This window comes from Cyanobacterium aponinum PCC 10605, assembly GCF_000317675.1.
Classification (GTDB): Bacteria; Cyanobacteriota; Cyanobacteriia; order Cyanobacteriales; family Cyanobacteriaceae; genus PCC-10605.
In genome coordinates this window covers 346,029-403,699 of the sequence record NC_019776.1, presented here as the reverse complement: position 1 = coordinate 403,699, position 57,671 = coordinate 346,029, and the positions used below count along the sequence as shown (strand labels likewise).

The window sequence follows — 57,671 nt, the reverse complement described above, 5'->3', positions numbered from 1 at the left end:
GTTCGAAATCATGATGAGCTTTATACCATGCTCCAAAAGAGGAAGTTTCGGGCAGAATCGGCATCTCTAAGGTTAGCATTTCATACAGCATTACCCCTAAACTATAAATGTCAGAGCGATTATCTAGCTTTTTTCCTTCCATTTGTTCAGGAGAACAATAAGCTAAAGTTCCCATAAAAGAATGAGTTTGAGTGGCATTTTCTTGTACTAATCTGGCAATACCAAAATCAAGAATTTTCACTAACTCACCAACGGTAGGATCAGGCATTACCAAAACATTACTAGGTTTTATATCTCTATGGACAACCTGACATAAATCCCCATGTAAGGTAATCCCACTATGGGCGGCTTCCATACCGACACAAATTTGACGGGTGATGTGTAAAAATCTTTTGAGTTCTAAGGGTTGAAATTTGATTAAATCACTTAAACTTTGTCCTTCCAGAAATTCCATTACGTAGTAAGGTACTTCGTTTTCGTCAATTCCATAATCTCTGACTCGGATAATATGAATACTTTTTTCTCCCAATAAAGCGCTGATAGTCGCTTCCCTTTCAAAACGTTGTCTCATTTTTTCATTCAGGAGAGTTTGAGAAAGAAATTTGACGGCAACGGTGACACCACCCAAGACTTTATCCTCGGCACGATATACTTGTCCCATTGCACCAGACCCGACTAACTCTATCAGTTGATAACGATCGCCTAATATACGGTCTTCTTTTTTCCCTAAACTCATGATTGAACTCTAGTCCTGAATCTTATCTATTTTTATTTTGACTTATATCATCACTTTTTTTATCCGTGTCTGTCTAATATTCCTTCAAAAGTGTAAAGGAGATTATTTCCAGTCATCATACCACTGGTTAAATGATATGTATTTTCGTCAAGACAAAAAAAGGTTTCAAAACCGTTTAAACGGCGAGTATTTCCTAACACCCAATATCTTTGAATTATAGAATCATTGCTAATCCATCCTTCTCCCTCTATTTTTTCTAGGTCACTTCTTTTTAAAACATAGGCATATCGGCTTCGATTTGATGGTATTAATCCTTTATACTCAAAAATAATTTCAGGACGATTTTGGAAAGACCCACTTTGAGGTACATTTTGCGGGAATACTATTTTCATCTGCATTGAAAACCAGTTCGATTGTTCCCAATTAATGATAATTGCACCTTTAAATGGATTTGATTGTTGATTTTTGTCTAACCATGTGCCTTTTATTATCCAACTGCCTGATTCTAAAAGAAAAGTGTGAGTCATGAAATTGATTTTTTAATTTCGGGAGATAGATAAGAAGATAGTTTGTGATTTTGAGCCACACATTCTCTATCCTACCTTGAATGGGGCATCTTGAACAGACGGAATTATTGATTTAGATGTTAGAAAAGAGGTTGCAGGTTGCAGGTGTCAGGTTGTTGGTGAAGTAGAGACTTGGGGGCATTGGAGTACTGGTGTATTAAGAAGAAATTAATTCTTAAATTAAAGTACATCATTACGAATTATTGATTGTTAATTACCTTTGCCCTCCCCCCTCTCGAGGGGGGATAAAGGGGGGTTTGCCCTTCGCCCATAATCCTAATTAAGATAACTATCTGTAATGTTACCGGAGTTGAAATGGTCAAAAAGATAAACTCCGCTCATGAAAGAGAGAAAAGCTAGGGTGAAAATGATTAATCTAACAACCCAACGGGGATATTTTAATTTTTGTAAATCCAGACGAAATAGTATATTGACTGCGGTAACAACTAATAAATCAGCGAAATATTCAAAGGAACAAAAAATAAAAACTAATAAAACTGACCAAAATAGAATGGCAATAAAGGCTTTTATATCTGAGTTAATACTTTCTTCAAAAACAAAGGTGATTAAGGCAACAGGTGTACTTAAAAAAAGAGAAATTGTAATAATAACAAATAAAGCAACTATTTTAATGATAAATAGTAGAGAATCCTGTTCTATTAAAAAGGTTAGAGAAATATTTTGTTGCTCTAAAAGAAATAACCAAAATCCAGCAGTAGATGCGATCGCCCATCCTAAAACTGTATAAGTACAGAGAAAAAGAGAAAGAGAAACGAGTAAATTAGAGTTAAGCCAAGAATTATAATCATCTTTTTCTAAAGAGTTGTTTTTTCTCGGCATAATAGGAAATTCAAACTTTTTTATTAATATTATTTATTAAGTTTTTAATCAAAAATCAACCAGTAACTACAACAATCAACTATTTTCAACAGAAGACAATATAAATATTAATCAGATGAAATAATTTCTATAGTGTAAGAAAATACAGTCAACCCGACTAAAGTTTAAGACATATACTGAATCATATAGTCAAAATAAGGGGCTGTTTCTTCTGCTTCTTCTTTGGATAATAAGGCTAAAGCGGCGGTTTTCAAACAACGAATAGATTCAACCATTCCGGGTAAAGGCACACCGAGAGAATTATACATTTCTTTTGCACCAATTAAGCCAATTTTCTCAATAGGTTCTTTGTCTCCTGCCAAAACTCCATAGGTTGCTAAACGTAAATACCAACCGAAATCTCTTATACACTGATTATATTGTTTTTGTCCAGCCGCATTACCGCCGGGAGCACGAAAATCAGGACGTTTTTTAAATAATTCCTGACTGGCTTTTTCCACAATTTTTTTCTCATTTTCTGATAAGGTTTCAGCTATTTTAACTCTGAGTAAACCTGTCTCTAAAAAGGATTTTATCCCTTGTAACTCACCGCTACTAGGATAACGCAGTTCATCATCTGCTTTGAGAATAACTTGACTAACTATGCTCATTTTATATTAAGGATTTTTCTTGATTTATATGATTAGTTTAACCTAATTTGGACTCTCTCTCTGACTTAAGGAATGTTACATTTTGTTGAAAAAGATCATAAATCTTAATACTTGGGGTTAAGAAAAAAAGTAGTTTCGGAGGGATAGGTAAGAGGCAAGAGTTAGAAAAGTTGAAAGACTCCACGACAGAATTCTTTCAGTTTATTTGTGATTTCTTCTGTGGGAAGATATTTTCCTTCTAATTGCCAATTATCAATGGTGGAAAGTCGCCATACTTCTCCTGCATGGGTGAATCCTGCGGTTTCAATGCCGATGAAATGATGAGTTTCTTCTTCCGAGTCTCGATGAAACCTAATTTGAACTAATATACTTCTACTTTGTAAACTACGACTCCATCCCGGAAAGTGAAAACCAATATCAATGGAGTCTGGATCTACTAAATTAATGGTATCAGGATCATTTTGCCAAGGTTTTAAGTCAGCTTTGGCATCGGGGAAATTTTGTTTAAATAGGTTAACGATGGATGCTATTTTGCTGGTGGTTTCTAATCCTTTAGCTTTTTCTGATGCGTTCATGGATTTTCCTCCTCAGTATTAATAATTATGCTCGTTATAATAGTTTTCTGCTTGATAACTATGGGGATAACGATCGAGATTAAACACCATCTTAACCTTTGTTTAATAATTCTTTATATAGCAATTTCCAAGTTTATGAAGTACATTTTTTATATAACAGTGCATCTTTGTCTATTTTCGATACTTAACTCAATTATTACTTTGCTAAACCTGAAACCTGCAACCTGCAACCTGCCCTTATCCGATATTCTTAAGCTCAACCGGGGTTAAATATTAATTGTGCTAGGGGTATTTTCGGCGGCGATGATACGATGAAATCCTGATTCTGGTTTTGCCCATTTATATATATATTCTTTGGGATTTCCCCAACATAAACCCAGATATACTTCTTCTTTTCCTGCGTCTATTTCTGCCCATTGGGCTTCTTGATATAATTCTTCTAAAATACTTTCTGTAATAGGAGAAGTGCGATCGCCACTTAAATAGTATTTTAAGCCCTCTGTTACTTTTTGCCAAAATTCGATCACCGGGAATTTTGCATCAATTAAAATCTCCTTATCTCCCTCAATGGGAATTAATTGATTATGAATTTCGGGAAAGCTAATGGTCTGTCCTTTAAATGTAACTTTTCGCCATACCACTCCTGATACTTGGTGTTTTTGTTGATACTCATGAATCTGTTGCCTAAAATCTCGAAATACAAACACCCGACTCATTTTTTCTAAATCCACCGCTTTAGCAACTACAGGATTATCTAACTTTTCTTCTGCATTAAAAATTAATCTTTTTCCACCCCATGTTGCTCTCAATTCTAATTCTAAAAAGTGGATTAATTCTTCTGTAGTGTAAGTCATATTACCATGAACGCAGTGAACAATACTTCATTTTAACTTAGTTGGAGAAATCAGTCGTAATAGATTGGGCAGTATGGGGAGTTAGAATAAGCGAGAAGCCTATCTAACCTGAATGTAATTTAATCTTGGATATATTCTTTTCCAGTTTGCAGTGCGTATTCTGCCCTCATAAATTCCCTGCCCAGATAGGCGGCATGGTCTAACATACTAACAGGAGGATTGGCATTTTCTTCTAATAACTTAACGCAAATCTCTTTCGCTGTTCTTCCCGTAAAAGTTGTGGTGGGCTTTCTTACTTTTCCTCCCTTACAGGCTATCACTTCTCCTGTATCTGGATCAACTGCTAATCCTTGATCATTGATAGCATTTGTGTAGTGGTCAGCACAGATTAATCCAGCATCCTTGTTTAAATAAATGATAAAGTATCCTTGAGGGTCTAAGTCGATGTGTCTGTTAGAGAGTTGATTGTCTAATTCTGTTAAAGATGAAGATAAGGTTGTACTCATATTTCAGTATGGCAATTTTTCATGGTTAAGCAAGAAGATTTTTCTTACTTAATTAATTATCTTGTGATAGATTTACTCTTTCTATTGTGCTATTTTTCCTCGCCATTGGGCAACAAATTGATCAATTATTTGCTCAAATGCTTTTTCTTGATAGGTGAAATTTACAAAGGAATATATGGGAGAATAACCGTTATATAAACCTAATAAAAATCCTGTTAAAATTCTTGTAGTCTCTTGTTGGTGTATAAATTGTTTGCTTCTTGATAAACTCATAGGGATATTATTCGGTAAGCACAAAAAGCTATATAGAGCTTGATAAATTCCTAATTCATGGTTATCAATTTTTGCTTGTAATATTTTTTCGGCTTCAGTTAAATAGATTTTTTCTCTGATTAAATGCTCCACTATTTTTATTGCTTCTAATTCTTCTAAAGTATATTTTTCTAAAAAAGAAACTGTTTGCAATGTTATCTTATCTATTTCTAGTTTTTTTTGCAAAATCAAATTAATAATTATAATTAATATTTTCCAACTATTAAGATTAGTATTTGAGGAAAAGTAGTTATCTTTTATTAACTCTAATTTTTTATCTAAGTTGCGATTATCTCCATAATAAAATAGAAATAAAGGGAAAAATGCGATCGCACCTTCGCTCGGAGATAAACTATCAGGGTAAATACTATATTCATTGTATATTTTTTGATGAAACTCATCATTAATTTCTCTTTCCACAGAAAGATGATTAAGCACAGAAAAGGCAATTTTAAGAGGAATAAACTCTACGGAGGATAAGTCAAGAGTTGTACCTAAATTATCCCCCATATTTAAAGCATAAATAGCAATTAAAAAACTGGCTTCAATCTTAGATTCCTGAAGATAAATTAACGACATTTAGTTCAATTGATAAAAAAATAGGGTTCTTCAGAGTGTGGTTATGATAAATTAATAAAAAATAACTTCCATAACCTTTATTGAATAGTGTTTATAGTAAGAGAAAAACTAAAAGTTTATAAATTATTATTTAATAATCCCCTATTGCCTATTGCCTCTTGCCTACCAAACACTAATAATTTACACGACGAGAAGTGATAGAGCCAAAATTAGATTAATTAATCAATGATTTTGATTTTAACTCTTCTTGTTCTCTAATATACTTAAATAACTTGAAATCTTCTCCCTTAATGTGGTGTGCCAACCATTGATTCAGAAAATGTAATAACTCAATATTTATATTGACATTTCCTGCTATGAATTTATTTCTTAATTCTTTAACTTTTTGGGTTAATTCTTGATGAATTTTTTTATGTTCTTGATAACGTGGATAGCGCTTAGATAACATAAACATTTCTTCATCAGTAAAATGCTGAATAGTATATTTAATTAGTTTATCTAAAGTCTGTTGTAAAACATCCTTACCATGACCTTTCTTCATGGCATCATGTAATTCATTTACTATTTCAAATAATTGCCGATGTTCTTCATCTACTTTTTTATTTCCTGTATAATATTCTGGATTCCATTGGGCAAATATTAAGCTCATTATTTCCCTCCTTATTTTTTGTAGAATATTAGTCGTATATGATTGACTAGATCAATAGATCTTAACCACTGAATAAATTTATATTTTTGTATATTTTTGTCTTCTTTTATTATCTTTCAATATTCAAGAATAGCACTATAATCTTAATATTACTCAACAATAATGAAATATTGAAGAATATACTTAACAAGGTCATAATTTGAGTTTTTCAAACAACCCTTTTATACTTTCCTAAAATTAACTTTTTCTTACACTAATCTAGTGTTTTTTATAATTTCAGTAAATATACTGATTTTTCATTGATATTCTTAATCATTTGATGATAAACTTAGGTAAGTTTAGGAAAATTTTATCTCTAAATTTTTCTCAGTTAGTTAAAGTTTTTTATTAATTTTATAGTCTTTAATAGTGTTTTTATTTATAATTGTTAATCATGCTTTCTGATAAAAACTGTTCACAAAAAAAAATTTTATTAATCAGTAATGGTCATGGAGAGGATTTAAACTCTAGTTTAATAGGAGAAAAACTAAAGATTCTTAATCCACATTTTCAGGTAGATAGTTTTCCTATTGTCGGAGAAGGCAAGTCTTATCTTAACAAAAATATTCCTATTGTTGCTCCTTTACAACAAATGCCTTCAGGGGGAATTTTTTATCTCAATCCGATTAATTTTATTAAGGATTTAACTTCAGGTTTAATTACCTTAACTATTCAACAAATAGTTACTATTAATAGAATTAAAAATAATTATGATTTTTGCGTAGCAGTTGGAGATGTTGTACCTCTTTTTTTTGCTTATTTGACAGGTAAAAAATTTGTTTCCTTTCTAGTTGCTAATTCTAGCTATTATGAAAACCATTTAAAATTACCTTTCTTAACTAAGTTGATACTAAATTCTAACCGTTGTTTAAAAATATTTACTAAAGATGAATTTACCCGTGATGATTTGAAAAAACAGGGATTTAAAAATGTTATTTGTGAAGGCTACCCCATCATGGATACTTTAGTTTCTTCAAAAAATAACTTACCAATTAATCCCCAATTACCGATGATAGCTTTATTACCCGGTAGTAGATTCCCAGAAGCATTAAATAATTTAATTTTAGAATTGAAAGTATGTGAAATTCTGGTGAAAAAATATGGCGGTAAATGGCAATTTTATACAGCTTTAGTTTCCACTATTAAGGAGAATGATTTAAGAGATTTAGCTTTACAAATAGATTGGAAATATTCTCAAGGAATTTTGAAGAAAGAAATAAACGGAACAGAAATAAATATACATCTTTACTATGATGCTTTTGCCGATATTTTATTACAATGTAATCTGGTAATAGGAATGGCTGGAACCGCTGTAGAACAAGCTGTGGGCTTAGGTAAACCTGTAGTACAAATTCCCGGAGAAGGTCCTCAATTTACTTATCGCTTTGCTGAGGCGCAAATGAGGTTACTTGGTTTAAATGTGATTACCGTGGAAGATAATAAAGATATAGAGAAAAAATGTGAGCAAGGGGCAGATAAAATTAAAGAAATATTACAAAATTCCAATTTTTTAGAGAAATGTGTTAAAAATGGCAAAGAAAGAATAGGCGATCGAGGTGCATCTTTAAAAATGGCACATCATATAGAACAATTAGTATCAGTAAATTAAGATGTCATTTTTATTTGCAAGGGAAAAAGCACAGAGAAACGAAGAAAAAATAGTATGCAGGAAACGAGATTAAACTTACTCATTGGCAATTTTACGAATCAAATAAAAAGTTTTTTAAATAACCCTTGGCGAAAACTATCATTTGTTATTATAGGTTTTTTATCAGGGTATATTACTTCTGACCTTCTTTCCACAAGTTTAGCTCAAGCAGGAAAATGGGATGTGCCAATGGCAACCACTTATCTAATTTTTACAGAGATTACCAGTATGATCGTTTATGGAGGTAGTAAAAACAGAAATAAAATAATGTGGGCGGATTTACTAAACTCTTTTAAAATAGGTCTTGCTTTTGGTTTATATTTAAGTGCGATGACTCTTGCTTCTTAACATATTTAAAAATTTTGAAATCCAGTGAAACGATTTATAATTATCGATCATTCTTTACAAGATTTACAAGGACATCATTATGAGTGTAGTTTTTCCATAGCAGAATCTTTACAAAAATTGGATTTTGAGGTGATTATTATTGCCAATCGTAACTTTCCTCCTTCTTTATACCCAAAAGGAATTAGGGTAATTTCTGAGTTTGAGGTAGATTGGTTTAACAATTCAACCCGAAAACTAACTGGCGTTAAAAAATATATTGCATCTATTTATCAATTTTTTCTCAATTTTAGTCTTGGTAATTTATTTAATAACTATCAAGAGAAAATTAAATATCGAATTTTTATATTAAAGACAACTAAACCTAAATTAAGTATTTTTTTAGAAAAAGTAGAAGGAAGTTTTTATCGTCTTAATCAATGGTTAAAAGAAGATTTAAAACTACTGAAGAATATACCATTTAATTATACTTTACTAGGAATATTACAAACTGGTATCGGCGTAATAAAATTTATTTTTTCTATTATCACAAAAATTATTACTAATTCTCTATCCAGGCTTATTGTTTTAGATAGTAAAAGTTTTATTAATTCTCTACAAAAAGTTATTGAAAAGTTAAAGCTAACTTCTGAGGATCAGGTTTTTATTCATACCATTAGCATTGAACAAATAGAAGATTTATTATATTTATTGCAGTCTCAAAAGGTGGGATTTCAAGGGGATATGCTACCCATTAACCATCCTCATTATCATATCATGTTAAGACGAGATATTGACGATGATTTAGTGAAAAATGCTCGAGGAATAGGAATAAAATCTTGCTTAGAATTATTTTATCAATCTAAATTATATCCCAATAAAATAGAATTTTATACAGACACAGAGGAATTAGTTAACCGTTATAATAGTCTGTCTCCCGTCAAATTAAAATTAATTCCAGTGCCTTTTCGTCAAGAAAAATTAAAAGAAAATATAGTAGAAAAAGATGATAATTCTCCCATACATATAGTATTTTTAGGAGATGCCAGAAAGGAAAAAGGATATTTATATTTACCTGAAATCGTTGAAAATTTGTGGCAGGATTATTTATCTAATAATAAACTCAAAATCACTATTCAATCTAATTTTAATAATCAGGATCGAGAAATTGTTACCAGTCGCTTAATATTAGAAACCTACCCTGAAGATAAAGTCAAAATTATTAAAAATCCTCTGACAACTTCTGCTTACTATCAACTTTTAAATAGTGCTGATTTGTTGATTATTCCCTATGATAATTATAGTTATCGTTATCGAACTTCGGGGGTTTTAACGGAGTCATTGGCGGCAGGAAAGCCAGTAATTGTACCTAAAGATACATGGTTAAGTGAGCAAATTGATGAGAATAGAGGCATAATTTATGATTCTCCTCATCAAATTACTGATGCAATTATTAAAATTATTAATAATTTGACAATCTATCAGGAAAATGCACAAAAATTTAGTGTTGGTTGGTGCAAGAAAAACTCCACAGATATTTTAATTAAAACAATATTATCTCCTATATTATTAGAAGATGATAGAAATACTTTTGCTATTTCAGAAATTGAGAGTAAGCCATTAACTCATAAGTCTTATTTTTTACTGATAGTTGATGGAGATAAATTACTAAATTTGGAGTTAAATCAACAGTTAATAATAGCTAATTTAGAATTTCTTTCTTCTCAAAATTGTCAGCTATCACTAATAGTATATTCTTTGCAAAGTAAATTAGATAAAAGCAGTTTTGAAAATCTCATTAATGAATATGTATCTGACTATAATTTAGTTAATATTTACTATATTTATAAAAATATTACTCCCTGTTTTTTAGACAATTTAGACAGTCAAAAATATTTAAAAAGTCTTTATCATCAAGAAAATACTTTTACCAAATATTTAGTAGATATAAATAGTTTATATCTAGGTAATGATTTACTTAACTATTACACATCCCAAAATATAGATGGGATAATTTTAGACTCTATTGCTAGTCAAATTTTGCTAAATAATATATTTAATGATCAAAAAATTGCCGATCTCAATATCATCTGTCAAGTATCGGAATTAATGGCTTATCAGTCAGCAATTGACAATCATCATGATATTGATATACAAGAGTTGAATCAAGAATTAATATTATTTAGTAAAGCAAAAGTTATTATAGCAACAAAGGAGTATTATCGAGACAAAATCTTAAATATTCATCCTCACTTAGAAGGGTATATTTTACCAAATATTTATCCCTTAACTTCTCAAGAAAAATCTTGGCAAAAGACGAAGATAAATTCTTTTATCTGGGGTAATAATCAAGATAAATATGAAACTCTTTTAAAACAATTATTATGGCAAAATAATAATGCCCAAATAGACAAAAACAAAGTAACTAATAATAATCAATTAGGAAAAAGAATTGCTATATTATATCCTTGGCAAGATATTTTAGAGAGGAAAGCAGGGGCAAGTCAAAGAGTCGGTTTATTGATTGATTATTTAAGGGCAAAAGGTCATAATATTTGGTTATTTACTACAGGAAAAGAAAAAGACTTATTTTTAAACAATACTCGTTATACTTTTTTTGAACAGCACTCTAATAACTTATCTTTAGTTAAAGAAATTTATGGTCATATTTATGATCATTTTTACAGTTTCAATTCTCCTGAAGATTTACAAAACAATTCTAGTTATTTTCCAGAAAATATTGATAGTGTTATGGAGGATTGGCGTTTGTCTATGTATTATCAATTCAGATGCGATCGCACTTTTGAAGAACAAGTAAAAAAAGTAATAAATTGGGCTGATATTATTATTTTAGAATATCCTTTTTGGAGTAGTATAATAGCTCCATTATGTCAAGAAGCAAAAGTTAAATTAATTATTACTGCCCATGATATTATCTGTGAACAAATATCAAAAAATAATAACTTATATAATATTCTTTTAACTGAAGAAATTGTTAACTTAAAAAAAGCCAACCAAGTAGTTACAGTGTCAGAAAAAGATAAAGAATTTTTAGAACAATTTAAGATTAACAGTATTGTGATTCCTAATCCAGTTCAAATACATCAACCAACAGAAATTACGGATAATTTTCAAGTAGAAAAATATAAAAACAATTATCCTTTCCTAGAAGAAAACTATTGTTTATTTGTTGGTAGTGGTCATTTTCCCAATTTAGAAGCAGTAAAAGAAATAAAATCGATCGCACATCAATATTACCAAGAAAAGTATTTTCCTGAGTGTAAATTTATCGTTATAGGTAGTTGCTGTCAACCTGAAAATAATAATAATTTTATTGCCCTAGGAAAAGTTGATTTAGACTTATTAAATATTATTTATCAAAAGGCAAATTTAATTATTGCACCAATGCAACACGGTACAGGTTCATCATTAAAAATAATGGAAGCTATGAGTTTTTCTCAAGTTATTTTAGGAACAAATATTGCTTTTAGAGGTTATCCGATTAAAAATGATATTCATGCTTTAATTGAAGATAATTTAAGTTTATATCCTCAAATAATTGCCAATTGTTTAAAAGTAGAAAATCAAGATAATATGAAAAAGATTGGCAAAGATGCCTTTGCTTTAGCTAGTCAATATGATTATCAATATCTCTATAAAAAATATGAAAATTTGTTTGAAATTTAACTCAAAGGGCAAAGGTGAATAGTGAATAGTGAATAGTTAGCTTCTCCCTCTCACCCCAATACCCCATCACCCCAATACCCTAACACCTTAACACTTGACACCTGACATCTCCTTCTTACCCAATTATTTCTCCCCAACACCGTGATTTCGATAGAATAGAAGACTGCAAGAAATATTTATGATTGTTAAATTTTATGTCCGTTAGAGTTAGAATTGCACCATCTCCCACAGGTAATTTACATATCGGCACAGCACGCACAGCAGTTTTTAATTGGTTATTTGCCCATCGCTATCAAGGTTCGTTTATCCTAAGAGTAGAAGATACGGATTTAGAGCGCTCTAAGGCTGAATATACTGAAAATATTAAATCAGGCTTACAGTGGTTAGGACTAAATTGGGACGAAGGTCCTTTTTTTCAAACAGAAAGATTAGACTTATATCGTCAAGCCATTCAAACTCTGTTGAATAAAGGATTGGCTTATCCCTGTTATTGCACTCCCGAAGAATTAGAGGCAATGAGAGAGCAACAAAAAGCTAATAATCAAGCTCCTCGTTATGATAATCGTCACCGCAATTTAACCCCTGAAGAAATTGCAGAATTTGAAGCCCAAGGGCGTAAACCTGTGATTAGATTTAAAATTGATGATTCTCGACAAATTGTCTGGAAAGACTTAATCAGAGGCTCTGTAACGTGGCAGGGTAGTGATTTAGGGGGGGATATGGTTATTGCCCGAATGCCTGAAAAAGAGGGCGATCGCTTCGGACAACCGTTGTATAATTTAGCGGTAGTGGTGGATGATATAGATATGAATATTACCCACGTAATTCGAGGAGAAGATCATATTGCCAATACAGCAAAACAGATTTTGTTATATCAAGCCCTAGAGGGAAAAGTCCCAGAATTTGCTCACACTCCCTTAATTTTGAATTCTGAAGGGAAAAAACTGTCCAAACGAGATGGGGTTACTTCCATTGATGATTTTCGGAAAATGGGTTTTGTCGCTCCTGCTATTGCTAATTATATGACTTTATTGGGATGGACTTCCCCAGATGGAGAGGAAATTTTTACCCTTGATGAAGCGGCGACTAAGTTTAGTTTAGAAAGAGTGAATAAGGCTGGGGCAAAGTTTGATTGGGATAAACTCGATTGGATTAATAGTCAATATCTTCATCAAATGCCTGCGGAGGATTTATTACCTTTAATAACTTCTTATTGGCAAGAGGCTGGTTATCAATTTAATCTTGATACTGATAAAGATTGGTTATTAGAAATTACCGCTTTAATTGCCCCTAGTTTAACCCGTTTAACCGATGCGGTAAAAGAAGCCCAATTGTTTTTTAATAATGATTTTTCTTTATCCTCAGAAGCTCAAGAATTTATTCATTCTGTTGGAGTAAAAGAAGTTTTAGAGCAAGTTATTGATAGTTTAAATGAGGATTTAACCATTGACTCTGCTAATGTTATTATTAAACAAATAACTAAGGATTTAAATGTTAAAAAAGGTTTAGTGATGCGATCGCTTCGTGTTGGTTTAACGGGAGAATTACACGGGCCAGACTTATTACAAACATGGTCATTACTTCATCAAAAAGGAGTAGATAAAAACCGTTTACAATTCGTTTTAGACTCTTTAAATTAAACCTCGGTTCGGTTTAACAATATCGGATAAGGGCAGGTGTCAGGTTTCAGGTTGCAGGTGTTAGAGAAAAGTAATGAGTAATGAGTTAGGAGTTAAGAATGAGGTATCAGGTTGAACTTCCCACTTAAATTAACTCACATTTTACCAAGAATAAAAATGTTGCTCGTAGCGATTATCATTAAATAATAAGTAAATATCTTTAAAATCAAAATCTAAATATTTTTTAAAGGTTTTAGATTGCTTTTTATATTTTTCAATGCCCCTGTATAAACATAAAAATAAAATATTATCGGTATTTTTTTTGTTATTTACTAATTCTAAAGAGACTAAAGTTTGTTGGATAATATCAATATTTTTTTTAATAGATAAATATTTTGACTTAGGGTAATTTTGTTCTAAATACTGAATTATGTGCCATGCTAAATCAAAATCTGTGCTATGAGTTTCTAAAAATGATTTACGATAATTTAAGCAAAGTAATAATAAGTTTTCTATATCCTCAAGATTTTTTTCTCTGAAACCATATTCAATCCCGCCCAAACTACGATATACATACCATGCCCGTAAATCTTCTAATTCAGTAAAATAGTTTTGGGTTGTGCGCTCATCTGGATAATTCCAAAATATACCCCAAACATCTTCGACTAAACCGGTTTTGATATAGGGTAACACTCTGTTTTTAAATTCTGTATCTCCTGCACCTCTGAATGTTTCATCGTAGAAACCAAATTTTTTATGAATATTTTTACGGTATAACCCGCCTACATAAGTTAAGTAACAGGTATCTAAGTAAACTAAGTTTTGATTAAATTTAGTTCGACTATAAGTCATTACATCCTGTCTCCAGTTACCTTGATAATCCACTTCCGTGACAAGACTATTGCCTATAACCCAATCTAATTCAGGATTAGAGTCTAGTTTTGCCGCTAATTTTTCTAAACCATCACAAGTAATCATTTCATCAACTCCCAAAAAGGTAATATAAGGGGATTGAGATAATAAAATTGCCCTATTCCAAGCACTTTGAATAGTCTCTCTTTTTTCGCTACGGGCATAGACAATGGGAATATTTTGGTGTTTTAGTTGGGGTAATAGTGTCTGAAAGAGTTGATATTCATTTTGAGGAGAGGCACTATCAACGAGTATTATTTCTGCTTCTTGTTTCTGAAATAAACTTTGTTGGATCAGAATTGATAAAAAGAAGCCCAGTTTATTTTCCGCATTGTACAATGAAACTGCGATCGAAACTCGATAATTTTTTTTCTGCCGATAATCTTCGATAAATTCGTAGGGTTTTTCTTGATAGTTAAGATGTTTTTGATAATTATTTAGTAGGTATTGATGGCATAATTTACTATTATTTTTTGAAGGTTGATAGAGTAAATTAATAACTTCTGCCTCTTGATTCAAATTATGGTTATTAAAGGTTTCAGTTATGAATTGTAATTGCTTAAATTTATCTTGATTTAAACTACGAATAATTCTAGCTTCATAACAAGCAGATAATAAATCGTTACTCCTTAATTTTTCTAATCTAGCAATTTCTTGCCATATTTTTACCCTATTAACAAAATGACCTGTTTTCCATTTTTGTCTATTTTCCATAGAAGCATTGAGGGGATGACCTAAATTTTTTAACTGCGTTAGTTTATCATCAATATCTTTAGCAGATATTTCAGGTAAGTTGTTAATTTTCTTAAATTCTGAGGAAAAAAAGAGGCTTTTTATTAGCTGGGTATGAATAGGTTTTTTCTGAGTTCTTATCTTATTTTTGACTGTCTTAATTAAGACTTGATTTTGATGATTGAGAGGGTTAAGGATTTGTTTAGATAAAGAAACAATAGTTTCTTTTTGCCAATATTGCTTTTTGTAACAATGACTAATAAGTTGCTGATAATATTCATTAACTTTTTTTCTTTCTTGAGATGAATAATTATTTTCTTGATAATAAATGTCTGTTAATTTTAATCCTAATTGTTCTAAATTAAAGCTGATATTATTTACTTGTTTAATTAGGCTATTACGAGATTGATTATAGTTAATTAATAGTTGGCTAATTTTATTAAGAGATTCAGAAAAATTATTTATATCAATAGAGATAAAAGGTAATTGAGGAAAGTTATCTTTTAAAAAGCGACAAATACCAGCTTTATCACTAATAATAGTAGGGCAACCATTTAACAACGATTCTAAGGCAACAAAATTAAGGGTATCAAAACGAGAGGGTAAAATAGTAACGCTATTCTCAGAAAATTTTTGATTTAATTGCTGAGTTGTTAATGATGATATAACATTAATGTTACTATTTCTTAATTTTAGCATTTGTTGTAGATAATATTCTCCTGTTTTGCCGTTAAGAGTTGGGCTATCAGCACCGATGATATTGCCATAAGAATATAGTTTTTTTTCAAGAAAAGTTAAGAGATTAACAAATATATCTGCTCCTTTATTTTTTTCTTTTCTACCAATAAAATTTAAGATAGGTTTTCGAGTAACATCATGATAGTTTTTAATTTTTTTATGGGGTAAATCAATAAAGTTTAGAGGATGATAATAATAGTTGAGAAAATCATATTTATCTTGCCAAAATTCTAAATAATTTTTACTGATACCATAGCGAATATCGACTATTTGATATTGTAAGTTTTCAGCAAATTCCAGAGAGTTAATATAGTTTTTATCAATTACCCAATCATGAATCAAACTCTGAGATACAACCCCATGTAAAGAAAGGGCTAATTTTTGATATTTTACCTGATGATGGTCACAAGCATCCCGTAAAAATAAGCCATATTGTTCATAATCTGGACAGTCGATAATATCAAAGTTTTGATGGCGAATAGAGTAGGCTATATTGGAAGCGAGTAAAAAAGGACGAGTTATTTTTTCTAGGGGTAAATTATTCCCAATTTTTTTCAAATCAGATTTGATATATCTTTGATAATAAGGAAAAATATGAGCATTAGCAGGACGTTGACCATTAATTTTTTCTTCTATAGTTAAATAGTAAAATTGAAGATGGGGATTTTTTGTAATTATATTACGATAAAATGTTTGTCCTCCACCAATTTTGTGAAAAAGATCAAATTCCGCTAAAAAAATTTTCATTATTTTGATTTAATTTAGGAGTTGATAAAAAAGTTGTGTCAAAAGGGTGAGTAACAGGGAAATTCCTCTGTGTTTTCTCTTGAAAGGGGAGAAGGGCAACAGTCTAAAATACTTAAAAATCAAAGACTCTGGCACAATAAAGATTTTTCATAAATTGTTATTTTTTTGTCAATCATGGCTCTCTTACTTCTCGTCGTGTCAATTATTGCTTAGGAAAAGGTGTCAGGTGAAATAAAAACTGTTAATTTATAAAAAATTCATTTTTGTTATAATTTGTCCCATATATTATAAGGTTTATAACAGTTATTTTCTAATAATTTATCATGACTACTGTAGAAGCAGGGTTTTTTCAAAGTCAGGGCAAAATCATCTTGCCCTCACCCCCAACCCCTCTCCCACAGTAGAGGGGAGCGTTTTTTCTCAATAATTGATTAATTAATACTTAAAAACTCATGTATCTGTTCTGACGGGGAGACAATGAAACTGCAGTGAGGGTAGGTTTTAGGTTTCAGGTTTCAGGTTGCAGGTTTTAAATACATGAACAGTATTTTGTATTTACTAAATAAATAGCCAGACATATTATCTCAAAATGTTGATAATCCAATAGTTTTGCCTATTATTTGAACCATTGAGTAAATAGAGATAATGATAAATATTAGTGGAGACAAAACCTAACACCTAACACCTGCTACCTGCTACCTATAAGGTTTTTAGAGTTATTGTCCCCCCTTAAGGTATCTGTTACTATTTGTTAACCTGAGTTTTGGATAAGCTGAAAGCATCCCAACTCGCAGTCAGAAAACCTTATGGTTTCTTAGAAATAACGATAAAATTGCCTTAATCCGAACTGACTTAAACAAGGGGCTTAAGCCCCTTGCCTAGGTCAGAAGAAAGCCCCTTGCTAAAAACCCCTACCACCTGCAACCTGCAACCTGACACCTGACACCTAACCTTATCAGATATTCTTAAACCGAACTGAGGTTATTTGTTAGTTTCAAAAATTGACATTTTTGAGAATAGAAAAACCCTGCTGTAGAAGAGCCTTAATCATTTTGATTTAGATGTCAAAAATGCGCATTTTTCAGATTTTATTGTACTTAAAACCTTTGTTTAAAAAGGGTTTTGATTCTCAATGCAAACCCTAATTAATTTTTTTATAATCTCTAAAACAGTTTATTATATCTTTGTATGAAAGGAAATAATATCAAGTCAAAAATCATCGGTTTAACAGGGGGTATTGCTACGGGAAAATCAACGGTGTCTAATTATTTACGAGATAAATATTATATTCCTGTTTTTGATGCGGATATTTTTGCTCGTGATGCTGTCAAAGTGGATTCTCCTATTTTTGTTTCCATTATTGAAAGATATGGAAGTGATATTTTACTGGATAATAATACTTTAAATCGCTCTAAATTGGGAACTATTATTTTTAATGATATTCGAGAAAAAGAGTGGTTAGAAAGTCAAATTCATCCTTTTGTTTATAATTGTTTTCGGTCTTTAATTCCCACATTAACAGAAGAAATAAATATTTTTACAATTCCCCTACTTTTTGAAGCAAATATGACTGATTTAGTCTCAGAAATTTGGGTTGTTACCTGTGATTATGAACAACAATTAACTCGTTTACAAAGTAGAAATAATTTATCTAAAAAAGATGCGATCGCACGTATTAATAGTCAAATGTCTTTAACAGAAAAAGTGCAGTTAGCTGATGTAGTGATTGATAATAATGGTAATTTAACTCAATTAATAGCTCAAATAGACGGAATTATGTCAAGCTATTTTCATAAAAATTAACAATCAAAATTAATCACTCAGAACTCAGAACTCCAAACTCTTTCCCCTTTTCTGATAACCTAGATAAGGCACTAAATTTTTTATAAAAACTGTTTATAGTATGAATGCAACCGTTGATAATGAAAACACTATTGTAATTGGATCTCGGAAAAGCCAATTGGCATTAGTGCAAACTTACTGGGTAAAAAAAGAATTAGAAAATAGTTTCCCCGATATTGAGTTTGAAGTGGAAAAAATGAGTACTCAAGGGGACAAAATTTTAGATGTGGCATTGGCAAAAATTGGAGATAAAGGTTTATTCACAAAAGAATTAGAAGTAGGGATGCTTAATGGCGATGTAGATTTTGCCGTGCATTCTCTGAAAGACTTACCCACCAATCTTCCCGAAGGCTTAATGTTAGGTTGTGTTACTCAAAGAGTTAACCCTGCGGATGCTTTGGTAGTTCATGAAAAACATAAAGATAAACAATTAGAAACCTTACCAGAAGGCTCTGTGATTGGTACTTCTTCCCTCAGACGTTTAGCACAATTACGTCATCACTTCCCCCATTTAACCTTTAAGGATGTTAGGGGTAATGTTAACACTCGTTTAGCAAAATTAGACGCTGGAGAATATGATGCTATTATCCTAGCAGTGGCAGGACTAGAAAGATTAGGAATGGGCGATCGCATCCATCAAGTAATACCAGCAGAAATATCTCTTCATGCTGTAGGACAAGGGGCTTTAGGTATCGAATGCCGTACAGGAGATGAAAAAGTATTACAAATAATTAAATCCATTGAAGACCCTAATACCCGTGATTGTACCCTAGCTGAGCGCTCTTTTTTAAGGGTTTTAGAGGGTGGTTGTCAAATTCCTATCGGTGTTAATAGTTCTTTAGAAGGAGACAATTTAACTTTAATTGGTATGGTTGCCAGTTTAGACGGACAAAAATTACTAAAAGATAGTGTAACAGGCGATCGCACCCAAGCGGAAAAGCTAGGAGCAGATTTAGCAGACAAACTAAAGCAACAGGGTGCAGGAGAAATCTTAGCCGAAATTTTAGCGGAAATTGAAAGATAATTATATTAATTCGGAATTAGGAATTAGGAATTAGTAATTTAAGACAAAGCAATAAAGAAACCCCTCTGTGTCTCCCTTTAAAAGAAACCCCCCTTTATCCCCCCTCTCAAGGGGGGAGGGCAAAAGTGTTTAATTAACCTCCTCCTGATACCCCAATACCCCCATCACCTCATCTCCCTCTCTCCTGAACTCATCCCCTCCCTTTCTCAAATAAATGCTCAAACTATTTTGGAGTAAACTGATAAGAGATAAAACAGCCATCGTCGCTTTAACCATTTTAAGTTTTATCATTATTGCGATTATTTTCCTTCCTCTGGTTTATACTACTCCTATCGATATGATTGATTTTAGTCAGTCATCTTTACCCCCTAATTGGCAACACCCTTTTGGAACAAATGATCTAGGTCAAGATCAATTAGCGAGAATTTTATTTGGTGGCAGAGTATCCCTAACAGTGGGTATAACTTCCATGATAGTCGCTATTAGTGTCGGGACAATGGTAGGTGCGATCGCAGGTTATTATGGTGGAGTGATAGATAATATATTGATGCGCATTACAGATATTTGTCTTTCCCTTCCTCAATTACCTATTTTGTTATTAGTGATTTATCTTTTTCGAGATCCAGTCAAATCCTTGTTAGGAGCAGAATTAGGGATTTTTAGCCTAGTAGTTTTAATTATTGGCTTACTAAATTGGATGTCTGTAGCAAGATTAGTCAGAAGTTCATTCTTGCAAATTAAAGAAAGAGAATTTATCAGTGCCGCCCGTAGCTTAGGTGCAAATTCTTTACGCATTATGTGGCAACATATTCTCCCCAATGTTATTAACATTATTATTGTTGCCGCTACCCTCGCCGTCGGAAACGGGATTATAGTTGAATCAACCCTGAGTTTTTTAGGTTTAGGGTTTCCTCCAGATATTCCCACTTGGGGAAGAATGTTGTATGAAGCCCAAGAATATTTGCCAACATCTCCTCATATGGCAATTTTCCCCGGTTTAGCAATTTTTCTTACCGTTTTAAGCATTAATTATCTAGGAGATAAGTTTAATTAACTTTGGTTCTTCAGAGTGTGGTTATGATAAATCAATAAAAAATAACTTCTATAACCTTTATTGAATAGTGTTTATAGTAAAATAAAAATTAAAAGTTTATAAATTATTATTTAATAATCCCCTATTGCCTATTGCCTCTTGCCTCTTGCCTACCCTAACTAATAATTTACACGACGAGAAGTGATAAAGCCTTAACTTTACTTTTCCCATCGAGAATTTTATCTCGAAATCAGGTTGATCATGAAATCATGGGTTCGTATAAACCGAACTTGTCAAGATTTGATAACCATAAAAATCTGTTTTGTAAAGCTATTGCAATAAAACTTTACATAAGTTAACATAGAGGTGTAGTCAAGCAAAGGAGCTTGAACATTATGGCAATTTTAATCACATTATTTGTAATCGGTTGGTTAGCAGTATCTATTATTGGTACTCAGGCTTATTTTCGAGGAGAACAAAGCAAAACCATTCACGAACGTAATTGGAATTCTGAATCTTTTGATCAGTTAGCACAATCCGTTACAGGTCAAGAAACAGATTATTTAGTGAGAGTACCTGCATATTACTTCGATCCTCGTGTGACTAGACAAAATAGCTAGGATATATCTCACAATCGTTAGAACAAAATTGAAACTATTTCCCATCGACTAAACTTTATTTAAAGAAAACGGAGGTTGAATTCAATCAGCCTCTATTTTTTTATTTATTAGTAATAAAACCCCTTAATTTTTGAAAACAATGGGAAAAATCTTCTACGGGATTAAAATCATTAACTGTTAAGTTTGCGTCAATATAGTTATTATCATGGTCATTGCAATTATAATCTCTTGAGATGTTTTCTTGTGATAACAAATCAGACAGAAAACTCCCAGTAATTTCTAAATATTTATTTAGTTCTTCTTCACTAAAATCAGGTTTAACTAACCTCACAAATTCATAATTAAAACTGTGTTGAATTTTACCTTTTTTTTGCCATACATTCAGAATTTGCTCTACGGAAATAGCTTTTAACCTGCCTTGATAAATAGCTTCAGTGACTGCTAAGGGTAGCCAATTATGAGGATAAATTTTTGTCCATTTAACTATTAATTCCCTAAATTGATAGCCACTGAGATCAAAGCTATAGTATTTCATTAAAATGATACTTTCTTGAATTTGACTCAAACTTTCATTCACGTTTTTATATAGAAACTGATCCAAAGTCCATTGTAAATCAATTATCACAAAAATCAATTCTAAATTTGAGAATTAAGAAAACATCTTTATTTCTAATATGATCTAAGTAGATGTAGAATTAAGACTGATAATTAAATCATTAAAATCGCGATCGCCTCCGTTGGCTAAATCTTCAAAACCAAAGGTGTTATCGGCTAGGAGACGAATATGATCTAATTTATCAGTATTTGCCCCCAAAAAAGGAAAATAAACATCTGCTAAACCATTTAAAGCATCCTCAAAACTACCGTTACTGATAATAAAAGGTGCAAATAATTGACCTCCTTCTAAAAACCCAGAAATTGTCTTAGTTTGCTGATTCTCTACTTGTATTAAATCAAGGGTTTGAACTCTATTTTCGAGAGCTATTTGTTGATAGTTTGTACTTTCGGGAGAAACTCCCCCCACATTACCCAATAAATCATCGATGGCATAAAAACCAACTAGATTATCGAAAGCGGCTTCTCGATAAACAGAGACATTAACGGGAACAGATTCTTCAAATTCTGTTAAATCAATAATTTCAGACGAGTTATTTTGTTTAATAATTGGACTGTTAGAGATATTATCATTTACACGACTATTAACGGATAATGTCATTTCATCATAAGTAGAATTATCTCCGTCTGTTTGCCACGCTAAATTAAACTCATTGTCTCCCAAGATTGTGACTTCTAAAGGGTTAAAGTTCTTATGGTTAAAGGTTGAACCAAAAAACACTTGATTAGAGTCAGTATTCCCTTGAATTACATCTTTTGCTGTGGCATTTTCGATAAAGAAAAAGACGATGCGATCGCCATTTTGTAAATTTTCAATAGTTCGGGTTAATTGAGTTTGTTCAAAACCGTTGGGTAAATTATTTAGGGCGGAAAAAATTACTTGACTTTGAGATAATGCTTTTTGCATATATTCTTGGTCATTAGGATTAAATTGATTACCTTGATTATCGGTAATTGTACCTTGTTCATTTTCCACGATGAAAAAACCTACCTCATTCACGGATTCGGAATTAGCACCGAGAAGTTGAAAATCAAGTTGACTAGCAGAAGAATTACTAAGGATTGAAAAAATATCGTTATTTAGGCGTGTTAGTTGGGTTTCTGGATTGACAACATTCACGGAGAAAAATTCGTGATTATTGTTGATATTCTCGTCATAAGCAGGATGACTTACTTCTAAACGATTAGTTAACTCACCTAATGCGGTGGGCGTTATTGTCACTTCAACGATTTTTGTTTCCTTTGCTCCTAAAGTATCAATATTGAATATAAGCTCTTTTCCTTTTTGCTCTACTGGTAGATTAGCAGAGATGAATTCCCCATTATCTTTTAATTTACTAACAATTCTTAAATCTGTCGCAGTGCGATCGCTATCATTTTTTAATTCTAATTGGTAAGTAAAAGGTTGATTAATAACTGCGTCAGTGTCGGGAAGTATATATTCTAAAGAAATATCAATGGTTTCTGTAATGGTGATAAAGTCAGAGGAGTAAACTAAAACAGGCTCGTTCTGTTCATCAATAGCTCTTCCATAGATAAAATAAGTACCCGGGGCAATACCTTTGGTATTCCAAGTAAAAGAATTTTTATCTTCAGGTAAAGCATGGCCAATGAGTAAACCATCAAAGTTTTTATTATCATGATCGAGAAAGAAAGAAACTGTTGCATCGGAATCAACATCTTCTAATTGGTAAGGAATATTAACGGTGGAATCTTCCTCTATCACTGTAGGAGTTTCTATCTTTAAACTTGGTTTTTCCGTTTCTCCTAAGACTGCATGATAAGCAACTTCTCCCACTTGAGATAAAAAATCTTCTTGCACCTTTATATCCCAAACTCCCGCCGCAGGATTATCAATTTTGACAACTTTGCCTTCCGCATCGGTCAAAAAATCAACAAATTCAATTCCATTAGCCATGAATTCATCTTCTGTTAAAAATTCGCCGTTAGGGGTTTCAATAATAATCTCAACGTCATTGACAGAATTTTCCCAAGTGGCTTCTAAAAAGAGAGATTCTGTTCCTTCAGAAATAGTCCAACTACCAGTTTCTTCCGCAGGAGGATGACCTATGGTTCTTATATCACCATTAAAAGATACTTCCACTCCAAAAGTACCAATAACGGGAACATGACCCCAAAAAGCAACAAAATCATTGGAGGAATTTCCATCATTAATAAATTGAAAGGCATAATCTGCACGAATGCTTTTCCCACCGACAAAAGGGACAGAAAAGCCACCGATTTTTTTCGGGATATTAATGGAAATATCACCATCGATAACAACATCGAAGTTTGAGTTAATTGTAAACTGATCACTACTGGTAATTAGTCCATTAAAAATATCAAGGTTAACATCTGCCGAAATCGTTTTACTACGACTGTCTAGTACTAATGTTCCATCTCCTTTGACGATATTAGGATCAAATAAATCGAGAGTTGCGGCTAAGGCTAAAACTTCTGATGTGTATAAAACATCTCCTTTTATGGAAATAAAGTCTGCTAAATCAACTCTGTTATTAGGTACACCTAAAAAACCAGGTACAGAAATACTGCCTCCATCAGGGACACCGGCATCTATCTCAATATCACCGATAAAAACTGGTTCTGAGGTTTGTATTTTGCCATCGGCTTCCACTCCTTCAAAAATAGAATAACGTCTATCGGAAATATATACTTCACGTTCTATCTCTTCCAATCTATTAGTAACGAAACTATCTGGATACTTTTCCTGTAGAGACTGGCGGATTTCTTCCGCATTCCCACTTCCGACTTCTATTTTTTCAATCTCTTTAGGATAATAGATCAGACCCAACTCTCTTTCAAATACAATAAATTCTCTAATTGAATCCGGGTCAATAAACTTATTGTCTTCATTAATAATTGCACTAGCTATCTTTATACCTTCATCTCCGAGAGTTGTATTTGTTAAATCAATTCCTGCATTCTCTTGGGCGAGAATATTCTCTACATCTCCTCCAAAACCATTTAAAGTAACTCCTTCAAACAGAGGAATACCGTTTTCTGCATCCAATTGAAATGCGATCGCATCTAACTTTCCATCCAGAAAAGAAATATCTCCTTCTAATTGAATACCATCGGGAATATCTAAAATAGCATCTGCCGAAAGACTATCATCAGTGGTATCAATACCTAAAACAAATTGTTTCAGTTCTAATACATCTTCAACAATAACTACATCGGATAAAGAAACATCCCCATCTACTGACAAAACAGGATTACCATTAAGATCAATTTCAATAAATCCGGGAGGATCAAAATCAGCACTAACGCTAATATTACTAACCGGGATAAATCCAATTAAAGAAGCATCTCCTTGAAGTACAAAAGATTCTGGATTCTCTGAAATATCAAGAGAAAGATCATTAGTTTCTAAGGTGAGACTACCAAGACGAAATTCTCTTTGTCCCGATAATTCTATTTCACCTCCATTTAAACTAACCCCCCCAGAATTAATCACAATAAAATTATTGTCTTCAATAGCGACAGTTTCTTCTCCGAGAATCTCTGGTAAAGTAATACTCCCCTGAATTTGTAAACCTGCTGAAGTAATAGCAAGAGAAGTTAAATTAACACTAAAACCACTAATATTTAGTTTCGATGTAATTCTATCCCACGCCCTCCAAGCTGACTTCCTGCCGAAAAACTTGCTTCCCCAGAAAAAATCTCGATCACGAAGTGGCGCTGCGCGATCGCATCCCTTCTAATATTAGTAGAAATATCCCCATCCACAGTCATTTGCTCTGTGCCTAAATTCAGAGTGGTTTGTCCCTTAATAATTAAAACTTCACGACCATCAATGGTAATAGTGGTTGTATCATTTAAGGATGTTTGCAATAAATTGCTGTTATTATTAACCAAACTGAAATTTCCCGTAACCTCAAACGAACCAAAATTTTTAGTAATCATAATTCAATCATTAAGTTAAACAAAAAAAGCTGTCGGGGCGACAAAGAACTCAAAAAGCTGATTGTATAAGCCTTATAGCCCTCATCCCTTGACGATAATACCTGCTTTTCTGAGGAAATAAAGAGGTCAATTCTTGCCATTGTTCCTCAAAAACTGAGACTCCCTGAAGAAAATTTAGCCCATTAAAACCAATGGAGAAATCACTATATCTTTTATCACTTCTTCCTTTTTCCTTCGGTCTAACTAAGTATTCACTTATTCCTTTTCTTTTTATTTCCTCACCGCTAAATGTTGACCAACTATAGGCTAATGTTATTATGATTAATAAGGCTATTAATCGATCACCTTCTACTTTTGTACTTTCCAAATTATAGCCTCCTAATTTGAAATCTCTAAACATTTCCTCGATACCCATTCTTTTTTTATAAGCCGAGATAGTCTCCGGTAAACTTTTTAAATTTGTTAACAAAAACCACGGCTCTTTACTAGATTTATGACGATATTTTCTTCGCCATTTTCCTACTAAACTTGCTCCTGTAAATCCTTTACTTTTGGTTACTTTTACCCCTTGATAATAACAAGACATACCCGGACATAAATATAATTCATTTAGCTGAGTCCAAATTTCTGATATTTGTATGTATTCGTTCTTTTTTAAACGTAGAGCAAAATAAACCTTACCTTGATATAGTAACCATTTGGCTAAGTCCACAGAGCAAAATTCTCTATCTCCTAAAACTACAATTTTATAGTCTTTTAATAAGTTTAAACTAGGAGCTAGTACTTCTTTTTGTTCTTGAAAATTGCTACTACCTTTTTTATTTAGGAGTTGAAAATAAATCGGAATAGCTCGATGATGATAAATTAAACTTACCATTAGTAGATTAATTACACCCCACTGAGTTCTATCAATGACTAAATAAATGATTGTTTTCCTGTGCCATTGTTGCAATATCCACTGTTTAATAATGGGAAACCAAACTTTGTTAATATTCCATTGTTTTAAACTTAAAAATCTCTGTAATTTCTTAACTCTGCTTCGTAATTTAATAGGATAAGGAAAACGTCGAGCTATTTCTTCTAGTCGAATAGTTTTGAGATTCTGAAGTAGATTGAGTAGCAGATAAAGGGTTAAATATTGAGGTAAATTAAATTGATTCTTTAAATGTTGTTGATAAATATTAGGAAGTTGAAACATTTTTTCAGGCAAAGATAATATTTTGCTCCAGAATATCTAATTTTGCGAGAACTTTAACATTGAAATCCTTTTATCATCAATACTTCCCGCTCCCTTGTCGCCCCCACAGCAAAAAAAGTCTTTTTTTAATTTCTTTTTGAGATTATATGTACACAAAAATTGTCTATAAACACACAATAATCTTAGAAGAAAAAGAGTTTAACTTTCTTCTAGTAAAAATAGTAACCAAAGTATTATCAATTGTTAAAAGTATTAATTATTCAAGTTTTATACTGAAATTTCGCAAGAAAATACTTTTTAAATAAAATATAGTTTGATTACCTAAACGTAATCCTAAAACAAAAAAAATGTAAAGCTCATCAGAACTTTACAAAACTTAACGACAAATTTTAGTTTAAGCCAAATTGAATTTTGATAACTTCAAATAAAGAGAAATAAGTTAAGAAACTGATTAATTAAATACACACAATTTTTTACTTTCTAAATTACTTGAGTTCAAGGAGAAAATTACTAAAAAATAAGGAATTGAGATCGATAATCACTTAAGTTCGAGAAAAGAAATATTGAAAAATAAGACATTGAGGCTCATAACCAATAAAACTTGATCATCAAAAAAATAATTAATCTTAGGAACAAATTACAAAAATTAATTCAAATGTAGTTTATCTCAATTATAAATACTTTTACCCGCTTAATTTTCTCTCCTTCAGTAAACAATTTTATATCGAGTTCAAGCTAAATTATTTAACCGTTGCCCCAAATTCATTAATTAAAATTTCCTTCAAAACGGATTTTAAATCATCACAGGGAATACTTTTTTGTTTGAGACTGCCTAAATGAGCATCCTTGCCCACTTTTCCCCCCATAAATAAGTTAACACCCTCTACCACCTGCCCATCTTTTTTCGCTTTAGTACCCATTAAGCCAATGTCCCCTGCTTGAGCCTGTCCGCAAGAGTTAGGACAACCTGTCCAATGAATTCTGACTTTAGAGGGAATATTTAGTTCATTATCTAATTCTGTGGCTAGTTTCACCGCTCTTTGCTTAGTTTCTACCAAGGCAAAATTACAATAACGAGCCCCTGTACACGAAATTACAGAACGGCTTAAAGGTGTAGGATTAACTCGATAGCGTTCTAAAATTGGTTCAGCAAGAAATGCCTCTACCCTGTCATTGGCTACAAAAGGAATAATAAAATTTTGTTCCACTGTTGCCCGAATTTCTCCGTTACCATAAACATCCGCTAAACGAGCAATTTCAAATAAACCCTCCGCATCTAAATGCCCAACAGGAATATGAATACCGATATAACTATAACCCTCTTGCTTTTGAGGATTAACCCCTAAATGATCTCTTTTTTCTAAGGTAATTTCATCTTTCGGGGCGGCAAATTGTAAGGATTGTCCTAGTTTTTTCTCCACTTCAATGCGAAAACGATTCATACCCCATTTATCAATTAACCACATTAAACGGGCTTTTGCTCTATTTTCCCTCAAACCTTCTTCCAATGCACACTCACTATAAACACTAAGAATAGCCGCGCATAATTTCAATACTTCTTCATTAGGTCTTACCCAAACATCCATAGGAATAGACTCTGCGCACCTTTGAGCGGATAAGTAACCCCCCACCACAACATTAAAACCTAATTCACCATCTTTATAGGCGGGTAAAAATGCTATATCATTCAATTCAGCGTGAATAGAATTATCTTTACTACCTTCGATCGCAATGTTTAATTTACGAGGGAGACTACTAAACTCATAACTACCCTGTCCATGGTTAGTAATCAAATCCTGTAATTTTTGATTTAATTCTCTGGTGTCAATTAACTCATGAGGGTCAATTCCAGCAACAGGAGAACCCGTTAAATTACGCACATTATCCATTCCTGACTGAATCGATGTCATGCCCACCGCTTCCAATTTACGAAAAATATCTGGTATATCCTGTAAATGAACTCCCCTTAATTGAATATTTTGACGGGTAGTAATATCAGCTTTTCCATCCTCCCCATAACGTTCAATAATTTCCGCAAAAGTGCGTAATTGTTGGCTGTTGAGAATACCATTAGGAGTGCGTAACCTAAGCATAAATTTCCCCGGAGTTACTGGGCGAAAAAAAATCCCCAACCACTTTAAACGAACAATGAGGTCATCTTCATCCATTGCTTCCCAACCCATTTGAGCAAACTTTTCTATTTCTTCCTTAACATCCAAACCGTGTTTTGCTTCTTTTACTTTTTCAATTTTATTTAGTTTCACTTTTTTTGTGGTGGTGGTATTTACAGCAACAACCATAATTTGTCCTCGGTTAATATATTGAATACAAATAAATATTTAAAGACTTATATACTTAACTGCCCAATACATTATTAATTTGATTCTTAAGATTTTGTAACTTTGACTACTAAATAAAGACACATTTTCTTTTTGCACATAATTTTAATTCGTTTTTTGCATCTATCAGAGATGGAGGCTTAGGAATTAGGGGCGAATGGCCATTGGCCCGTTCAGGAAGAAGTTATTAACTAACCTCAGTTCGGTTTAAAAATATTGGATAAGGGTAGGTGTCAGGTTTCAGGTTGCAGGAACAGCAGGTGTTGAGAGAAAGTAATAAATAACGAGTAATGAGTAACAAATAATGAGTGTTCGGGGTTTTTAATTCCTAATTCTTAATTTTTCCTTTGCCCTCCCCCCTCGAGAGGGGGGATAAAGGGGGGTTCGCCTCTTGCCTCTTGCCTCTTGCCCTTTGCCTTTTTCTCCATCATTCATAGATGAAAATTTATCCCGAACTCAGGTTAACTATCGACTATTTACCTTTGCCTTTTGCCTATTCCCTGCCTTAACCAGAAAATTTTAGAATGAATCAGCCCTGCCTAGCTTTGCCCCTTATTCTGCATTAGTGAGATAATGGGATTAAGAGAAAGTTTTGTTATAAAATATCATGGATCTTGCAAACTTAAGAAACGAATATACCCTCAATGGTTTACAAAGAAAACAACTACAAGAAGATCCTTTTAAACAATTTGAATTATGGTTTCAACAAGCCTGTGATGCTAATTTGCCCGAACCTAATGCTATGAATTTAGCAACTGTTTCCCCAGAAGGACAACCAACGCAAAGAATTGTCCTGTTAAAATATTTTGATAGAAGGGGATTTGTTTTTTTTACCAACTATGGAAGTAGGAAAGCCCTTCAAATTAATGGTAATAATCGAGTTTCTCTATTGTTTTTTTGGATAGGTTTACAGCGTCAAGTACAAATTTGTGGCAGTGCTGATAAAATTTCCACTATGGAATCACTGAAATACTTTACAACTCGTCCTCGTGGCAGTCAAATTGGTGCATGGTGTTCTCAACAAAGTAGTATAATTTCTTCTCGAAAAATATTGGAGTTACAGTTTGAGGAAATTAAACAGAAATTTCATAATCAAGAAATTCCCCTTCCAGCTTCTTGGGGAGGTTATCGGGTAGTGCCGAATAGTTTTGAGTTTTGGCAAGGACGAGAAAATAGACTTCACGATCGCTTCTACTATACAAAATTAGATAATAATGATTGGGAAATTAGGAGATTAGCCCCATAAATTTTGATTTTTACTGCCATTGTTTGTTTTTTAATTATTTTCCTCGTGAATTTATCCATGTCTTAACTATCTATTAACTTTTACTTAATATCTTCTGGTTACTCTATAGGGTGATCTACCTTGCAAAAATTAAGGTTTTGATAAATCCTCAGTACCAAGATTAAGGATATTTATGACAATTAATCTAAATTTGATAGGAACTTATGCTACAGGACAGTTTGATGAGGGTGCGGCGGAAATCCCAGCGTTTGATCCCTCTACTAACCGTCTATTCGTAGTAAATGCCGAAGCTGTCACCGTTGATGTTTTAGACCTTTCCAACCCTAATAACCCCGTTAAAATCGGGGAAATAGACGCTTCAGCTTTAGGAGGAGTCGCAAACAGTGTTGCCGTTAAAAATGGTATAGTTGCGATCGCGATCGAGGCTAATATAAAAACCGACAACGGTAGTGTTGCTTTCTTTAATAGCGATAGTGATTTCAGTAACCCTGTTAATCCCGTTAATACCGTAACTGTTGGGGCATTACCTGACATGGTGACATTCACCCCAGACGGAATGAAAGTATTAACCGCTAATGAGGGAGAGGCTAATGATGATTATAGCGTTGACCCTGAAGGTTCAATTAGTATTATTGATATAAGCACAGGAGTGGAAAATGCTTCTGTTACCAATGCTAATTTTAATGCTTTCGACAGTCAAAAAGATGCTTTAGTCGCACAGGGAGTACGCATTTTTGGTTTAAATGCCAGTGTTTCTCAAGATTTAGAACCTGAATATATTGCTTTTTCTGCTGACTCTCAAACTGCATACGTCACACTACAAGAAAATAATGCTTTAGCAGTTGTAGATGTTACCACTGGTACTGTTTCTGGTATTGTACCTTTAGGATTCAAAAACTATAATGCTTCACCCAATTTAGAAACAGCATTTTTTGAAGAATCAGAATTACCCATTATTGGAACTTCTCAAACTAGAGGAGATATTCGTTTAGGCGGTTTTTCTGGGTTAACTTTCCTAGGTATGAATGATAGTGGGAATTACGAATTTCTCACTCATATGGATTTAGGTCCTTCAGAAACAGGAAATAGAGATATTAACGATGATGGAGTAGAGGAGAGAGTTCGCACCTATCTAATTCCTGATTTACAACCCCGTTTAGTTAAATTTGAGTATAATCCTAATAATGGTGATACAAATATTCTTGATCAGGTTTTACTTACTCGTCAAGATGGTTCTCCTTTAACGGGTTTACCAAACTTACCTACAGATGACGGTGGTAGAATTCCCATCGATGAGGATGGAAATATTCTCGATTTTGATCCCCTTGGTGCGGATTTAGAAGGTTTGATTCAAGCCCCCGATGGTACTTTTTGGGCGGCCGATGAATATCGTCCTGCTTTATATAAGTTCTCTGCTGAAGGCGTTTTAATTGATCGTTTTGTCCCCGAAGGTTTACCTGCTGAAGTTGGTACAGGAGTTTTTCCTGAAGCATACAACACCCGTCAGGCAAATAGAGGTTTTGAAGCGATCGCATTTCAAGATGGAAAAGTATATGCCTTTGTGCAGTCTCCTTTTGATAATCCCGACAGTGGTGAAACTGCAACCACCAGAATTTTAGAATTTGATCCAGTTAGCGAAACTGTGACAGGTGAATATCTCTATATTCAAGAAGACATTGGCGGTGGTAGCGATAAAATCGGCGATGCGGTGGCTACTAATAAAAACGGGGAATTTTTGGTCATTGAAAGAGATTCTAGCCTTGAAGCTGATTCTCAAAAAGTTATTTTCCGCATTAACTTAAACGATGCTACTAACTTACAAACCCTTCCTGATGATGTTTTGGAAGGAGATGAAACCTTTGACAGTTTAACTCCTGAAGAATTAGCTCAAAAAGGTATTAATCCTGTTACAAAAGAAGTTGCAATTAACCTAACAGAAATCGGTTATGACTTCACCGATAAACCTGAAGGTTTGACTGTCATCGATGAAACTACCATCGCCGTTATCAATGACAATGACTTTGACGAAGCCGGTATTCCCATCGGTTTAGGTATTATTTCCTTAAATAATGCCCTTGATGCTAGTAACCGTGACGACTCCATTAATATTCGTAACTGGCCCGTATTTGGTATGTATCAACCAGATGCGATCGCATCCTACGAAGTTGATGGTCAAACTTACTTAGTTACTGCTAATGAAGGAGATGCAAGAATTCGTCCTGACGGTGACTTAGAAGATGATCAGGGTAACGTTATCATCGAAGAAGGTGAAATTTTCAACGAAGAAAATCGAATTAATGATATTATCCTTGATCCCGTTGCTTTTCCTAATGCTCGTCAGTTACAAGAAAATGATCAATTAGGTCGCTTAAACATTACCAATACCCTCGGAGTCAGCGATCGAGCTATTTTTGTAGCCGAACTTACTCCAGATCAAGAAGTACCTCCTGCCATGAGTGATGCAGAGGGTGAATCCTTTGCGTTTGTGGATGATAACGGCTTCCTCAACGTCGAGTTACAAGTAACAGGAGTTGACTTTGGCGCGGTTACAGGAAATCCTTTAACTGCCGATACAGGGGATGATGTCATCTTACTCCATATCCATGAAGCCATGAGAGGCATGAATGGAGGCGTTGTTTGGGACTTATTAGCAGATCCAGACACAGAAATTTTAATTGACAATGAGGGAAATGCCACTTTAACAAGTATTTGGCAGGAAAGCGATATTCCCAAAACTCCTCAAGGAGAAGATACTAACTACTACTTCAACCTACACACCGAGAGAAACCCCGGAGGTGAATTAAGAGGACAAATTCAAGGTGAAATCGCTTATGAAGAGCTTTACGCCTACGGTTCTCGTTCTTTTTCTATCTGGGATAGTAACGGTAACTTAGTATTTGATAGTGGGGATGATTTTGAACAAATCACAGCAAGTCTAATTCCTGACGACTTCAACTCCAACAACGACGAAAACGGTTCTTTTGATGCTCGTTCTGATGATAAAGGACCTGAACCCGAAGGAGTAACCGTTGGTGAGATAAATGGAGTGCCTTATGCTTTTGTCGGCTTAGAAAGAGTCGGTGGAGTAATGGTTTATGATATTAGCGATCCCACTGATGCTAAATTCGTTCAATATATCAACAACCGTGACTTTAGCGTTGACGCTCAATTAGAAGATGGCTCACCAAATCCAGAAGCAGGAGATTTAGGACCAGAAGGTTTAGTATTTATTAGTGCGGAAGATAGTCCTAATGGAATTCCCCTATTAGTAGTTGCAAATGAGGTTAGTGGCACAACTAGCGTCTATGAAATAGATGACGGCTTTACTCGTCCAAATCAACCATCCCAAATGAAGGGTTTAGGAGATTTTGTCACAGAGCCTGTATTCACTATCGGACAAATTTTTAATGGTAGTCAAGGTTATTATGTTCCCCCCGGTATTCTTGATGGTTTAGGAGCATTCGCCCTCGATGAAGACACTATTCGTGTTTTAGCTAACCATGAGTTAGGCAGTGAAGTCGGTTACGCTTATACCCTCGCCAACGGTACTCAATTAACTGGTGGACGAATTAGCTTCTTTGACATAAACAAAGATACTCGTCAATTAGAAGACGTAGGACAAGCCTATGACACCATTATTAACCGTGCTGGAGAAGTGGTGGACGAAGCCAGTGACCTTGATTTTATGGGACTAGATCGCCTCTGTTCTGCTCAATATATCGAAGCAAACCAATTCGGAGAAGGACGTGGCTTAGTCGATGGCTTATTCTTCACAGGAGAAGAAACCGATGGCGGTTCAGAATTTGTTTTAGATCCTGAAACTAATACCCTTTATGCAGTACCTTGGATGGGACGTGCCGCATGGGAAAGTGTCACTGAATTAGATACGGGAACTACCGATAAAGTAGCTTTATTAATTGGAGACGATCGCGGTGGAGCTCCCTTATTACTCTATGTGGGTGAAAAAGGTCAAGGTGAAGGTGCTGACATCCTCATCCGTAATGGTTTAGCCCAAGGCAAACTCTATGTTTGGGTCGCCGATAGTGGTGAAACTACCCCTGAGCAGTTTAATGGCACAAATGAACAACGTTCTGGTAGTTTTGTCGAAATCGACTTTTATCGTCCTGATTTAGCAGGAAACGGAGAATATGACGAATTAGGTTTTGCTACCCAAGAAAAACAAGATGCTTTAGCCGAAGAAGTAGGTGCATTTAAGTTCTCTCGTCCCGAAGATTTAGCCACCAGTCCTGATGATGGTACTGTAGCAGTATTAGCTTCTACTGGTCGTGATAGTTTATTCCCTAGTGATAGTTGGGGTACAACCTACGAAATCGATGCGGATTTCAGCGACTTAGATAACATCACCGCTCAACTAGATGTCCTCTATGACGGCGATGATGCAGGAAATGGACAGTTTGCCGGTCCTGATTTTGGTTTACGCAGTCCAGATAATTTAGAATGGGCGGATAACGGCTTAATCTACATTCAAGAAGATCGCTCTATAGATGAATTCGGTTTAACTTCAGGAGAGGAAGCCTCTATCTGGGAATTAAATCCCGAAACAGGAGTATTAAATCGTATTGCTCAAATAGATCGCACGGCAGTTCCTGAAGGACAAACTGACGGAGATCCTGATGATATAGGTGATTGGGAATCATCAGGTATCATTGATGTTTCTAACTTATTTGATGAAACTCCTGGTTCATTATTTTTGTTTGATGTACAAGCTCATTCTATCCGTGATGGTATTATCGCTGAGGAAGGTTTAGTACAAGGTGGTCAATTAGCTTTCTTAGAAAATACAAATCCTACTTTCACCTTACAATTACTCCACGCATCCGATCAAGAAGCAGGTATCCCCGCTTTACAAGATGCCATCGGCTTTTCTGCGGTCTTAAATGCCTTAGATGCCCAGTATCTTAATACCTTGAAATTATCTTCAGGGGACTTATTCATCGCAGGACCTTTCTTCAATGCTAGTCGTGATATTTACGGTGAAGTTGGTATTGCCGATATTCTCATTCAAAATGAATTAGGTTGGGATGCGGCCGCCGTTGGTAATCATGAATTTGATGCAGGACCTGAAGCTTTCTATAATGCGATCGCACCTAATGCCGACATTCAGGGTACAGGTATCGATCCTACTACTGGTTTCACTGGTGCTAATTTCCCTTACTTATCCACTAACCTTGACTACTCTACCGACAGCTCAGACCTCAAAGATTTAGTTGTACCCGCAGGAGAAGCCCCTGAATCTGCGAGTTTAACAGAAAGTGTAGTTGTGGACGTAAACGGTGAGCAAATTGGTGTGATTGGTGCAGTTGTACCTTATTTACCCCAAATTGCGAATATTGGTGGCATTACCATGTTAACTGACCCCAATAGCCGTGATATTGAAGAAAATGCCCAAGCCATTGCCGATAGTGTACAACCTTTTGTGGATGAGTTAGTTGCTCAAGGTATCAACAAAATTGTGTTGATGACTCACTTACAGCAGTTTGAAGTGGAACAAGCCTTAGCCTCTAAATTACGTCATGTAGATATTTTAATGGGTGGTGGTTCTCATCGTGTCATGGCTAATGATGATGATACTCTTCGTCAAGACGAAACCCAAACTCCTCCTGAGTTATTACAACCCTATCCTCAAGTTTTCCAAGATGCTGACGGCAATGATATTTACTTAATCAACACTGCCGCTAACTATCGTTATGTAGGACAGTTAATTGTTGATTTTGACGCAGAAGGAAATATTATCAGTGTTGGGGATGAAAGTGGTGCTTTTGCCACTGACATTGCAGGAGTCGATCGCCTCTATGAAGCCGATATTACTACTTTTGAGCAAGTTAAAGCCGTTGCGGATCCCGAATTGGTGGAAATCGTTGACGGAGTAGGTGACTTCATTAACGGTAAAGATGGTAATATCTTCGGTAACACAGAAGTTTGGCTCAACGGTTTACGCTCTAGTGTCCGCACAGAAGAAACCAACCTCGGTAACTTAACTGCTGATGCTAACCTCTGGTATGCGGAACAATATGGCTTAGAAATTGATATTTCCGTGAAAAACGGTGGTGGAATCAGAGATCAAATCGGTGTCTCTTTCATCGACGGTGGTACAAACGAGTTAATCCAGTTACCTCCCCAAGCTAATCCTGCGGTTGGTAAAGAAGAAGGAGATGTTTCTCAATTAGACATAGAAAATTCTCTCCGTTTCGATAATAAGCTCTCCGTTGCTGATATTTCCGCTCAGGGTATCAAAGACTTAGCAGAACATCTTGTCGCACAATGGGCAGAAGGAGCAACTCCCGGACAGTTCGGTCAAATTGGTGGCTTTAGTTTCAGTTTTGATCCTGATAATACCCCCATTGAGTTTACCCGTAATAATGACGGTGATGCTACTGGTGTGGCAACTCCCGGTGAAAGAATCCAAAACCTTGTTTTAAACCGTGAAGATGGTACTCAAGAAGCAATTGTTGTTGATGGAGAGTTAGTAGTTGATCCTAGCACTACCTACAAAATGGTGATTCTTGATTTCTTAGCTGGTGGTGGTGACGGTTATCCCGCTTTCTACTTTGAAAATGTAGTCAGACTTGATAGCTTAAATCCAGATAGCTTACCTAATAATTCAGATCTACCTATTGCAGGAGAGCAAGATGCCTTAGCGGAATACTTAGCTGAGTTTTTCCCAGATGGTTCTCAACCCTTTGATCAAGCTGATACCCCCATCGAAGAAGACACTCGCATTCAAAATCTTAACTTCCGTGAAGACACAATAATAGCTGATCCTACTGATCCTTTATTAGATACCACTATTTATCGTTTCCGTACAGGTGAAGGAACTTACATCTATGTGGAGAACGAAGAAAGACAACGTATCTTACAAGGTGGTTTTAACTTTGTAGAAGAAGGAGAAGCCTTCAAAGTTGCGCTAGAAGACGGAGAAAACTTAGAACCCATTTACCGTTTCCGTAACAATGACCTTGGAGGAGCTTATTTGTATGTGGGAGAAGCAGAGCGTCAAAGCATCAGACAAAACTTCACGAACTTTATCGAAGAAGGTTTAGCATTCTATACCTATGGTGCAGATGCCGAACAAGCTGATGATATTTTCCGCTTCCAAACTCAACCCGGAGGATATATCTTCGTAGGTGATGCAGAACGTCAAAGTATTGTAAACAGTGATTTCAACTTCGCACAAGAAGGAATTGCTTTTGAGGCTTTAGCATAATCTCGACAGAAGAAAAAATCCTCAAATTTTAGTTTGATATTGGTGGGTCATGCCCACCTTTTTTTATGAATTAAAATCACCATATATTATTTTTATATATGAAAATTTCCTGTGTCTCTATCAAAAAAATATTAATTATAAATTATCTTTTGTTTAAGAAAAAATTAAGTATTTAAACATAAAAATAAAATATAAAAAACATTTAAAAAGTTATATACTATTCCTGAAGGCTTAATCTTCATAAAAAGTAAAATATAGCATTTGTTTGACGGAAAAAAGTGTTTTGTATCCTTCAGTAAAGGTTTATAATCTCTATTAATCCTTAAACTTAATTCAAGTTGGGGATGGAATAAGCCAGTTTTCTTGTTGCAGTAAAATCTCCGAATTATGATTATGCTTACGTGTTTACTGGACTAAATAACTCGGTTTTACAGAATAAGTAATAAGTAAAAAAGTTAATGAAATATTACTAGCTATACTGATAGCTTTATCAATTGTGCAATGAACGAAATTCACATTTATTATTAGCTTTTGAAATAAAAATTATGGTTAATGATTCACAAAATAATTTAATTCTTCATGAGGGTTTTGATTACCAAGAAAATGGGGAATTACCCTTATTTACCATTACAGACAATGATGGTGGTGAAAAAACTTTTTTCTATGGCACGTCCAATTTTGACTATTTAGGCATTTTTGATGGTGACGGCGACGGAGGAGCAGACTTTAATGGTAATCCCACCGATGGTTTTAATACCTATACAGGATTTGATGATAACTATTTAGTAGCTTCTGACATTGACGGTTCATCAAGTACGATCGCACCTCCTGTGTTTTTAACATGGTCAGATTTAAATGTCAATGGTTTTAATAACCTTATTTTTTCGACAGATTTAGCCACCGAAGATAGTGACGAAGCTCTTGATTTTGACGATTTTGTCATTTTCGAGTATCGAGTTGATGGAGGTGTCTGGCAACCATTACTCGCCTTTGAAACTGCTGATGACTCTAGTTTTAATCAAAACACTTTTTTAGAAGATACTGATTTTGATGGTATTGGTGACGGCACATCTTTAACTTCATCCGCTCAAACTTTCGTTAAAAATCTAGCTGTCAACGGCACAAATCTTGATTTAAGGTTACAAATTCGTCTTGAAGCAGGTAGAGAAGACATCGGCATCGACAATATTAGTTTAGCTCCTTTAATCGGTTCATCTTTTGAAATTAGCGCCACGGATGCAGAAAAAGCAGAGGGAAATACAGGGATTACAGAATATACTTTTACCGTAACTCGCTCTGGAAACACCAGTGGTGAGGTTTCCGTTGACTATACTGTTTCTGGGGATGTAGATGGTACAGATTTTGGCGGAGTTTTACCTTCTGAAACCATAACTTTTGCTGACGGCGAAACCAGTAAAATTATTACTCTGTCTGTGATAGGAGATACCGATGCTGAATCTGATGAGACTGTAACGGTAACTTTATCTAATGCTACTAATAATGCAACTATTTCGGTTAACTCTGCTAATGGCATGGTAGTTAATGACGATTTTAATTTAGTCAAAATTCACGAAATTCAAGGAGACGGAGAAGTTAGCCCTGTTGTCGGACAACAATTTGCCATCGAAGCCATTGTGACTGGAGACTTTCAAGGTAACGATTTCCTCAGAGGTTTTTATGTTCAGGAAGAAGATACCGATATTGACGATAATCCTTTTACTTCTGAAGGAATTTTTGTTTTCGATAATAACTTTGGTGTGGATGTTAATGTTGGTGATAAGGTTTATATTACTGGAGAAGTAAGCGAGTTTTTCGGTGAAACTCAATTTGAACCCCTTTCTATTCAAATCACAGGCACAGGGGAAATCGCACCGACAGAAGTAATGTTACCCGTTGCTACGGTGATTAATGCCGATGGAAGATATATCGCTGATTTAGAGGCTTATGAGGGAATGTTAGTTAATTTCCCCGATACCCTCACCATCTCAGAAATGTTCAATTTAGACCGTTTTGGGGAATTTAGAGCCATTCAGGGCGATCGCGCTTTTCAATTTACCCAAATTAATGAGCCTGATGTTGATAATTTTGATGCTCATTTACAAGATGTAGCTAGTCGCACTATTACCATTGATGACGGCAAAACGGTACAAAATCCCAATCCGATTATTTTCCCTGACGGAAATTTAGATACTGCTGACTCCTTCCGTATGGGTGATGCGGTTAATAATTTAACTGGAGTAGTGCGTTTTAGTCGTGGTAGTGGCGGATCTGGTGATGAAACTTTCCGTATTATGCCCACAGAAAACCCAGAATTTGAGCAGGTTAACCCTCGCCCTGAAACACCCGAAGATGTGGGAGGACGTTTAAAAGTAGCTAGTTTCAACCCATTGAACTTTTTTACTACCATTGACGACGGACAAACAGATACAGCAGTGGGACAAGAACCCAGAGGAGCAGATGATTTAACCCGTTTTGGGGGTAATCCTCCTGCTAGTGATAATCCTAATGCGGAATTTGAGCGTCAACTAGACAAGTTACTCACCACTTTAGTTCAACTAGATGCAGATGTCATTGGTTTACAGGAGTTAGAGAATTATTTTGGTAGTGACTCTGAACCTCCCATTGCTACTTTAGTTAATGCTTTAAATGAGCGTCTTGGGGCGGATATTTACGCTTATGTTGATCCCGGGATGGATTTTCTCGGCACAGATGCGATCGCAGTTGGGGCTATTTATCGACAAGATACCGTCAGAATTGCACCTAATACTACCGTTGCTTATTTAGATGATACTATTGTTGCTCAATTGGGAGATTTGGGCTTAAGTGGTGAACCTCTTTTCACAGGAGAAGCCACCAGTCGAGTACCTCTTGCTGTTACTTTTGAGGAAATCGCCACGGGAGAAACCTTTACCGTTACCGTCAATCACTTTAAATCTAAGGGAAGTTCGGGCTTAAATGACCCTAATAATCCTAACTTTGACCAATTAGACGGGCAAGGATTTTGGAATTTCCGCCGTACCGAAACTGCGATCGCACTTAATGCTTGGCTAAGAACTAATCCTACAGGTAGTAATGATCAAGATGTGTTAATTTTGGGTGATTTGAACGCCTACGCCCAAGAAGATCCCATAAAAACCCTAGAAAACAACTATATTAATCTAATAAAAGACAAAATAGGAGATTCTGCTTACTCTTACGTCTTTGACGGACAATTAGGCACATTAGATTATGCTTTAGCTTCTCCTCGTTTAGCACAACAAGTTACAGGGGTGACAGAATGGCAGATTAACTCTGACGAAGCAGACGCATTAGACTATAACCTAGATTTTGGCAGAGATGCGGATATTTTTGATGGTAGTGTCCCCTATCGTACTTCTGATCATGATCCTCTGATTGTCGGTTTAAATTTAGATGATAATTTACGGGTAGCTACTTTCAACGCTTCCCTTAATCGTAACAGTGCCCGGGAATTAATCGAGGATTTATCAACCCCTGATGATGCTCAAGCCCAAAAAGTTGCGGAAATAATCCAACGTACTAACCCTGACATTATCCTCTTAAACGAGTTTGACTACGATGCCAACGGCGATGCAATTCGTTTATTTCAAGAAAACTATCTCGGTGTTAGTCAAAATGGGGTTAATCCTGTCGAGTATCCTTATGTTTATTTTGCTCCTTCAAATACGGGTATTGCCTCTGGTTTCGACTTAGATAACAATGGGGCTATCGGTGGTGCAGGAGATGCCTTCGGATTCGGTAACTATGAAGGACAATATGGCATGGTATTGTTATCCAAATATCCCATTATGGAAGAAGGTGTGCGTACTTTCCAAGAATTTTTATGGAAGGATATGCCCAATAACTTGTTAACCAATGATCCTACCATTGATGACCCCAATACAGAAGTAAATGAAAACCTTAACGGTTATTATTCCCCCGAAGAAATCGAAATTTTAAGGCTATCTTCTAAGAGTCATTGGGATGTACCTGTTAGTGTTAACGGTGAAATTGTCCACATTTTAGCCGCCCATCCTACTCCTCCAGTTTTTGACGGCACAGAGGATCGTAATGGTAAACGTAACTTTGATGAAATTCGTTTTTGGTCAGATTATGTTAATCCTACCACTAGCGATTATATCTATGATGATCAAGGTAACACAGGAGGATTGAGTGCAGGAGAGCGTTTTGTTATCGTTGGGGATTATAATGCAGATCCCTTTGATGGTGACAGTTTCCCCGATGTTAATGCTTCAGATGAGGTAAAAGCTAACTATCCCCAAGCCATTAACCAATTATTAAATAATCCCATTATTCAAGGTTCAGCTACCGATGAATCTATTACTCCTATCAGTGAAGGCGGGGTAGATGCTTCCATTCGTCAAAATGGGGCAAATGATAGCCATACAGGCAATCCTGCTTTTGATACGGCGGATTTTGGATTTAACTTTAATGATCCTAACTCGGATATTCCCCCCGGTAACCTAAGAGTTGATTATGTCCTACCTTCTTACAATTTGGAAATAGTTAACGCTGAAGTTTTCTGGAAACCTAGCGATGATCTTTTATTTGATTTAGCAGAATTTCCTACTTCTGATCACCGTTTAGTATATGTGGATCTTAACTCCAATAACAGCGTAATCGCTGAAGACGATACTATTACAACACAAGAGAATAGTTCTGTTAGTATCGATAATTTATTGGATAATGATAGTGATACTGATGGAGATAACCTAGTCATTAAGAGTATTAACTCTAGCAATACCATTGGTCTTGTCACTCTTAACAATGATGGTACAGTGACTTATAATCCTGATGGTGAGTTTGAATCCCTATCCCAAGGAGAAACGGCAACTACTACTTTTGAATATACCATTACTGATAATCGTGGAGGAGTAGATACTGCCATCGTAACTATCACCATCGAAGGGGTGAACGATAATCCTATAGCTGTAGATGATGAGTTAATTACAGATGAAGATACACCAGATGCGATCGCACTCTTAACCAATGATACGGACATTGATGAGGATGATTTAACCATTACAGAAGTTACTAACGGCGAAAATGGCACAGTAACAAACAATAATGATGGTACTGTCATTTATACTCCTAATACTGATTTTAATGGCGAAGATAGCTTTACCTATACCATTAGTGACGGTAATGGTGGCACTGACACGGCAACAGTTAATGTAACAGTCAATTCTGTTAATGATAATCCCATAGCTGTAGATGATGAGTTAATTACAGATGAAGATACACCAGATGCGATCGCACTCTTAACCAATGATACGGACATTGACGGGGATGATTTAACCATTACAGAAGTTACTAACGGCGAAAATGGCACAGTAACAAATAATAATGACGGTACTGTTACTTATACTCCTAATGCTGATTTTAATGGTGAAGATAGCTTTACCTATACCATTAGTGACGGCAATGGTGGCACTGACACGGCAACAGTTAATGTGACAGTTAATCCTGTTAATGATGAAAACATCAACTTTGATGACGAAGACAGAGAACTAAATCTTGGCGATGACAATTATACTATTACAGGAGGAAATGGAAACAATATCATTACCACAGGAAATGGCAACAATGTTATTAACCTTGGTAATGGAAATAATCAAGTAACCACTGGGGATGGTGATGATGATATTACCACTGGTTCAGGAAGCGATCGCATCAATCCTGCTGGTGGAAATAACATTGTCAATGCTGGTGCAGGGGATGACGTTATTATCGGTAGCGGACAAAGTGGCGTTAATAATCAAATTGACGGCGGAGAAGGGTTCGATACAGTTATCTATGATGGTGCATTTAATGAATTTTCCATCACTGTAGAGAATGGTGTTGTCACCGTTGGCACAAATACAGACACATTAACCAATGTGGAACAAATACAATTCAGCGATCGCACTATTGCTGTAGATGACTTGACGACAGATAATTTACTTAACACCAGTATTTATCGTTTTCGCACCGGTGAAGGAACTTACATTTATGTAGAGAACCAAGAAAGACAAAGAATCTTACAAGGTGGCTTCAATTTTGTAGAAGAAGGAGAAGCCTTCAAAGTGGCATTAGAAGACGGAGAAAACTTAGAACCCATTTACCGTTTTCGTAATAGTAACCTTGGGGGCGCATATTTGTACGTAGGAGAAGCAGAGCGTCAAAGCATCAAAGAAAACTATACTAACTTTATTGAAGAAGGTTTAGCATTCTATACCTATGGTGCAGATGCTCAACAAGCTAATGATATTTTCCGCTTCCAAACTCAACCCGGAGGATACATATTTGTAGGAGAAGCAGAACGTCAAAGTATCTTAGATAGTGGTTTCAACTTCACAGAAGAAGGAATCGCTTTTGAGGCGTTGGCATAAATCTCGACATTACTTCAGTTCAGTTTAAGAATATTGGATAAGGGTAGGTGTCAGGTTTCAGGTTGCAGGTTGCAGGTGTTGAGAGAAAGTAATAAATAACGAGTAATGAGTAACAAATAATGAGTGTTCGGGGTTTTTAATTCCTAATTCTTAATTTTTCCTTTGCCCTCCCCCCTCTCGAGGGGGGATAAAGGGGGGTTCGCCTCTTGCCTCTTGCCTTTTGCCTTTTTTCTCCATCATTCATAGATGAAAATTTATCCCGAACTCAGGATAAAAGAGATATATCTCTAGTATTGATATGGTTTCTATTGATTAAATCATTTATTAATCAGAAAGTGATCGAGCTTTTGTGGGGAGGTGCGTACTGCGAAGCAGATCCCTTCGGGATCGAGGATTTAGCGGAACAAGCCTTTGATGATCAATGCACTGGTACAAATCCCCGTTATCCTCTAATTAAGGACATGAAGGAATTGTATATCATGGCTTATCGTGGCTTTAACCTCGAATCTCAATTTTATCACCAACCAGAAGAATTAAGTAGTTTGGGTTAAAAGCTATACAAAGGTTAGGTTTCAGGTTTCGGGTGTTGAGTTATTGGGGTATTGGGGGGTTGTAGTTTTTTAATGCTAGTGCAGACCTGAGTTCGGAGTTAAACTTGGCAAATATTGATTTAAAACTATTTACAATTGATTTTTCTTTCTTATTTCCTAATTTTAATGGTTGTTTTACTTATTTTTAAATTCTTTCTTCCATGCTTCCCACACCTCCCATGCCTCCCCACCTTACTTTTACCATTTTTCTTATATCGAACTCAGGTAGTGCAGATACAGATTATTTCCCATTCCCGAATACGGATAATTGTCATGTCTTTAGCATTCAGATAAACGCTATGATTTAATTTTTTTCTTATTTCTGATTAATATTATGAGTTTCTAATTCTCTGAAAATTACTTAATACTCTTTGTCTTTCTTCACTAATGGTTATTTGTTCTTGAATAAAACGGATAAATTCCTCACTTTTATTTTCTGCATCTTGATAATTAGCTTTGAATTTTTGAAAAAGAGGCTCAAATTCTTCAAATTGTTTGTCATGCCAACATGATTGTAGTGTTTCCCATTTTCTTAAAACTTTTATCCATTCATAGTTAAGAATGTTGTTAAATTTTTGTAATTCCCTTAATAAATCTTCAGCATCTTGTCGGTTAAATTTTGTTTGTTCTGCCATATTTTTTATTCTTAAAATCTTTCAAAATCTTCTAATATTTGATAATATTTTTTGAGCCATTCTAAGGCATCTTCCCCCGCCGTTAAAGTTCTTTTAGTGCGATCGTACACTTCTTCAAAATCAGAGGTAAAACGTTTTTTTGATTCCCCTTCCCAAGATTCATCACAACGATTCCAATCATATTCTACTGCTTGAAATCGATCGCTCATTACATCCTGAAAATATTGTAAAGTATCAATAAATTCCTTTAATTCATCAATATCAACATCAATATCCTGTGTCATCAAATTTCCCCCTAATAGTTTAAAATATCCCTTAAAATTATTTTTGTATTCTAGCATTTCCGTGTTATTTAATACCGCATAAAGTTTAAATTGATCAAAAATTATTTTGTATCCCTTAAATTATTTTGAATGTGTAATAAAGATTCTTTAAGCATTGGTAAATCTTCTTGTATCGTTTGCCAAATCAGAACCAAATCCACTCTAAAATATTCATGAATTACCATATTTCGCAATCCTCTAATCTGCCTCCAAGGAATGTTTGAATCTTGCGTTTCTAGTTCATCAATAGTTTTTGCTACTGCCTCACCAATCACTGCTAAACCATACAATATTACCCGTAAAGCCTGTTGATTTTGGGCAAAGGTTTCAAAATTTAAGTCTTTGACGGTATCTTCAACAACTTCAATCTCTGTCAACATATCCTGAATTCTTAACTCAAACTCCCTAGATGGCACGAATAACCTCCTTTAATACTGTTTCTTTTAGATGAGGACGCAGAGATTCAGATGTACCAATATCCACAGAACACCCTAATAAATCTTCTAAATAACTTTTTAATTTCAATAATGTAAATAATCCTACTGGTTGATTAAAATTGACTAAAAAGTCAACATCGCTATCTTCTGTTTCTTCTCCCCTTGCCACTGAACCAAATAAAAACAATTCTTTAACGGCAAAATCATGGATTTGTGTTTGATGTGCTTTGATAATATCGATAACTTGTTGTTTATTCATAATAATAATAGTTCCAATTTTATCTGTCTTAACTCTTCTTAAAAAAAGAATTTTATCCCCCCTAAACCCCCTTAAACAAAGGGGAGAATTTAATTGTTATTGGGACGATTTCCTTTTCTTAAAATTAGTGGCATATTCAAGCATTTCTGTTTTACTTGGTACAGCATAAGGTTTAAATTTATCTAAATCGATGCTTAAAGAATCATCCTTAAAATATGCCCTTAATCGGGGTAATTTTTCGGCAAAAGATTCTCCTAATAATAAACGGGAATTATCCCCTGACATGGTTAAACCTACTCGCAAATCAAAGTTACCTAACCACTGGCGATTATTGCTACTTAGTTTGGCAAAACCTTTCATATCTTCTAACCATAAAATAGTGTGAATACCTAACTCTGAACCTTTAGAAATTAACTCCAGAATTTTTTGAGCATCCTCGGAAGGTTCTTCTTCTCTCCTTCCCATGACAGGGCGTAAATTTGATGCTTTATTTATTCCTCCAATAGCATAGATAAAAAATAATGAGTCTCCTAATTCATCGGGGTTAAGTTCAGGGTTTTCATCTCTTAGTTTTAATCTTCTTTCAAACTCTTCAAAAGTTTCTTTTAATAAGGTTTCTGCCTTAATTATTTGTTGTTCTTTATCACCATATTTTTTTGCAATTTGAACAGGGAAAAATTCATTAAAAATATCCCTAAAGTTAACGGTCATTTCTGTCCAATAATTATCCTCATCTTCGATGGATAAATCAATGATATTAAACTTTGCTTTTTGGGGTTGATAGCAGTGGATTAAACTAATTAAAATACCGCTAATAATGCCGAAAATGGTTTCTTCAGAATTTCCTACTAATAACAGATTACTACGAGGGCGACGGCGAAAGATTCCCTGAGTGTGATTGCCGATGCGCATGGGTTCACCTAACCAAAATACTCCGGGGCTTTCTGGTACAATCCAATCAGGATCTTTAATTACCTGTTTGTTTAATTCCCTTAAAGATAACCATTGATTCATTTTCATTAATTGGACTAATTGGCGATTATCTTTTAATTGAGTTGGTTTTGAGCCGTAGAATAACACTAGCGGTTCGGGGCGTTGATATTGTCTTTCTTTTGCCACGTTTTGAATGTGAGTCAAAGCCTTATTTCTTTCTTCTGCTGATATGTCCGCTACTTGCCCAATATCGTTATAGTTTTTGTTGCCAAAGTTGCGATTATAGATCATTTTACCGGGTCGATCTAATAAGTCAATGGCATCGGTGTTACCTTCATTTAATACATAACCTGCGGTGTTTTGAGGCATTTGTAATGCCATGCGTAAATCGAGAAAGTCATAGATTTTGCGATTCATATTAGACACATTGGGAGATTGAGAGGCGATTAATAAGTGAATACCAAAGGCTCGTCCTTGTCTTACGATATTTTCCATGACTACGTTAAGGCGTTGGGCAATCTGATCACTTTCTTGAAACATATATTGAAACTCATCGATTAACACCAAAATACGAGGTAATTTATTACCCGTAGCGTTGCGGTATTCATAGATTTTTTCAAAGTTACCTGCGGACTTGAATAGTTTACTGCGTTCTTCTATTTGTTGATTAACATATTCTAAAACACTTAAGCCAAATTCTCGATCGCTCTCGATGGAAATAACTTTCGCATGGGGTAAAGCCCTTGTTTCGTCTAATTCTTCCCTAGAATTACGATTTTCGCCTTTTTCTGCATCGACATAAATTTGAAATTCTACTCCCTGCTTAAAATCTAGTAAATATAATTCCAATTCATCGGGGGAATATTGCATGGCTAGACTGAGGATGATGGCATGGAGGGTAAAACTTTTACCTGCACCGGGTTTTCCTGCTAATAAACCATTACTGACGATGCCTCCATCTTCATTTTCCCCGAACCAAAATTCTAGTTTATCCTTTGCACCCATCAAACCAATGGGAGTTCTAATTTCTTTGCGACTGTCAGCATACCAATTAACGTCAGGATAGAGTTTGGAAAAGGCTACAGTATCAACTTTGACGTTTCTGATTGCCTGATTAATGGCTTCTGCCATTTGGTTAAATAGTTCGTTAGGGGGAGGCTGATCTAAAATTAAAGAGAAAGGCTGAGAAATATTGGGAAAATAAATCTGATACAGAGAATTATTGGTAAATTTATCGATAATGGAGCAGAAATCGTTGAAGGTTTGGTAATCAAAATTTCTGGGCTTTTCTAAATTTTTGTCGATGTGTAGGATGACATAAACCCCTGTTTTTGGACCGTTGAGGAGAATACTTTTTAAATCTTCTAAGGCACGTTGATCAAAACCTGTGGGAAAATCAGCGATAAATAAGTAACGATAGGGCTCGGAAATTGCCCCTGCTTCAAGGTTATAATCTTCGATGCTGGAGTAATTACTGCCTAAATAATTTTGAATTACTTGCTCAATGTGTTCGGTTAAACCCCGTAATTGTTCCCGAATGTCATCGGCACGGGTATAGATTCTTTGACTGGTGATAAATTCATGTAAATTGCCAAAGGGAAAAGTATCTCCCATACCCACAGGATCTATAAAGATGCCTTTAAATTTTCGCACGGGGAAGGTGCTAATCATTCTAAAAGCAACGGATTGTAAAGCTAAAAGAGTGGTTTGACGAGAGTTAGCATCCTGAGAATAAAAGGCAATATGTCCAGATTTACAACCCTGTAATTCCTTAGAAAAGTCACGGATGGGAACAAGAGCGGGGAATCGTAGGAGATTACTATTATATTTTAGTCCAATTTCTCCAATACGGATAACTTCAGGTGCTAAACCTGTGGTTTGAGGTTGCCAATGGCAGGGATCATTTTCCGAAGGAATCCATAAAGGATCACCCCAATTAAGAGTTAAGAGACGAGGAGAATTATTTTGAAAATCTGGAAGACAAATCCTACTCATGATTTTATTAATATTGATTGATTGCTCATTTAATATTTGCTTTAAATCATCTTCTTTTTCTTGTTTAAATTTATGTGCTAACTTTGTATATTCATTTAGTTCAGAAAAGAACTTGATAATTCGATTTTTACACTCAGAAATAACATTCAATAATCTTGGTATTTCTGTATTTTCTAGGTATAATATATTTTTGTCATCAGCAAGTTTTTTGTTTATTTCTTTTATTTCTTCATTCTTTTTCTTTAGTTGTCCAAATAAATTAAAAAAGTCAAAGTATTCGGAGGAGTTAGATTTGTTTGATTTTTTCATCTTTTTGAAGCCCCTGATAGTATAGCACCTAAAACCCTAAGAGCAAATATAAATAACAATACCAATTTGTAACAATAATTTTTCTGTTGTTAATTGCTTTAATTTTTCTGCTAAAGTAGGTTTGGACAATACATATGAGTTTATTCTCTCATTAAAAATAATAATAAATTGTTCGTTCTTAAGTATCTCCTCACCATTTTTGGTTATGGATTGTAGGATATTCTGAACTTTTTCCCTCTCTATTCTTTTTGAATAAAAGTTTACTTGGGGAAGGTTATTGATGCTTTGATTCGTAAAGCCAAATGGTTTAACTAACTCTTGTGCTTCTTGCAACTTACTTTCACACCAATATAAATCCTGTTTTGCAGAAGATAATTGATTAATTTGATCGTCAATTATTTTTAAACAATGATAATATTCCTTAAGGTCTTGATAGTGTAGATATTTGTGGTTGCCTTCCATAGCATTTTAGGGAATTATATCAACATATTCATTAATAATATACTAATATCCTGAAGAATACAATCATAAAGTAATCAATTAAAACAAACTTTAAAAGAGGTAATTTTAGAGCTTATTAGTGAAAATAAAGAAGAATTATCTGATTTAATTACAGAAATCATAGAAGATATTGACCTATCTAAGGCTATTGAAGAAGGAGAAAAAACCGAGTTAGTTGATAAAAAATCTATTTTTAAAATTTTAGAACAAAAATAATGGAGGTAGAATTTAGAAAAAGTTTTTAAAAGGATTTACAAAAAATTTAAAGATGCTAAACTTTTAAATAAAATTAAGTTAGTAATAGAAGATATTGAAAAAGCTGAAAATTTAAAACAAATTAATAACATCAAATTTTTGAAAGGAGAAAGTAATTATTATCGAATTAGAGTAGGAGATTATCGCATTGGTATTTATGCTTTTAAAAATAAAGTAAGATTTGTTAGATTTTTACACCGCAAAGAAATTTATCAAAATTTTCCTTAATTTAAGATAACTATATTTTATTATTTTATTACGCAACTATCTTTCATCATTCGGTAACTTTCTGAGGTTAAGGGTGAGGGCAAAAAATTGTTATCCCCACTTTAACCAGGGTTTTTTCATTCTCAAAAATGTCAATTTTTGAAACTAACAAATAGTAACAGATACAGGAGTTTTTAAGTATTAATTAATCAATTATTAAGAAAAAACACTCCCCTCTACTGTGGGAGAGGGGTTGGGGGTGAGGGCAAAAATTTTGATCCCCACTTTAACTCAACCTCCCTTAAAAGCAGAATGTTAGATCATAAATCTGATTTTTCTTGTGCGATAATTTCTTGTAAAATAGGCGATAAATCTTTGTTTAATTCCCCTTTGAGGATTAATTCAGCGTAGGTATCTGCTTCAATATTTAATAAATTCTCTCGCAGTTTTTTCATAGAAATATCTTTTAATTCAGGATTTTTCTGTTGTAAATCAACTATTTTTTCTTCAATGGTTGTCCGTTGCCCTTCAATCAATTTCTGTTCATAACTGTAAAATTCGGGATCAATATCAGGGTTTTTATCAGGGGGAATAGCCGTTAAATAATCTAAAACTTTGTTTAAGGCAAATCTTCTGGCTAACAATTCAGAATACTCTTGTTTAATAGCTTGATTACCAATTAAATTTAACTTTTCTAAAAATAATTTAGTGGTTAATCCTTGTACTAATAAAGTGAATAAAACTACTCCAAAAACTGTTTCTATAACTTCTTGACGTTCAGATAAAATACTAGGAACACTAAGTGCAAGAGCAATGGAAACTGATCCCCTTAATCCTCCCCACCAAAGAACGGTTTGCTCTCTCAAATTAATATCGACTATCGTAATTAAATTACTAATATATGATAAAGCAAAAACAGCTATTAAGCGAGTAACAATTAAAGCGATAATTGCTACAAAAATTAAGTCTAAATGAGTAATTAAATCGGTAAAATTAATCTGATCACCTATTAATAAAAAGATAATAGAATTGACTAAAAATGCAAGGAATTCCCAAAACTCAGAAACAATTAAACGAGTGCGAGGATTCATGCCTATTCTTGAGCCAAAATTACCTAAAATTAAGCCCACTACCACAACTCCTATTACCCCAGATCCTCCTAATTTTTCTGTAACTAAATACACCCCATAAGCAGACACTAATGTTAATGATTGTTCTACTAAAGGTAAATCAAATCTTTGGGTTAAATAAGAAATTCCAAAGCCGATTAATAAGCCAATAGCTACTCCAATACCTACAAAAGTGCTAAATTGAGTAATAGAATTAGTCAAAGAAAATGTATGTTTTCCTAGGGGAATACTTACCAATAAAACAAAGGCAACAACCGCAACTCCATCGTTTAATAAACTCTCTCCTTCTAACAGAGTTGTTAATTTTTTACTTGCTCCTAATTCCCGAAATAATGCTACCACAGCAACGGGATCACTTGCAGATAAACTTGCCCCTACTAAAAGTGCGATCGCAATTGGCATAGTGGTAAAATAACTCAAGGAAAATGAAACTCCTATCACACAAATAACTACTCCAATAGTAGCTAAAAGAATCACAGGGAGAAAATTCTTTTTTAATTCATCCCATTTAATATTCCATGCCGCTTCAAAAAGTAGAGGAGGTAAAAATATTTCTAGGATTAATTCAGGGGATAAATCAATTAACCGAATATTAACAAAAGCTAATCCTAAACCGACTATTACTAACAGTAAAGTATAGGGAATTTGTCTGAACCAACTGAAAAATCGAGAGATAGTAGCTACAGTTAAAGAAACAGATAAAACAATTAAAAATTGCTCCAAATTTTCTTCAATAGAAATCTCTGCGAAAAAAAATGATAAGCTCATAATTAAACAACTGAATTGATGATTAAAATATTATTTTTTTAAACTTGAATTTTTAAATTTTTAATCTCGTACTAATGATTTTTTTCCATTAAAATAGCATTGCTATACCCTATTAGATATAACATAAGATAAAAATTATTTCCATTATCACTTTATAATTAAGGGAAAATGTCATCAGCAATTTTGGATTATAAAAATATTATTCGCATCATTGGTTTAATCATTTTAGCTATCGCTTTTTCTTGGTTTGGAGAAATACTTAATTTACCCATACCTTATTTACTTATACCTCTGTTTCTTGGGGTGATAGTGGTAGTTGTTGAAAAAAAACCTCAGCCTTTACCTAAACTATTTAGCGTTATCGGACAAGCTATTATTGCCATAGTTACAGCCAGTCGTTTTTCCTTAGAAACATTCACCCAAGCTCAGAATTTCTTTTTCCCTTTACTATTGTGTATTCTCATCACTGCAACGTTAAGTTTAATCAATGGATATGTTATCTATAAATGGGCTAATATTGACTTAGCCACTAGCTTTTTAGGTTGTATTCCGGGGGCAGGACCTAGTTTAGTCGCTATGAGTGAAGATATGGGAGCAGATGCGATCGCAGTTGCTGTGTTACAATACCTAAGAATTCTAATGGTGTCCGTAATTATTCCCATCATTGCTAGTTTTTACACCAATCAAACACCCATCTCACCAATAATAGTTACAACAAATCAACGGTTATTACCTTCCCTCCCCTTAATCGTTAATATTATCTTAATTAGTATTTTTGTTTTTATTAGTATTAAAATCGGCGAAAAAATTCAACTGCCTTCCAACTTATTTCTTGCACCCTTTTTTTGTGGCTTACTTATCTTTTCCTTTTCTCCTTACGAAATCGACATTCCTAGTTATATCTTTCGGGGAGGACTACTGTTGTTAGGATTATCTATCGGTGTAAAATTTGAAGTGGAAACAATCCAAAAACTCTTAAAAGCAGTTCTCATTGAAGTAGGATTAGTATTACTGCTTATTTTTACTTGTTTTCTTGCAGGTTACGGATTTCATCTCATGACCAAAATTGATACCTTAACAGCCTTATTAGGTTCAACCCCCGGAGGATTAACCGCCATGATGGCAACGGTAATAGAGTTAGGAGGGGATTCTGCTTTAGTACTAACCATGCAAATGATGAGAATGCTATTAATACTTACCCTCAGTCCATTTTTTGCCGCATCTCTGATGAAAAAATCGTCGGAAACTACGCAAAATTAAACCCGCCATAGAAAGTTAGGCGGGTATCACACATTTGATAATGAAATTGAACTCAAAAATTAATTTCCAGAAAAATCTTACTAAAGGTTGACAATGAAAATTTGAAACAGCCCTTGACATCTCACCGTTTCTCAACCCACTTATCAAGAAACTCTTAATTCAGAGAAAGAACGACATGATAGAAACCATCTATCTACATTTCACAACACTTCGCCTTATCGCTTCTACTCGAATAAGAAATAACTCCATCAAACATAAGTAGATCAAGGAGAATTATGCTCTACAATTTTGAGATCAAGAGAGATCAATCATGGATCAGAGGGGCGGTACTAGCTCTAATCACTCATTTAAGAAAGGTTATTAGCCTTTTTTGTACCTAACAATTAGTTTAAATAACCGAAGTTTAAATAGCCAGAAAAAATCTGTTTTTGTAATATTTGTTGATTTTAGTTAATATTTAGCAATAAATCAGAATTAGGAGTTAAGAGTTCGGGATTTTTAATCTTTAATTTTTAATTATCAACTATTCACTATTCACCTTTGTCCCTTGCCCCTTGCCCATTGTCCTTTTTTAATCTATTTACTATTGACTAATTGAAAAATTCCTAAAGGCGATCGATCTTGGTTATGCTAAAAGAATAAGTTATATAAATTATGTAAAGTAGAGTCAGAGAGAGTATAAGAATTTTCTATGTCAACATTAGTTATAGTTGAATCACCTACCAAAGCCAAAACCATCCGTAACTATTTACCAAAAGATTATATTGTAGAAGCGTCCATGGGTCATGTGCGGGATTTGCCTTCTTCTTCTGCGGAAGTTCCTGCTGAGTATAAACAATATCCTTGGAGTCGTTTGGGGGTAAATGTTGAGCAGAATTTTGAGCCAATTTATGTAATTCCCAAAGGGAAGAATAAAGTTGTACAACAGTTGAAAAAGGCTTTAGCCAATGCAGAAGAATTAATCCTTGCCACAGACGAAGACAGAGAGGGGGAAAGTATTAGTTGGCATTTGTTACAGTTATTAAAGCCTAATGTGCCAATAAAAAGAATGGTTTTCCATGAGATTACCAAAGAAGCGATTAATCAGGCTTTATCTAATTGTCGGGATATTGACGAAAATTTAGTTCATGCCCAAGAAACTAGAAGAATTTTAGATCGTTTAGTGGGCTATACTCTCTCTCCTTTACTTTGGAAAAAAATTGCAAGAGGTTTATCGGCTGGTAGAGTGCAATCGGTGGCGGTGCGTTTGTTGGTGCAAAGAGAAAGGGAAAGAAGAGCTTTTGTACAAGCTAAATACTGGGATTTAAAGGCTTTATTGTGTCAGGATAAAAGTGATTTTGAGGCAAAATTAATCACCTTAGACGGCAAAAAATTAGCTACTGGGAGCGATTTTGATTCGAAAACAGGGCAGTTAATTAAGAATAAAAAAGTCGTTGTTTTATCAGAGGAAGAAGCCACTGCTTTACAGAAACAGTTAAAGGGTAAAACTTGGACTGTTACCGATTGTGAGGAAAAACCCACGAAGCGATCGCCCTATCCCCCCTTCACTACTTCTACTTTACAACAGGAAGCTAACCGTAAACTCGGTTTAGGGGCAAAAGATACCATGCGTATCGCTCAAAGTCTCTATGAAAATGGTTATATCACCTACATGAGAACTGACTCGGTACATCTTTCCGAACAGGCGATCGCAGCCGCTCGAAGTTGTGTAGAACAAATGTATGGAAAAGAATATTTAAGTCCAAAACCGAAGCAGTATAAAACCAAAGCCAAAGGAGCACAGGAAGCCCATGAAGCCATACGCCCTGCTGGAAGTACCTTTAAACTACCGAAAGAAACAGGGTTAAGAGACAAAGAATTTGCTCTCTATGACTTGATTTGGAAGCGTACCGTTGCCTGTCAAATGGCGGATGCCCAATTAACCCAAATTGCCGTTAACATTGCCGTAGAAAACGCTGTATTTCGTTCTAGCGGTAAACGCATTGATTTTGCAGGGTTTTTCCGTGCTTATGTAGAGGGATCAGATGATCCAGAAGCGGCATTAGAAAACCAAGAGGTAATTCTCCCTGATTTAAAAGTGGGCGATCGCCCCGATTGTAAAAAATTGGATGTAGTGGGGCATGAAACCCAACCTCCTGCCCGTTACACCGAAGCATCCCTAGTGAAAACCCTTGAAAGTGAAAGCGTAGGTCGTCCTAGCACTTATGCTAGTATTATCGGTACAATTATTGACAGAGGCTATGCTCAAATTCGTCAAAAAGCCTTAATTCCCACCTTTACCGCCTTTGCCGTCACGGACTTATTAGAAAAGAATTTTCAAGAATTAGTGGATACTAAATTCACCTCGAAAATGGAGCAAACCCTTGATGATATTGCTTCTGGGCAAGAACAATGGTTGCCTTATCTGCGAAAATTCTATCAAGGAGAAAACGGCTTAGAAAATCAAGTCAAACAACGGGAAACGGAAATTGATGCCCTACAAGCTAAAGTAATCGATCTGGAAAATCTCGAAGGAGCAACCGTTAAAATAGGTAAATTTGGCCCTTATATTGAATCTCAGGAAGGGGAAGAAATTATCAAATCATCCTTACCAGAAGACTTAACTCCTGCAGATTTAGACCCCGAACAAATCCAAACCCTTTTAAAACAGAAAAAAGAAGGACCTACAGTCTTAGGACACGATCCAGAAACAGGCTTTCCCGTCTATCTTTTAATTGGCACTTATGGCCCCTATGTACAGCTAGGAGATGAACCCATCGGCAGGGCGAAAAAACCAAAAACCTCTTCCTTCCCTAAAGGGGTGCAACTAGAAGATATTAACCTAGAAATGGCTTTAGCTTACTTGCAACTTCCCCGAACTTTGGGAGAACATCCAGAAACAGGTAAACCGATAAAAGCCGCTCTCGGTCGTTATGGACCTTACATCGTTCATGATCAAGGAAAAGATGGTAAAGACTATCGCTCTCTCAAAGAAGATGATGTTTTAACCGTCACTTTAGAAAGAGCTTTGGAAATCTTAGCACAACCAAAATCTACCAGAGGCAAACGAGGCAAAACAAAGACTCCCTTAAGAGAATTAGGTAATCATCCAGAAGATAATGAACCCATTAACATTTATCAAGGTCCTTATGGGGTCTATTTTCAACATGGTAAAACCAACGTTAAATTACCAGAAGGGGAAACGGTAGAAAGTATGTCTTTAGAAAAAGCCTTAGCTTTACTCCAAGAGAAAGAGGGAGGGAAAAAAACCACCACTAAAAGGAAAAAAGCAACTACCGCTAAAAAGACAACTAGAAGGAAAACAACTAAGAAATAAACAGAGTTCGGGGTTCGGGGTTCGGAGTTCTGGATTTTTAATTTTTAATTCTTAATTATTCATCCTTACCTCTTGCCCCTTTTAACTTTGCCCATTGCCTTTTTCTTCTGGGACTAATTCACTATTAAACTCATTAAAGGTTTTACGTTTTAATTCTACAGATTGCGATCGAGGTAATAGATTGAAAACTTTTCTTAATACGTCATCAACGGCTTCAAACTGAATAACACCGGCTTCATCAAATACTTTTTGGCGATTTTCGTCTAAGACAACGGTTTGAGGAATTGCACCACGATAGTAATAACCCACTTCGTCAGGTTGATATTTTTCTTTCACAGGAATACTATCTACAGAAACGGGAATAATACTAGCAACTTTTCCATAAAATTCTTGTAAGCGAGAGACAATAAAAGCAAATTGTTTAGAATCGCTATTGTCATCAAGGTAGTAAACCAAAATAACAGGAATTTTTCTGTCAAAGGACTGTTTTAAAGTCAGTTTAGGGGGAACAAGAGAACCATTACCAGCATAAACCACAAAAATATTACCGTCGTAACGATCATTATTGATGTCGGCATAGCT

Annotated in this window: 37 protein-coding genes and 2 pseudogenes (2 of these 39 cut by a window edge); 16 read left to right on the top strand and 23 right to left on the bottom strand. The window is 34.6% G+C overall.

The genetic code is table 11. The features are described from left to right. The 9 genes from CYAN10605_RS01610 to CYAN10605_RS01570 form a co-directional block, all read right to left on the bottom strand. Window positions 1-736, bottom strand: partial view of a serine/threonine protein kinase gene (locus tag CYAN10605_RS01610; RefSeq protein WP_015218193.1) — the start only. 809 nt of this gene lie to the left of the window's left edge; only the first 736 of its 1,545 coding nucleotides appear in the window; its start codon is at window positions 734-736; its stop codon lies beyond the left edge, outside the window. 59 nt (window positions 737-795) lie between these two features. Continuing rightward, window positions 796-1,263 carry a hypothetical protein gene (locus CYAN10605_RS01605; protein WP_015218192.1) on the bottom strand — a complete coding sequence of 156 codons (468 nt, stop codon included), beginning with the start codon at window positions 1,261-1,263 and terminating at the stop codon, window positions 796-798. Window positions 1,264-1,578: 315 nt separating this feature from the next. Beyond that, the gene (locus CYAN10605_RS01600) at window positions 1,579-2,142 is read right to left on the bottom strand and encodes a hypothetical protein (protein ID WP_015218191.1); all 564 of its coding nucleotides are present in this window, start codon (window positions 2,140-2,142) and stop codon (window positions 1,579-1,581) included. 164 nt (window positions 2,143-2,306) lie between these two features. Beyond that, entirely contained in the window at window positions 2,307-2,792 is a 486-nt protein-coding gene (locus tag CYAN10605_RS01595) for an allophycocyanin subunit alpha-B (RefSeq protein ID WP_015218190.1), read from the bottom strand. Between the two features lie 161 nt (window positions 2,793-2,953). After that, window positions 2,954-3,367, bottom strand: coding sequence for a Tery_1686 family protein (locus CYAN10605_RS01590; protein WP_015218189.1), 414 nt, complete (start codon window positions 3,365-3,367; stop codon window positions 2,954-2,956). A gap of 266 nt (window positions 3,368-3,633) precedes the next feature. Next, window positions 3,634-4,221, bottom strand: coding sequence for a hypothetical protein (locus CYAN10605_RS01585; RefSeq protein WP_015218188.1), 588 nt, complete (start codon window positions 4,219-4,221; stop codon window positions 3,634-3,636). 119 nt (window positions 4,222-4,340) lie between these two features. After that, a complete protein-coding gene (locus CYAN10605_RS01580) occupies window positions 4,341-4,727 on the bottom strand; it encodes a DUF4346 domain-containing protein (protein ID WP_015218187.1) in 387 nt (128 codons plus the stop codon). Between the two features lie 81 nt (window positions 4,728-4,808). Further along, entirely contained in the window at window positions 4,809-5,618 is an 810-nt protein-coding gene (locus CYAN10605_RS01575; RefSeq protein ID WP_015218186.1) for a hypothetical protein, read from the bottom strand. 214 nt (window positions 5,619-5,832) lie between these two features. Beyond that, window positions 5,833-6,267 carry a bacteriohemerythrin gene (locus CYAN10605_RS01570; RefSeq protein ID WP_015218185.1) on the bottom strand — a complete coding sequence of 145 codons (435 nt, stop codon included), beginning with the start codon at window positions 6,265-6,267 and terminating at the stop codon, window positions 5,833-5,835. A 433-nt stretch (window positions 6,268-6,700) separates the two neighbouring features. On the opposite strand from CYAN10605_RS01570, the gene CYAN10605_RS01565 reads away from it, so the two are divergent. The 4 genes from CYAN10605_RS01565 (at window position 6,701) to gltX (ending at window position 13,605) form a co-directional block, all read left to right on the top strand. Continuing rightward, window positions 6,701-7,915, top strand: coding sequence for a lipid-A-disaccharide synthase-related protein (locus CYAN10605_RS01565; RefSeq protein WP_015218184.1), 1,215 nt, complete (start codon window positions 6,701-6,703; stop codon window positions 7,913-7,915). Between the two features lie 54 nt (window positions 7,916-7,969). Continuing rightward, window positions 7,970-8,302 carry a DUF565 domain-containing protein gene (locus tag CYAN10605_RS01560; protein ID WP_015218183.1) on the top strand — a complete coding sequence of 111 codons (333 nt, stop codon included), beginning with the start codon at window positions 7,970-7,972 and terminating at the stop codon, window positions 8,300-8,302. Window positions 8,303-8,326: 24 nt separating this feature from the next. Then, a complete protein-coding gene (locus tag CYAN10605_RS01555) occupies window positions 8,327-11,965 on the top strand; it encodes a glycosyltransferase (protein ID WP_015218182.1) in 3,639 nt (1,212 codons plus the stop codon). Window positions 11,966-12,159: 194 nt separating this feature from the next. After that, window positions 12,160-13,605, top strand: coding sequence for a glutamate--tRNA ligase (gene gltX / locus CYAN10605_RS01550; protein ID WP_015218181.1), 1,446 nt, complete (start codon window positions 12,160-12,162; stop codon window positions 13,603-13,605). 141 nt (window positions 13,606-13,746) lie between these two features. Here the strand turns inward: gltX and CYAN10605_RS01545 are convergent, their stop codons facing one another. After that, a complete protein-coding gene (locus CYAN10605_RS01545) occupies window positions 13,747-16,713 on the bottom strand; it encodes a glycosyltransferase (protein WP_015218180.1) in 2,967 nt (988 codons plus the stop codon). 1,188 nt (window positions 16,714-17,901) lie between these two features. Here CYAN10605_RS01545 and coaE point away from each other — a divergent pair. From coaE to CYAN10605_RS01525, 4 genes are all read left to right on the top strand, one after another. Then, window positions 17,902-18,516, top strand: coding sequence for a dephospho-CoA kinase (gene coaE, locus CYAN10605_RS01540; RefSeq protein WP_015218179.1), 615 nt, complete (start codon window positions 17,902-17,904; stop codon window positions 18,514-18,516). Window positions 18,517-18,616: 100 nt separating this feature from the next. Next, window positions 18,617-19,579, top strand: a complete 963-nt coding sequence (hemC, locus tag CYAN10605_RS01535; protein WP_015218178.1) for a hydroxymethylbilane synthase — start codon at window positions 18,617-18,619, stop codon at window positions 19,577-19,579. A gap of 214 nt (window positions 19,580-19,793) precedes the next feature. After that, on the top strand, window positions 19,794-20,633 hold the full coding sequence (locus CYAN10605_RS01530; protein ID WP_015218177.1) for an ABC transporter permease: 840 nt from the start codon (window positions 19,794-19,796) through the stop codon (window positions 20,631-20,633). Window positions 20,634-21,007: 374 nt separating this feature from the next. Beyond that, window positions 21,008-21,232 carry a photosystem II protein, Psb35-related gene (locus CYAN10605_RS01525; RefSeq protein WP_015218176.1) on the top strand — a complete coding sequence of 75 codons (225 nt, stop codon included), beginning with the start codon at window positions 21,008-21,010 and terminating at the stop codon, window positions 21,230-21,232. A gap of 100 nt (window positions 21,233-21,332) precedes the next feature. Here the strand turns inward: CYAN10605_RS01525 and CYAN10605_RS01520 are convergent, their stop codons facing one another. From CYAN10605_RS01520 to CYAN10605_RS01500, 5 genes are all read right to left on the bottom strand, one after another. Beyond that, window positions 21,333-21,857, bottom strand: coding sequence for a hypothetical protein (locus CYAN10605_RS01520; protein WP_015218175.1), 525 nt, complete (start codon window positions 21,855-21,857; stop codon window positions 21,333-21,335). Between the two features lie 54 nt (window positions 21,858-21,911). Then, window positions 21,912-25,325 carry a DUF4114 domain-containing protein gene (locus CYAN10605_RS01515; protein WP_015218174.1) on the bottom strand — a complete coding sequence of 1,138 codons (3,414 nt, stop codon included), beginning with the start codon at window positions 25,323-25,325 and terminating at the stop codon, window positions 21,912-21,914. Window positions 25,326-25,456: 131 nt separating this feature from the next. Further along, a complete protein-coding gene (locus CYAN10605_RS01510; protein ID WP_015218173.1) occupies window positions 25,457-25,774 on the bottom strand; it encodes a hypothetical protein in 318 nt (105 codons plus the stop codon). A 49-nt stretch (window positions 25,775-25,823) separates the two neighbouring features. Then, window positions 25,824-26,972, bottom strand: a complete 1,149-nt coding sequence (locus tag CYAN10605_RS01505; RefSeq protein WP_015218172.1) for an IS4 family transposase — start codon at window positions 26,970-26,972, stop codon at window positions 25,824-25,826. A gap of 740 nt (window positions 26,973-27,712) precedes the next feature. Beyond that, window positions 27,713-29,272, bottom strand: a complete 1,560-nt coding sequence (locus CYAN10605_RS01500) for a ferredoxin--nitrite reductase (RefSeq protein ID WP_015218171.1) — start codon at window positions 29,270-29,272, stop codon at window positions 27,713-27,715. 646 nt (window positions 29,273-29,918) lie between these two features. On the opposite strand from CYAN10605_RS01500, the gene pdxH reads away from it, so the two are divergent. The 4 genes from pdxH (at window position 29,919) to CYAN10605_RS01470 (ending at window position 44,722) form a co-directional block, all read left to right on the top strand. After that, the gene (gene pdxH, locus CYAN10605_RS01495) at window positions 29,919-30,557 is read left to right on the top strand and encodes a pyridoxamine 5'-phosphate oxidase (RefSeq protein WP_015218170.1); all 639 of its coding nucleotides are present in this window, start codon (window positions 29,919-29,921) and stop codon (window positions 30,555-30,557) included. Between the two features lie 172 nt (window positions 30,558-30,729). Beyond that, window positions 30,730-37,782: a choice-of-anchor I domain-containing protein gene (locus CYAN10605_RS19070; protein ID WP_015218169.1), complete on the top strand. Its 7,053-nt coding sequence runs from the start codon at window positions 30,730-30,732 to the stop codon at window positions 37,780-37,782. A 545-nt stretch (window positions 37,783-38,327) separates the two neighbouring features. Further along, on the top strand, window positions 38,328-44,171 hold the full coding sequence (locus tag CYAN10605_RS17680) for an ExeM/NucH family extracellular endonuclease (protein ID WP_015218168.1): 5,844 nt from the start codon (window positions 38,328-38,330) through the stop codon (window positions 44,169-44,171). A 308-nt stretch (window positions 44,172-44,479) separates the two neighbouring features. Beyond that, window positions 44,480-44,722, top strand: coding sequence for a hypothetical protein (locus CYAN10605_RS01470; RefSeq protein ID WP_190275008.1), 243 nt, complete (start codon window positions 44,480-44,482; stop codon window positions 44,720-44,722). A gap of 371 nt (window positions 44,723-45,093) precedes the next feature. Here the strand turns inward: CYAN10605_RS01470 and CYAN10605_RS01465 are convergent, their stop codons facing one another. The 6 genes from CYAN10605_RS01465 to CYAN10605_RS01440 all read right to left on the bottom strand — a co-directional run bounded on the left by CYAN10605_RS01465 (window position 45,094) and on the right by CYAN10605_RS01440 (window position 50,114). Further along, the gene (locus tag CYAN10605_RS01465; RefSeq protein WP_015218167.1) at window positions 45,094-45,396 is read right to left on the bottom strand and encodes a hypothetical protein; all 303 of its coding nucleotides are present in this window, start codon (window positions 45,394-45,396) and stop codon (window positions 45,094-45,096) included. A gap of 11 nt (window positions 45,397-45,407) precedes the next feature. Then, entirely contained in the window at window positions 45,408-45,680 is a 273-nt protein-coding gene (locus CYAN10605_RS01460; protein WP_041922595.1) for a WXG100 family type VII secretion target, read from the bottom strand. A 101-nt stretch (window positions 45,681-45,781) separates the two neighbouring features. Then, window positions 45,782-46,099 (bottom strand): HepT-like ribonuclease domain-containing protein, encoded by a 318-nt coding sequence (locus tag CYAN10605_RS01455; RefSeq protein ID WP_150108916.1) that lies wholly within the window; start codon window positions 46,097-46,099, stop codon window positions 45,782-45,784. Between the two features lie 25 nt (window positions 46,100-46,124). Beyond that, entirely contained in the window at window positions 46,125-46,415 is a 291-nt protein-coding gene (locus tag CYAN10605_RS01450) for a nucleotidyltransferase family protein (protein ID WP_015218164.1), read from the bottom strand. Window positions 46,416-46,511: 96 nt separating this feature from the next. After that, entirely contained in the window at window positions 46,512-49,652 is a 3,141-nt protein-coding gene (locus CYAN10605_RS01445) for an FtsK/SpoIIIE domain-containing protein (RefSeq protein ID WP_015218163.1), read from the bottom strand. Between the two features lie 36 nt (window positions 49,653-49,688). Further along, a complete protein-coding gene (locus CYAN10605_RS01440; protein ID WP_015218162.1) occupies window positions 49,689-50,114 on the bottom strand; it encodes a hypothetical protein in 426 nt (141 codons plus the stop codon). 84 nt (window positions 50,115-50,198) lie between these two features. Between CYAN10605_RS01440 and CYAN10605_RS19485 the strand changes: the two are divergent. Together CYAN10605_RS19485 and CYAN10605_RS01435 are read left to right on the top strand one after the other, a co-directional pair. Then, window positions 50,199-50,369 (top strand): annotated as a pseudogene (locus CYAN10605_RS19485) (hypothetical protein); the annotation flags it as partial. Between the two features lie 24 nt (window positions 50,370-50,393). Then, window positions 50,394-50,636, top strand: a pseudogene (locus CYAN10605_RS01435) (type II toxin-antitoxin system RelE family toxin); the annotation flags it as partial. 299 nt (window positions 50,637-50,935) lie between these two features. Here CYAN10605_RS01435 and CYAN10605_RS01430 read toward each other — a convergent pair. Next, window positions 50,936-52,513 carry a Na+/H+ antiporter gene (locus CYAN10605_RS01430; protein ID WP_015218161.1) on the bottom strand — a complete coding sequence of 526 codons (1,578 nt, stop codon included), beginning with the start codon at window positions 52,511-52,513 and terminating at the stop codon, window positions 50,936-50,938. A 168-nt stretch (window positions 52,514-52,681) separates the two neighbouring features. Here CYAN10605_RS01430 and CYAN10605_RS01425 point away from each other — a divergent pair, with 168 nt between their 5' ends. Continuing rightward, window positions 52,682-53,773, top strand: coding sequence for an AbrB family transcriptional regulator (locus CYAN10605_RS01425; RefSeq protein WP_015218160.1), 1,092 nt, complete (start codon window positions 52,682-52,684; stop codon window positions 53,771-53,773). A gap of 691 nt (window positions 53,774-54,464) precedes the next feature. Beyond that, on the top strand, window positions 54,465-57,089 hold the full coding sequence (topA, locus tag CYAN10605_RS01420) for a type I DNA topoisomerase (protein ID WP_015218159.1): 2,625 nt from the start codon (window positions 54,465-54,467) through the stop codon (window positions 57,087-57,089). Between the two features lie 81 nt (window positions 57,090-57,170). On the opposite strand, the gene CYAN10605_RS01415 is transcribed toward topA, so the two are convergent. Then, a protein-coding gene (locus CYAN10605_RS01415) for a thylakoid membrane photosystem I accumulation factor (protein WP_015218158.1) crosses the window boundary here: on the bottom strand, window positions 57,171-57,671 show its 3' portion. It continues 90 nt past the right edge of the window; the window shows 501 of its 591 coding nt (coding positions 91-591); its start codon lies beyond the right edge, outside the window — the gene reads right to left on this strand; its stop codon occupies window positions 57,171-57,173.

Coding starts and splice junctions, on each gene's coding strand:
- topA (WP_015218159.1), top strand. CDS start 54,465: ATGTCAACATTAGTTATAGTTGAATCACCTACCAAAGCCAAAACCATC.
- CYAN10605_RS01565 (WP_015218184.1), top strand. CDS start 6,701: ATGCTTTCTGATAAAAACTGTTCACAAAAAAAAATTTTATTAATCAGT.
- gltX (WP_015218181.1), top strand. CDS start 12,160: ATGTCCGTTAGAGTTAGAATTGCACCATCTCCCACAGGTAATTTACAT.
- CYAN10605_RS01425 (WP_015218160.1), top strand. CDS start 52,682: ATGTCATCAGCAATTTTGGATTATAAAAATATTATTCGCATCATTGGT.
- CYAN10605_RS01450 (WP_015218164.1), bottom strand. CDS start 46,415: ATGAATAAACAACAAGTTATCGATATTATCAAAGCACATCAAACACAA.
- CYAN10605_RS01445 (WP_015218163.1), bottom strand. CDS start 49,652: ATGAAAAAATCAAACAAATCTAACTCCTCCGAATACTTTGACTTTTTT.
- CYAN10605_RS01455 (WP_150108916.1), bottom strand. CDS start 46,099: ATGTTGACAGAGATTGAAGTTGTTGAAGATACCGTCAAAGACTTAAAT.
- coaE (WP_015218179.1), top strand. CDS start 17,902: ATGAAAGGAAATAATATCAAGTCAAAAATCATCGGTTTAACAGGGGGT.
- CYAN10605_RS17680 (WP_015218168.1), top strand. CDS start 38,328: ATGGTTAATGATTCACAAAATAATTTAATTCTTCATGAGGGTTTTGAT.
- CYAN10605_RS01590 (WP_015218189.1), bottom strand. CDS start 3,367: ATGAACGCATCAGAAAAAGCTAAAGGATTAGAAACCACCAGCAAAATA.
- CYAN10605_RS01600 (WP_015218191.1), bottom strand. CDS start 2,142: ATGCCGAGAAAAAACAACTCTTTAGAAAAAGATGATTATAATTCTTGG.
- CYAN10605_RS01570 (WP_015218185.1), bottom strand. CDS start 6,267: ATGAGCTTAATATTTGCCCAATGGAATCCAGAATATTATACAGGAAAT.
- CYAN10605_RS01460 (WP_041922595.1), bottom strand. CDS start 45,680: ATGACACAGGATATTGATGTTGATATTGATGAATTAAAGGAATTTATT.
- CYAN10605_RS01595 (WP_015218190.1), bottom strand. CDS start 2,792: ATGAGCATAGTTAGTCAAGTTATTCTCAAAGCAGATGATGAACTGCGT.
- CYAN10605_RS01440 (WP_015218162.1), bottom strand. CDS start 50,114: ATGGAAGGCAACCACAAATATCTACACTATCAAGACCTTAAGGAATAT.
- CYAN10605_RS01430 (WP_015218161.1), bottom strand. CDS start 52,513: ATGAGCTTATCATTTTTTTTCGCAGAGATTTCTATTGAAGAAAATTTG.
- CYAN10605_RS01580 (WP_015218187.1), bottom strand. CDS start 4,727: ATGAGTACAACCTTATCTTCATCTTTAACAGAATTAGACAATCAACTC.
- pdxH (WP_015218170.1), top strand. CDS start 29,919: ATGGATCTTGCAAACTTAAGAAACGAATATACCCTCAATGGTTTACAA.
- CYAN10605_RS01545 (WP_015218180.1), bottom strand. CDS start 16,713: ATGAAAATTTTTTTAGCGGAATTTGATCTTTTTCACAAAATTGGTGGA.
- CYAN10605_RS01500 (WP_015218171.1), bottom strand. CDS start 29,272: ATGGTTGTTGCTGTAAATACCACCACCACAAAAAAAGTGAAACTAAAT.
- CYAN10605_RS01465 (WP_015218167.1), bottom strand. CDS start 45,396: ATGGCAGAACAAACAAAATTTAACCGACAAGATGCTGAAGATTTATTA.
- CYAN10605_RS01530 (WP_015218177.1), top strand. CDS start 19,794: ATGCTCAAACTATTTTGGAGTAAACTGATAAGAGATAAAACAGCCATC.
- CYAN10605_RS01585 (WP_015218188.1), bottom strand. CDS start 4,221: ATGACTTACACTACAGAAGAATTAATCCACTTTTTAGAATTAGAATTG.
- CYAN10605_RS01605 (WP_015218192.1), bottom strand. CDS start 1,263: ATGACTCACACTTTTCTTTTAGAATCAGGCAGTTGGATAATAAAAGGC.
- CYAN10605_RS01510 (WP_015218173.1), bottom strand. CDS start 25,774: ATGATTACTAAAAATTTTGGTTCGTTTGAGGTTACGGGAAATTTCAGT.
- hemC (WP_015218178.1), top strand. CDS start 18,617: ATGAATGCAACCGTTGATAATGAAAACACTATTGTAATTGGATCTCGG.
- CYAN10605_RS01575 (WP_015218186.1), bottom strand. CDS start 5,618: ATGTCGTTAATTTATCTTCAGGAATCTAAGATTGAAGCCAGTTTTTTA.
- CYAN10605_RS19070 (WP_015218169.1), top strand. CDS start 30,730: ATGACAATTAATCTAAATTTGATAGGAACTTATGCTACAGGACAGTTT.
- CYAN10605_RS01505 (WP_015218172.1), bottom strand. CDS start 26,972: ATGTTTCAACTTCCTAATATTTATCAACAACATTTAAAGAATCAATTT.
- CYAN10605_RS01525 (WP_015218176.1), top strand. CDS start 21,008: ATGGCAATTTTAATCACATTATTTGTAATCGGTTGGTTAGCAGTATCT.
- CYAN10605_RS01560 (WP_015218183.1), top strand. CDS start 7,970: ATGCAGGAAACGAGATTAAACTTACTCATTGGCAATTTTACGAATCAA.